This is a genomic window from Thalassospira sp. MCCC 1A01428, from assembly GCF_002115825.1.
GTDB lineage: Bacteria > Pseudomonadota > Alphaproteobacteria > Rhodospirillales > Thalassospiraceae > Thalassospira.
Genome location: NZ_JFJZ01000027.1, coordinates 1 through 56,790 on the forward strand (window position 1 = coordinate 1; position 56,790 = coordinate 56,790).

Sequence of the window (56,790 nt, forward strand, 5' to 3'; positions counted from 1 at the left end):
TTGAGTCCAGACCCTAGTGAAAATTCACCAGGACCTGTCTGTGCGATGCGCTCTCTGCAGGGGCGATATGGTTTTAACGTGATAAACGTGAATGCCGGGGCGCAATTTTCTGCCGCTGTCTTGGTAACTTTGCCTGTGTTGGCGTATCATTTCCCTTAATTCTGCTGTTTTGTGTTCACCGCAGCCCCGTAAATTGACGGTGCTGCGGTTTTTGGTTGCGGTGCGTCGATGGCTGGGGTACATCCTTCGCCCCCTTGTCGGGACAGAAATTCAAGCAGTTTGGAAAGGTTGCGCGTATGTCCGAAATTATTGCACTGGATTTTGGCACCACCAATTCTGTTCTCGCCGTGGCAGATGAAGCAGGAAATGTTAAGTCTGCCAGCTTTGAAGTCGGCAACAACCATTTCGATACCTATCGCACCATTCTTTATCTTTGGCAGGAGCAGGATATCAAGGTTGCGGGGTCTGTTCCGCAATTGCGTAGTTGTTCGGGCCCGTTTGCCATTGCTGAATATCAGCGTGAAAGTCAGGATTGCCGGCTTATTCAGTCGATCAAATCCTATTTGGCGGCCAAGGATTTTGAGGGGACCGATATTTTCGGCACGGCATTTTCCCTTGAAGATCTGATTTCGACATTTCTAAACCAAATTCATTATCATGCCGAAAATCAGTTGGGGCATTTGGGCCGACGGGTAATTTCGGGGCGTCCGGTGGCCTTTGCCGGTAGCCGCCCGGACAATGCCTTTGCCGAGGCCCGCCTGCGCGCATCATACGAGCAGGCCGGTTTTGAAGTCGAAGCCATGGTCTATGAGCCGCTCGCGGCATCCTATTATTATGGACGCACGCTGGACCGCCCGGAAACGGTACTGGTTGCCGACTTTGGCGGCGGTACCAGCGACTTTTCCGTGATCCGGTTTGAACCGGGCAAGGGGATTGCCGGGGTTAAGGCGCTGGCGCATACCGGCCTTGGCATTGCAGGCGACAGTTTTGATTATCGTATTATCCAGAATGTGGTTTGGCCGCGCCTGGGCTTTGGCTCCAGCTATCGGGCAATGGGCGGCAAGCTGCCTGTCCCGCGTCAATATTACACCGCCTTTGCCCGGTGGCATTATCTTTCGATGATGCGCAACCAGCGGACCATGGCGGATCTTCAGGCGATCATTCGCACCGCCGAAAGTGCCGATGACATTGCCGATCTGGTAACCATCATCGAAGATGAACTGGGTTTTTTCCTGTATCAGTCGGTATCGAAAGTAAAGGCTGAGTTGTCATCAAGTGATCACGCGTTGTTGCAGTTCAAACATGGCGGTGTCGAAATTGATGAAAAACTGTCCCGTGCCGATTTTGAAAGCTGGATCAGCCCCGATATTGCCGACATCGAAAAATCAGCCAAACAATGCCTGGATCAGGCAGGGTTGAAAGCCGGAGATATTTCCAAGGTCTTTATGACTGGCGGCACATCCTATGTGCCTGCTGTGCGCCGGTTGTTTGAAGACGGTTTTGGCAAAGACAAGGTTGAAATCGGCCAGCCGTTTTTGTCGGTTGCCCACGGCCTGGCCATGATCGCCGCCGACGAACAGATTGTCTGATATTGCTGGTCAGTTCCGGGCAGGGCGAGCACGAAGAAAGGTTTTCGCTGTGTGATTGACTGATCAGTCATTTTTTGATAGATTGCCGATATGAAAGACAAGCAGACACATCTGATTGATACGGCAATTAATCTTTTTGCCCGGGATGGCGTGTCGGTTTCCACAGCACGAATTGCCTCGGAAGCGGGCGTGTCAAACGGAACGCTGTTTAATTATTTTCCGACCAAACAACAGTTGATCGACAGTGTTTATCTGTCGATCAAGGAAGATATTGCCCGGAATGTGCTGCCCAGTCTGGGTCAGGATATGTCGGTAAAAGAAGTGATGTTTGGTATTTGGCGAGGCTATATTCAATGGGCACTTGCCAATCCCTTGCATCATGAAGTTTCAATATTGCTAAAAGCAGCCATGGTTTTAAGTGCTGCGACACTGGAACGTGCCGATGCAATATTTGAACTTAAAGTCGCCAAATTACGCAAAGGCGTTGAGCAGCACCAGCTGGTTGATTTGCCGGTGGACTATATCTGCGAGTTATCTACAGCACAGTTATCTGTGGCGGTTGCTTTTTTGCAGCGTTTCAAACTCGACAGTGTTGACGCCAGCAAGCATATCCATTGCAGCTTTGATGTTTTTTGGAATGGCATAAATGCATAATTTTTATCGATATATTGACTGACTGATCACTCTATACACGGAGAGAGAAGATGCAAGTTTCAGCTTATGGTGCCAAATCGGCAACCTCGGATATCGAACCTCTGACAATTGAACGTCGACAGACCGGCGCCCATGACGTTGCTATCGAGATTGATTATTGCGGTGTTTGCCATTCGGATTTGCACATGGCCCGGAATGACTGGGGTGTGGCGATGTATCCGGTGGTGCCGGGCCATGAAATTATTGGCCGGGTGACCGATGTGGGTGCCCATGTCAAAGGGTTTAAACCCGGCGACCTGGTGGGTGTTGGCTGCATGGTCGATAGTTGCCAGTCCTGCCCGTCTTGTGACGAAGGGCTGGAGCAATATTGCGAAAACGGCATGGTCGGTACCTATAACGGCGAGGATAAAGTACTGGGCGGGCACACCTTTGGCGGTTATTCCGGCAAAGTGGTGGTAAACGAAAAATTCGTTCTGCGTGTATCGAATAAACTCGATACCAAGGCTGTTGCGCCGTTGTTATGTGCCGGTATCACCACCTGGTCACCGCTACGTCACTGGAAGGTCAAAAAGGGCGACAAGGTCGGTGTTGTCGGGCTTGGCGGTTTGGGGCATATGGGCGTTAAATTTGCCGCAGCCCTGGGTGCCCATGTCGTCATGATCACGACATCAGCCGCCAAGGGCGAAGATGCCAAACGCCTTGGTGCGCATGAAGTGCTGGTATCAAAGGATGCCGATGCCATGGCGGCCCATACTGGCAGCTTTGATTTTTTGCTTAATACCATTCCCGTCAAACATGACCTTAATCCCTATATCGGTTTGCTTAAACGGGATGCGACAATGGTTATTGTTGGTGCCGTCGAGCCTTTGGAAGGTTTTCATGGTGCGGGTCTGATCTTGGGTCGCAAACGCATTGCCGGGTCGTTGATTGGTGGTATTGCCGAAACCCAGGAAATGCTCGATTTCTGTGCGGAGCATGGCATTACGTCTGATGTTGAAATGATTAACATCGACACCATTAATCAGGCCTATGACCGGATGCAGAAATCCGATGTGAAGTATCGCTTTGTTATCGATATGAAGTCATTGCGCGCAGCGGCGTAATTTATCTTTTGTCGATCAGATAGATGAAAGGCCCGTCCATGGTGGCGGGCCTTTTTTTGATGCTTTGAGTGTCAGGTTATACAGGCGAAATTGCCACTGCATTTGACTTGCAAAAGAGTTGCCGAAAACACGACAAATCCTGTGCCGAAAAATGGGAACAGAAAAAACCACGCCGACCATTCCCACCGTCGTAACGCCCACGGGAAAAACGCCCCGCAGAATGACATCAATGGAAACAGCAACACACTGCCAAACAGCAAGTGTAAATAGATATTGTTTTCTGACCCGGGGGCATCGAACATCATGGGTGAAAACATAACAAAGGGCAGGGAGAATATCCCTCCCAGAATACAAATCGCGGTAAGACCGCGACGTGCGGACTTCTTCATTTTACAGGCCTCGTGATCCCGTGTTGATTTTGACGGTATTTTACCGTCGGTGGTTTTGAACCACCTTTTGATATTGGTTTGAATTTCTCATAACATGAAGATGATCTCAAGTAACATCTGTGTTTGATGCGGCAAAAATTGGAAATAATGTCAATAAAAAAGATGATTTCAGAATAATATAAGCCAAAAGTATCGTTGGTGCTATACGCTTAATCAGGAGAGTATATGTTTCTATAAGGATTTATTGATGTGTTTTTCAAATAAATATTTCAAATATTCTGCAAAATCACGCAATTTTCCGGATTTTTGAAATGTAGCAATGTTTATATATTTATCCTGCTTTTATATAAGTAAGATGAAAGTTTGAAAATACTTGATGTCTGGTTTGTGTGACGGGTAATCCGGTGTGGTTGCGAATTGGCCTTTGAGGGGCGATAATCCAAGGCATGGATAGAGCATAAAGGGGCATTGTCGTGTATCGGTGTCTTTGTGTTTTTGTTTCTCGGGGCTGTTGTACTGTGCGGGGCTTTGCTGTTTTTCCTTATTTGATGTAGGCATTGGCATTTCCTTTGTCACCCGGATCAAGGAACCAGTCTTCGTGCTGGCGGTATTGTACTGATACTGCCCAATTGCGTGATGCCCCGTACTGGCAAGCAGTTTTTACGATGTGATGCTGATTTCGGGGTTTGAGGATATGCGTGTTTGCGCTATCCAATGGCGGTATGACACAGCAATCTCTTGAAACAACTTTTTTGGGGATCGAGCATTCGGTCACCGGGAAATGGTGGCGCCAACGCCCGGGCGATGACCGTATGGCCGTTACCCTGTCGCAGCGTTTCGGTGTGCCCGAAATTGTAGGCAGGGTTATGGCCGCACGCGGTATTGGCCTTGACGATGCGGAAACATTTCTGACACCGACATTACGTGATCTGATGCCTGATCCATCAAGTCTGCGCGATATGGATAAGGCTGTGTCGCGTATTGTCGATGCGGTGGTTAATGGCGAGAAAATTGCCCTGTTCGGGGATTATGATGTTGATGGTGCCACCAGCACGGCCTTGCTGGTCCGTGTGTTTCGTGCCATCGGGCTTGATGTGGTGGTTCACATCCCTGATCGCCTGACCGAAGGCTATGGCCCGAATGCACCTGCATTGCTTGAGCTGAAACGCCGTGGTGCAGATCTGGTTTTAACGGTGGATTGTGGCGTGACTGCCTATGCGCCACTGGAAACCGCTGCCGAGGCTGGGCTGGATGTAATTGTGGTTGACCATCACGCGGCCGAGCCCGAACTGCCCCGGGCATTGGCCGTTGTAAACCCCAATCGCCTTGATGATGATAGTGGCATGGGCGATTTGTGCGCCGCCGGGGTCGCCTTTTTGGTGTCGGTTGCCCTGTGTCGCAGTTTGCGCGAAAGCGGATATTTTAAAGATAAGGGGGTTCACCCGCCAGACTTGCGCACATGGCTGGACCTGGTGGCGCTGGGAACGGTGTGTGATGTGGTGCCGTTGCGTGGCCTTAATCGCGCCTTTGTTACCCAGGGCCTTAAAATCATGCGCCATCGTGGTAATTGCGGCATTTCGGCCCTCGCTGACGTTGGTGGCGTTAATGAAGTCCTCAGTGCCTATCATTTGGGGTTTGTTTTGGGGCCCCGGGTGAATGCAGGCGGTCGTGTGGGCGAAGCCGGGCTGGGTACCACATTATTGTCGGGTGATGACGCCGAAGCTGCCCGAAAGATTGCTGTGCGGTTGGATGAATATAACCGCGAACGTAAATCGATCGAGGATTACGTGCTGGATCAGGCGATCCGCAAGGTTGAAGAAAAGGACCGGATCGGTGCCATGGTGCTGGTTGGTGGCGAGGACTGGCACCCCGGTGTTATCGGTATTGTCGCCAGCCGCCTGAAGGACCGTTACCATGTGCCGGCACTGGTGATGGGCCAGGTGGACGGAATTTACAAGGGATCGGCACGATCTGTGCGGGGCATTGACCTTGGTGCGGCTATTATCGCCGCCCGTCAGGCAGGATTGCTGATCAATGGCGGGGGGCATGGTATGGCGGCTGGTTTTACTCTTGATCCGGCCCATCATGCGGAATTTGAAGATTTTCTGGAACAACGTTTTGCCCGTCTGATTGTTGAAAACAACATCCGCCCGACCATGACGGTCGATGGTGCCTTGCACGCCATGGGGGCCTCGGTGGATTTGATCGATGCACTTGAAAAGATGGGGCCATTTGGTGCCGGAAATGCAGAGCCGCGGTTTGTTTTTACCGAATGCCGGGTGATCAAGGCCGATGTCGTGGGTGCTGACCATGTGCGATGTATTTTAACCGGCAGTAATGGCAAGGGGCGCCTTAAAGCCATTGCCTTTCGGTGTCTGGATAATGATATGGGGCAAACATTGTTGCGTCACGGGGGGCGCCCCTTGCATATATTGGGGCATTTACGCCGTGATAACTGGCAGGGACGCGAAGGCGTGCAGCTTATGATTGATGATGTTGCCTTGCCCGCCGCACTTGATTAATTGTTTTGCCCGTTGGGGTGCAGGGTTGCATTTGCCGCTGTTTATTCTTGCGCGCGATGAATAGCGGTGTTTGCGACATCACAAATAATAAAAATTTGCGGGTGGGCTGGACAAAGTAATGAGCAGTGCCGGACTGCGGCAGTTTTGTCCTGCCCGAGGCTGATGTCAGGGGGTGTCGGTTGGGGTTTTGCGATTGGAAATTGAATGACGCCGGATAATGGCAGAAACAATTTGCGCAATCATCATACCGGTATCTGCCTGGCTTAATTCATCCCCTAGCAGGGTTGTGATTTCCTTGTAGGCTGCCAGAATATCCTGGGTAATGCGCGGCGCATCATCAATGCCTTCGGCAGTCAGAAATCCGGTTACAATCGCAGAAAGCAGGCCGAGGTCGTCATAGGGTCGATTAGGAGAAAGGCTTTTCGCCGTGTTTGCCTGATCTTTATTGATCGCGGTCGCTTTTGCAGATGGCAACGATTTTTCTTCGGCGCTGTTATTGGCGTCGCCATTGGCCATGGTTGCGCCAACAATTTCAGACACCCCCATGTGATGAACGTTGCTTTGATCCAGGTTGCCGACATGCTGATGCGCGCCGCGTCGGGCGCGGGTATTTTGCGGGCTGCCTGTGGTTTCCATTACCGGGTCGGTATGAACTGGGCCATGCCCTGTTACAATCCATTCCAGCCGAACAGATTGCGCCGAGGCAAGCCGGGCAATGCCAACAAAACGGGGTTCGGATTGCGCATGGCACCAGCGATTAAGTTGTTCGGGAATGACACCGGCAACTTCTGCTGCGTCTTTTTTGCGGTCAAACATCTCAACCACATGCCGAATGCGTTCGCCAAGGGCGGGGTCAAGGACTGGCAACGCTTTGGCGTGGTTATTTTTTGCCATTTGCACCGTCCCGATTTGTTGCGGGGCATGTCGAAAAGTCGCGTAAAGTTCTCGTAAGGCGCGAAAAACATGCGCCGCGAAATTTTTTGGTTGAATGTCGAATTTTTTCGTTATAAGTCTTTTTCATGCTCAACTATTGCTGACTTTTTTTCGAGTTAAAGGCCGGTATAGTGGGCGATGGGGGTAGTAAAACGGTAGTATAGTGGGAACAACCGAAATCAAGCCCGAAAAGCATTGCTGACAAACAACAGGATTTGGACATTCTGTTCTTTATCTGGTGGCCGTGAATTAAATTAAGAACAATTGCAGGGCGAATTAATTTGGTAAGATTTGTCCTTTTGTTTTTAATATCGCAAGTCGATTACAGTAAATGATGTTTGGCTGTGCTGGCAATCAACAAGTCCTTGTGCGATCAAGGTATTTTTATGGCTTGTCGTGTTTTTCAGGTTGAATTTCCTGAAAACGTGTATTTAGCGGCGCGCTGAAAAGATACCAGCCAGGTGTCATTTTTGGGATAATGATGTGTCTGCGTGTCGGTATTTAATTGATGTCTGACAATAGGTTAGGGTGGTGCAGGCAGATTGCCCCCATAATGACAGCACTGGCGTTACTGCTTGCCATTCCCGGAATGGCATTTGCGGGGTCCCTGTCTGAAAAATTGCCGGACCAGGGGTATATTGGCGCCGCCAGATCTGTCCATTTATATACTGAAAACCTGCCGCCGTTTAACTATCGCGTTAAAAACGGGATTGCCGGTGTTGGTGCCGATATCGTTGCTGCTATGGCAAAACTGGTAGGGCATAACGGCGAATTTGAAATGTTGCCGTGGAAGCGGGTTCTTTCGGTCTTGGAAAATAAACCCTATAGCGCTGCTTTTTCCATGGTGCGTATCCCCGAACGGGAACGCGAATTTAAGTGGGTTGGCCCGATCACCCATGCCAGGACGGCCTTTTATCAGGTGGCGGATAACCCGGTAAAAGTGCGATCGCTTGTGGACGCACGCAAGGTATCTGCCATTGGTGTGCAGGCGGGCGGCGCATCGGAACGTGCTTTGCGAACCCTTGGGTTTGACAACCTGATGCCGCTTTATGCGCCAAATCATGGCCTGCAAATGTTACTAAGCGGGCGTATAGCCCTTTGGGAAACCGCTGATCTGGTGATGGCAAGCCAAAGCCGCGAACTTGGTGTTTCAACTGATCTGGTCGAACCTGCACTTGAGGTGGGGGAATATGATCTGTATCTGGCTTTTTCCCTGTCCACACCCGATACCGTTATTGTGCCGTGGCGACAGGCTCTTAACGAATTGCACCGCAACGGTGTCTATGATGAAATTCAACGGCGCTATGGCGTTAATATTGACCGTCCGTCTTCGCACAAAACCAGTTTTTCCCTTTTGAACTAGTGTTGCTGCCGTCGCTTTGCGCTAAAAGTTGATGCTGTTAACTTTGCAGGGTTGTTTTGTTTTGCGGGGTCATCTTTTTTAACAAAGGGTAGCAAACAGAAAATATTTTCCTATTTCCGGGTTATCCTTGGCCGTTGCTCGGCCTTTTATAATTTGCATGGGAATATTTTATGCCTGATAGCACAAAACCGGAATTAGTCAGCTTTGATTTGTGTCCCTTTGTTCAGCGTTCTGTCATTACTCTTTTGGAAAAGAACGTTGAATTTGACCTGACCTATATTGACCTTGCGAACAAGCCAGACTGGTTTTTGGAAATTTCGCCATTGGGCAAGGTGCCAGTCCTGCGTGAAAAGGGCGAAGTCCTTTTTGAAAGTGCCGTCATTAACGAATACCTTGACGAAGTTAACCCGCCCTCGCTGCATCCCGCCGATCCACTTAAAAAGGCGCAAAATCGGGCCTGGGTTGAAGTTGGCGGCAATCAGCTGATGCATTCCTTTCGCATGATGATGGCCGAAACCCGTGAAGATTACGACGCCCATCGTGATGCTCTGATCAAGGGGTTCCGTATGGTGGAAGATCAGGTTGGTGGAACATTTTTCAACGGTGATCATTTTTCCCTGGTTGATACCGCATGGGCGCCGCTGTTTACCCGGTTGCTGATTGTCGAAGATGTGCTGGGCGAGGATTATCTGCCGTCCTATCCCAAAATCCGGGCCTGGGCGAACGCGCTGGTGGCGCGCGACAGTGTGATCCATTCGGTTCGCGAAGGTTTTCGTGAAAAGTTCCTGACCTACCTGCAAAACAAAACGTATCACGGCAATACACCCGGTTACGTAGCAGACAGGCTTGCGAGCGCGGCCTGATCGTCCTATTCCGATAGGATGACAGAACAAAACCAGACAGATATGACAACAAAGCGGGAGCACCCGAACCACAGCAAACTTGCGTTTGTCCTGGTTCTGGTCCCGCTTTTGCTGTCTTTTTCGCTTAGCCAGTTTTACCGCTCGGCGCAGGCGCTACTTGCGGACTCGCTTCGGGGGGAACTGGGCGTAACCCCGGAGCAACTTGGGCTTATTTCAGGCAGTTTTCATTTTGCCTTTGCACTGATGCAAATTCCCGTTGGCGTCATGCTGGATCGTTTCGGCCCGCGCAAGACCAATGGGGTCATGATGATCATTACCGTGATGGGTGTGATCGTCTTTGCCAGGGCGCATAGCGTGACCGGCCTTATGATCGGGCAGGGGATTATCGGCATGGGCTGTGCGGCTGCTTTTATGGCGACGCTGGTTTGTGCTTCGCGCTGGGTTGCGCCGGAAAAATTTGCGGCGACCTCGGGCATTATCGTCGCACTTAGCTTGCTTGGCGTGCTGGCCTCGGCAACGCCCCTTGCCGCCCTGATCGAATATCAGGGCTGGCGCGGCGTATATTACTGGCTGGCAGGGTTAAGTGTGCTGGCTGTGATCCTGACATTTGTTATGGTCCGCGATGAACCCCCGCACATGCAACGCAAACAACCCCGCCGGGGTGAAACCATGCGTGAAGTTCTGCAGGGTATTCTGGAGGTTTGGAAAAACCGCCAGATGTGGTTGCTGGTTGCGGTTGGTTTTTTTGCTTATCCGACAATATTGACGGTGCGGGGCCTGTGGGGTGGGCCATATTTGCATGATGTGTTTCATCTGGCTCCGGTGCAGGTTGGCAATATTTTGCTGGCGATGACCATTGGCATGATCGCCGGGCCGCCTTGCTATGGGCATGTGGCACGTTTGATGGGCGGGCGCGCACGGCCCTTAATCCTGTTTTCGGTTTTTATCTCGACCATTCTGTTGCTGTTGCAGGCAACTTTTGGTGTGGCCCACGTGTGGCTGGCGGCCTTTCTGATGATGGCACATGGTTTTTTAGGGAGCTGCGCAACGCTTAACTATGCAGCCAGCCGTGCGGCAGTGCCACAACACCTGATCGGGCGGGCCCTGACCACAGTTAATCTGGCGACCTTTGGCGGGCTGTTTGTTTTGCAAGGGCTCGCAGGGGTTATCATCGGCCAATATCCATCTGATCAGGCAATTATCGGTTATCAATGGATGTTTGGCTTTCTAGGGGTCGGGCTTGGTGTTGCCGGAATGGCATTTTGGCTGGGCGGGCGACCTCGGAAAGCCCAGAAAAATGGCTGAAATGGCGAAGGGATTAAAAAAAACGTCATAAGGGCAAAAAACCCGCTTGACCTTACCCGGTCCACTCGCTACAAACCGGCCTCGTTAACGCACCGCGTCCCCTTCGTCTAGAGGCCTAGGACACTGCCCTTTCACGGCGGCAACAGGGGTTCGAATCCCCTAGGGGACGCCACCCGTTAACGAAGAAAATGCTTTATTGGTGACCGTGTCCCCTTCGTCTAGAGGCCTAGGACACTGCCCTTTCACGGCGGCAACAGGGGTTCGAATCCCCTAGGGGACGCCACCAGTAAGCATCACATAAAATCGCTTTGCGATCTGCGTCCCCTTCGTCTAGAGGCCTAGGACACTGCCCTTTCACGGCGGCAACAGGGGTTCGAATCCCCTAGGGGACGCCATTTCCTTTTTGGGAAATGCCCACAATCACCTTTCCCGAACGGGTTGGGTGATTTTTTATTTTTCAGCATAATTTCAATATTTTGCACGGCGACCCTGACATCAGGATTCGGTTTGTTGGCATGATCCCGATATTTTTTGTCGTGGTCGGCAATCAATATTCCCTGTTTTCATTTTGAGCCATTTTCATTTTACGGCCCGCCGCAGCGATATAAGGCTAGAGCAGCCCGGCATAGGTTGGCCTGGCGTGTCAAGGAACGAAAAATCCCTATCCTTACCTGTTCAAAAGGGAGGGTGCGGGTAAAAGTCCACATTTGGTTCGTGTCGTTCTGATTTCTATTAAAGCGCGAATTTTTTCGATGTTACTTGCTTCTGGCAACGGTACCTTAACCGGGCAAAACAAAGCCGGTTGCCCAATTGCCGTATGGGTTGGAATTGTTCATAGTCTGCCCGAAATTATCCAAGCCTTGTATACTTTGCCCCCGGTATCTGCACGGGCTGCATTTGACGGTGCGTGCCGGGGCGGGCTGTGCACCTGTGGGCACGTGCAGCCGCGTCGCTACAACGATGATAAGGGGGCGTTTTAAAAAACGAATTTATGCTGACGGGGCTGTTTCAGGTGCTTGCGATAGGGGCGCGTCAGGCTTTCACGCAATTGCTCGGCGGTGGGGCGCGGTAACAAACTGTTTTGAGGGTGCGTGCCGGTTTGTGTGGCGTTTGATGATGTTGAAGATGGATGCGAGGACGCAGACGCAGTCATCGCAACATGGTTATCTGCGACCGGCACTCTGTGCGCGAGTGCTGGTATCAGGTGTTCTGTATGCGGATGTGGCTGAGGCAACGTGTTGTCGTGTTTATCGTTATCGGCTCTGCCATTTTTCGCGTCCATGGCGGGCGATGCAACGACGGCTGCGCCTGCGCTTGCCGTCAGGGTGCACGGGGCTGTTTTAGGCGGAGTGGGCAAGGCGGTGCCCGTTGGGTCTGTTATGGCGGGCAGTGCAGCGGCGGTTGCCGGTGATATCGCAAACAGGTCATCCGGGTCGGCATCTTCTGCATCAAACAGGTCGGTCACGCCCACGCCCAGCAATCGAAACCGGGTGCCATCAATTTCACGATGTAACAAGGTCATCGCGCTTTGCAAAATGACATCTTCGCGCAAGGTTGGATAGGCAAGGCGCATGTTGCGGGTTCGTGATTTGAAATCTGCTGTCTTTAATTTCAGGACAACGGTATGCCCGGCAATGCGTTTGCGTTCCAGGTCCCGCGCCACCCGCCCGGTTAGCCGGGTTAAAATATCGCCCAGTGCGGTGCTGTCGGCAATGTCTTCACCAAAAGTCGTTTCCGATGACAGGCTTTTACGTTCTGACGTGGTTTCGACCTGCCGGTTATCCTGTCCGCGTGAAAAATGGTAAAATCGCTTGCCGATACTGCCATATCGCCCCTGAAGGCGGTGGATATCGATTTCATGTAGCTGCCCGATCGTTTTAATGCCGTCCTGATGCAGTTTGCGCTCCATTGCCGGGCCAACACCCCACATCATCCGTACCGGCTTGTCAGACAGAAATTCAACGGCCTCCGCCTGGCCAATCAGCGAAAAGCCGAACGGTTTGTTCAGGTCAGATGCAATCTTTGCCAGAAACTTGTTATAGGATAGCCCGATGGATACCGTAATGCCGACCTCTTGCAAAATCTGCTTTTGCAGTGCCACGAGATTTTCCGCAGGGCTTTTGCCGGTGCGTTCATAGGCGTCGGATAAATCCATAAAGGCTTCGTCGATGGACAGGGGCTCAATAATCGGGGTTGCGGCCCGCATCATGTCGCGAATCCGCATGCCTTCACGCTGGTATTTCGCCATGTCGGGTGGCAAAAAAATGCCATCGGGGCAAAGTTCGCGTGCCTTGAAGGCAGGCATGGCCGAACGGATACCAAATTTACGTGCAATATAGCAGCAGGTCGACACCACACCGCGTTTGCCGCCGCCAATAATGACAGGCTGATCGGCCAGCTCCGGGCGATCGCGTTTCTCAATCGAGGCATAAAAAGCATCGCAATCAAGGTGCCCGATACCGAGTTCAGGTAATTCGGCATGGGCAATGCTGCGTTTGTCCCCGCAATGCGGGCATAAAATGGCAGATACAGCCAAAACCGATGGCCGCCATTTATGCAGGCAGGAGGGGCAAATTGCGTAAACCATACCTTTTTGTACTTCTTTTGTTCGCAATCTGCAAAGAAGATTTGGCCGAGAACAAAAGCTGCCTGACAGTTTTTGTCAGGATAAAATACCGTTGCGGCAGGTGTCAGGGGGATTTTTTCGGGGCAGGGGCCTTGGCTGCTTTTGCGGCCTTGCTGGCATTTTTCGCCCGGCGGGTACGGGCAATCATATTGTCAACATAGCGTCCCTGAAACAGCGTAATGCCCAGTGACTGACCAAACCGAATGGCGGTTGGCGTATCGCACCGGCATAAAATAACGCGTTCCCGGCCAGACTGTTGAACCAGCGTATCCATTTCGCTGTATTTTTTGCGAATGACGTTATCGGTCATTTCTTCGCGCCAGGCGATTTTGATAAAATCGGCCTTCAGGCTGGTACGGTCTACAAACGATAATGATTCAACCGTTAAATTGTCGATCAGAATGCGGTAACCCCGTTCATGAAATTCGTCGCGCAGGCGCAAATAGGTTTCCAGGTTTGAAAACAGATCAACCTGGTTGAATTCCAAAATTACATTGCCGGGCCACCCTTTGCGGACGATTTCGTCAAACCGTTCAAACTCGCGCGATGTTAACGTGGCAAGGTTCAGGTTGATTGAAAAGGATGATGCATGGGTCTTGAAGGTGCGCTTGCACAAATAATTCAGCATGCGTTTGTCGAGCACCTCGGTCATGTGCTGAAACAGCCACTTGTTCGATGCCAGATCAATATTGGGCATGACGGCATCACGTAGTTCGGCGATCGAGACAAAAAATTCGTCAAATACGGGGTGAAGTTCGCCGCCATTGTTTTTTGACAGCACACAAACCGGTTGCTGGCGAATATGCGCAGACAGATCAGCCGTATGAATGGTTTCTTCCAGCTGTGCCAGATTGTCGGCGTTGATCGGTTGCAACTGGAATTTCTGTTCGCCCGCCATATCCCGGCGTTGCTGTTTTTGCGCGCTTTCGCTCATATAGCGGCAAAGCAGCAAAAATTCCTGAAACTCGGTATTCAGGTTGTACCAGGTACAAAAGCCGGTTTCCTCGCTTTCGTCCTGGGCCACCGGGTCGTCGCGAAAAAGATACCTTAGCGTTTCAACGCCCGGCTCAACATCGCTAATGGTCTTGTCTTTCCAGATGAACAAAAGGTCATTATTGCTCAGCACAAAAATGCGACCGACAAAAAGTTTGACGTAACTTTCAAAGGTGTTGGTTGCAACCCGGATGTGATAATCGCGTCGATGGAACGGTTTTAGGCGCGACAAATGGATATGCACCGCCCGATGCCCGAACTTGCGGGTTTCCAAGCGTTGCACATAATCAAGCAGCAGGTGTTCCTGCAATGCCTGTTGCCCATATTGTTGCGGCTCAATCAAGCACATTCCCCTGAGTAAACGGTACGCACTTTAGTATCTTTGCTTGTGAATTTAAGCACACCTCCCTGAAGGGGAGATTAAGATCTGTACTTTTGCGTATGTTTTCATTTTTCTGGCAAATGCAAGCCATAGCGCATAGTCAACGGATTAACCAAGAGATTTTAACGAATTATTGCAAGGCGATCAGCCAAACTGTTGTGAATGGGACATGAATATTCGCGGTGTCACAAACTTGACAGGGCTACGGGGAAGTGGTCCCTTGTTTCGCATCTGGGTATATGGGGTTGGCGTAATGAACGCGGTAACAGATAAAACCGTGACTTTTGGTCGTCGTGGGCTGCGTGCCCTGATATTGGCAGGGCTGGTTTCGGTTGGGGCGGCATGTGCCCCGATCGGTGATCGCGACTTCTGGAATCAGGCGACATCATTTGCCGGCAAGGACGATACAGCCCTTGGTTTGTCCGAAATGGTGTCAGGGAATTATCCGGCGGCAGAAAAGTTTCTTGATGCGGCTATTACGCGCAACCCGTTAAACGGATATGCGCTGTTATGGCGCGGAATCGTTTATCAGAATACCGGCCGCCCCGATAAGGCCCGCCAGGATTACAGCGCTGTTATTGCATCCAATCCGCCCGGCACCATTGTGATGGCCGGGCCAAATAACACACAGTTGCATCCGCTGCGTGACGCGGCCCAATATAACCTGAACCGGCTTGAACAGGGCTTGCCAGGTGTGGTTGGCGTCAGCGCAGATGCCAACAGTGTGGCGGCGTCGCCGGTTAATGGAATGCCGATGATGGAAGCTCCGTTCGATGCCGGGGCCGAACCATCGATGCCGGCAAATGCGGCGATGGCAAATGCAAATGTCGCCAAGCGGTTTTCAATTTTGCGTAATTTGCAAACAGCCGGGCTCATCACCCCCGAGGAATTTTCAGCCAGGCGAGCTGCTAATCTGGGCGCGCTATTACCAATGACAGCCCCGGCCCCCGCTGCTTATCTTGGCCGTGAACCGCCAGACGGGCGCGAAATTCAAAACCGGCTTGAGCAGCTTAATAAGTCGTTGCAAATGGGCGCTGTTACGGTGCAGGACCATGTGAATGAACGCACCGCGATTCTTGACGGGGTTTTGCCGGCCGAACCGCGCGAACGCGCGACACCCGCCCCGGCCCCGCAGGGCTTGATGGATGCGGCGCGCAAAATTTCACGTATTGAAGATTTGCAAAAAGAAAAGCTGATCACACCGACCGAGTTCACAAAAGAACGCAATGCGATTGAAGCATCGATTATTGAACCGGCCAATGCCAGCATGGTGTCGCAGGAAGGCCAGCCGGTGCGCCAGGTGGCAACCGGTGCCGATGCCCCCAGTCGCGCAGTTAACAAGGTTGCCAGCGCGCCGGTAAAATCATCGGGCGGGGCGGAAATTCATTTGGCATCCTATCGTAATCAAACCCAGGCCGAACGGGGCTGGCTGATTTTGGGAAGCCGGTTTGCCAATGAACTTGGTGGCCTGGACCATGAAATTCGCAAGGTATCGGTGCCGGGTAAAGGTACATTTTATCGCCTGCTGGCCGATGGTATGGACCCGGCCAGGGCCACGAAAGTTTGTGCCGATTTGAAACGTCGTGGTCAGTATTGCGACGTAAAATAATGCTTTCGGCGGGCCTGACAGCCCGTCGATTTTCCCGTGCCATAAACTTTGCCTTTGTTGTGATGTCTGTCATATGCGGTTGTGTCAACCAGGATCAAACTGTGATGATAACAGGATAAAATCATGATTCTGGTGTTTAGTGATTTTCATACAACCGGGCCTTATAGCGGGGCGATGCGCGCCGCGGCGTTGCGCTATGCCGGGCAGGGCGATGCGGTGGTTGACCTGATGGTCGATGCCCCGGATCGCGACCCGCAAAAAGCAGCCTATTTGCTGGCGGCATGCCAGGGTGAATTTATGCCCGGGGATGTCGGGTTGTGTGTTGTCGACCCCGGTGTTGGCAGTGACCGGCGTGGTTTGGTTTGCCAATGCGACGGGGTATGGTTTGTTGGCCCGGATAATGGGTTATTTGAAATTTTGTTGCGCAGGGCCCGTCAGACGCGGCTTTGGCAAATCGATTGGCAACCTGAACGCATGTCCGCCAGCTTTCACGGACGGGATGTTTTCGGGCCGGTTGCAGGCATGATTGCGGCGGGCAAGGCATTTGCCCGCCATGAAATTACCATGGACGACCGGTTTGCCGATGCCTGTCGCTGGCCGGATGATCTTTCGCAGGTCATTTATTGTGATGGTTATGGTAACGCGATGACGGGTCTGCGGGCGTCCACCGTGGATCATGCCGGGGCGACATTAAAAATCGGCGATTTATCGCTTAAACAGGCCCGGACATTTTCCGATGTTCGCCGGGGCGACATTTTCTGGTACGAAAATGCTTTTGGTCTGGTTGAAATTGCAATTAATGGCGGACGCGCAAGCGCATTACCAGATATAAAACCCGGCGCAATTGTTGATTGGGCCAGTGCAGAATAAAGAACGTAAAGATACCCGGAACAGGCCACCATGCCAGGCCGAGGTTTACAAATGCAGTTTAGTCATGGTCTGACTGCCAAAAAGAACGGGAAACGCGCAATATGGCCATAACGGTCAAATTCTGGGGCGTGCGTGGCAGCATCGCCTGCCCGTCGCCAGAACATGTTGTTTATGGCGGCAACACCAGTTGTGTTGAAATGCGGGTCGGTGGCAAGGTTCTGATTTTTGATGCGGGAACAGGCATTCGCAATCTTGGGCGCGATCTGGTACGCCGGGGGGTATCGAATGCGTCTATTTTTCTCACGCATACCCATTGGGACCATATCAACGGGTTTCCGTTTTTTGTTCCCGCCTATGACCCGGGCAATAGTTTTGAAATTTTTGCCGGTCATCTGACCGGGCAGGGCGGGGTCGAAAAAGTATTTTCATCGCAAATGGCGAACCCCACTTTTCCTGTACCGTTATCGGCTATGCGATCAGGGTTGTCTTTTTGCGATTTTGCAACCGGTACGACGCTGCATCCAACAGATGATATTGCCGTACGCACAGCACCCCTGCGCCATCCAAACGGGGCGACAGCCTATCGGGTGGAATATGACGGGGTATCGGTGTGCTATGTGACCGATACCGAACATCAGATTGGGCAGATTGACCACACAGTGCTTGAATTTATTCGGGACGCTGATCTGGTGATTTATGATTCAACTTATACCGACGCCGAATTTGAAAAACGGATCGGTTGGGGGCATTCAACCTGGCGCGAGGGGATCCGCCTGTGCCGTGCGGCGGGGGTTGCCCGGCTTGCTTTGTTTCACCATGACCCAGACCACGATGATACAATGATGGCTGCCATTGAAAAACAGGCGCAAGGTGAATGGCCTCCTGTCTTTGCAGCCCGGGATGAAATGGTTGTTGAGGTTCCGGCAAAATAATCTGCCAGGTTCCAAGCCCTGCTGATCTGAACCAATTACGTCCGTTGGCCTAGGGGTGCGAACGTAGTCTTTGCTTCGCACGGCATGGGTGTGCGTTGACATTTCACGATGACGTGCTGTTATAAAGCCCGGCAATATGTCCTTTTTTCGAGCGAAGATTGCGTCTTTGTCCGTTTCGGCTGTGGTTATGCAGTATCGTTATTTTTGCGAAAGGCCCGGCTTGAAACCGAAATGGCGTTTTGGCAGGGGTCTTTGGCATTGGCAAAAACATAGCCGTCTGCCCGATGGATCGGGCCAAAATCCAATCCGTTTTTTGCCGACTGGGCACAAAAACCTTCAACATCTTTAATGTCGAAAATCAGTTTCACGCCTGTTTGACCCTGCTTTTGTCCCTTGGCTGCAGGATGAAGCATGATATTTGCGCCCCCGTCACTGGCAACCAGTTCAATAATCCTGTCATTTGCCAGTTGCACGGCCTTAAAGCCAAAATGCGTTTGATAAAAAAGCGCAGTTTCATCCATGTTTTTGGCGTAAATCAGTACTTTTCCAAGGGCCATGGTGCGGCTCCATGTGATGGGAATGCAGCGTTGTTTTGCTTGCGACAGTTATGCAAGGCCTGAAACAGCGGCAAACAAAACATGCCGCTGCCGGTGTTGGCGTTCGGTAATTTAACCTGACTTATAGTCCGCGTGAATATTTCGGGAAAACACGGACTTCGATCCGTCGGTTGGCTTCACGATTTTCCGGTATCGGGTTGCCCTGGTCATCTTCATTGGGCAGTTTGGGCATGGTATCGCCATAGGAAATGGCACGCATCCGGTCTGATTGCGGATCAACGCCCACCGCGCCAAAAAAACGGACCACCGCAATCGCCCGGCCCGCCGCGAGTTCCCAGTTCGATGGGAAGCGCGGGGTGTTAATCGGGGAATCGTCGGTGTGCCCTTTGACTTCGATCTGAAAGCCCATATAGCGGGGCTGTTTTAAAAGGTCGCCGACATCCTTTAAAAACAAAACGGCATCGCGGGTTAAATCGGCTGATCCCGATTGAAAAAACGACCCGCTGGCAAGTTCCATCACGATGCCTTCATCGTCGGTTTTCACCTTGACCGATTTGTCGAGTGCCAGATTGAAAACAACGTCTTTCAGGTCGGTTTCAAGAATTTCGGTGGGGCGTACGACACTGCGTTTGCCAATATTCTGGGCGATCCCCGCCTGAATTTTTTCAAATACCGGCAATTCAATTTTGGAAAAACTGACCAGCATGACAAAAAACGCCATCAGCAGGGTGATGGCATCGGCATAGGTTGCCAGCCAGTCCTCGTTGATTTCTGCGGGGCGTTTAGTGTCGAGCGGTGATCTGCGACGCCGGGCCATAAGCATGTCCTGTATTCAAGAAAGAACCAAACCGGTTTATTGCGGGGCCTTGTCCATATTAAAATGGATGGCCGGGTCCAGGAACGAATTCATCCGGTCCTGAATTGCGCGCGGCCCCTTGCGGTCTGCCAGCATGATCAGGCCTTCGGCAATCAGCGAATTGCGAAATTTCATAATGTCTTCGCGCTGCTGGATTTTGCTGGCGGCAGGAATGAAAAAGAACCGTGCCGCCACAATGCCATAAAGCGTCGTGATCAATGCAATGGCAAGGCCTGCGCCCAGTGACGTTGGGTCATCGCCCATTTTATCAAGCATGATCACAAGGCCAACCAGCGTTCCGATCATGCCAAATGCCGGTGCGGCACCTGCCATACTGCGTAAAATATCAACCGGAACCAGATTGCGGTTATAGGAACTGTCGATGGCGTTATAAAGCATGTCGGCAACGTCATCACCGTTATAGCCGGTAATGACAATTTCCATTGCCCAGCCTAAAAACGGTTCTTCCTTGCCCAGCCTGGATATTTCCTGTTCAAGGGCATTAATGCCCTTTTTCTGCATCAGGTAACCCCATTTGACCACGCGGCCAACTTCACCGGTTAATTGCCCGCGGCCCATACGCTGGGCGCGGAAAATTTTAAAAATCAGTTTTACAGCCAGCCAGACATACCTTGTCTCATAGGCAATAAAAGTCGCCGCAAATGTCCCGCCGAGCACCATCAGCACGCTCGATAGGCTAAGAAAGACGACATAGTTGTCAGTCGAGATATAAATCGACGCAACAAACAGGCCTATACCGGCCAGAATCCCCAAAATCGTTGTCAGCGACATCGCTTTTCACGTTCCTTCAAACAGAAATCTTCCTGACTTCCGCCCCCACTTCGCAGATCTGCCAATGGCAGTTGCACTTCTGTAATCATCATAGACTGCGTTTGCCCCCCTGTTAAGCAAAGAGCCATCCAAAGCACGAATGAAGCCGGTTTTTCGACCTTTGCGTTATTTAGGCGTCATGATGTTCGTAAAAGTTGCAAGAAATAAGGGGGGAACCTGCGATGTGCGCTTTACGATGCGACGTTGTTTTTTCGGGTGATCGCGTCGCGGTAAAATTCAGCCCGGGCACCGATTGCCAAAAAAGAACCAGTGCCACGATTTTTCAATTATCGAATATGCCCGGGCAGGGGCGCTTACTGCAGTTCCCGTCTGTCTTTATGCAAGGGTGCCGGCAGCTTTACCGTATTCTCATTCACATTGGCATCAGGCGCCGCCCGTTCGGGCAGTGTTTCCATGCATCATCGGAAAGGGGATGCGCTAATGAGGCCTGTAACGGCATTATCAAGGCGTATAAAAACGCGCCCGGCGACTAATGGTTTCGTCGGACGCTTTGTTTGATGTTCCAGGTATCAGGCCGAGCGAATACCATCAAGGAAGCGATCTACCTCGATCCGCAGATTTTGCGAAAGTTCGCCCAGTTCTTCGGCCACTTCCAGAACGGAATGAGCTGATTTGTCGGTTTCGCCGACGGTGTGGCTCACCCTTTCAATATTGCGGGTAACTTCCTGGGTGCCGATAGCGGCCTGTTCAACATTGCGGGCAATTTCGCTGGTGGCATCGGCCTGTTCGCGGACGGCCTCGGAAATGGTGCCCGTGATGTCGGTGATACGCAGGATGACTTCGGAAATATCCTGAATGGATTTTACTGTTTTGCCCGTTTCATTCTGAATGGCGTTGATCTGTTCCGAAATTTCGTCAGTGGCGCGCGCGGTTTGATTGGCAAGGTTCTTTACCTCGGCGGCAACCACGGCAAATCCCTTGCCTGCTTCCCCGGCACGGGCCGCCTCGATGGTCGCGTTCAGGGCCAACAGGTTGGTCTGGCCGGCAATGTCGCTAATCAGGTTAACAATTTCGCCAATTTTGCCCGCGGCTTCTGAAAGCCCGGCAACAGTGCGGCTTGAAACGTCGGCTTCCTGTGATGCTTCGGCGGTGATTTCGGTTGATTGATGGGCCTTGTCACCAATTTGCGTGATTGATGCCGATAAATGATCGGCAGCTTCAGATACGGTTTGAACGTTGGTGGTTGCTTCTTCGGATGCGGCGGCAACCGTGGTGGCGTTTTTACTGGCCTGGTCGGCGGCCCCTACCAGTTGGCGGGCGGTGTTTTGCATCCGGTCTGCCGATGTCGAAACCGACGACACAATCGTTGCGATGATTTTTTCAAAATCCCCAATCAGCGATTCCAGCCGTACCATGCGTTGTTCACGCTGTTGTTGGGCGGCTTTTTGTTCTTTTTCCATCCGTTCCTTGGCAATGGCATTGGTTTTAAACACTTCTACCGATCGGGCCATCGCTCCAATTTCGTCATGACGCTGGGTATTATCAATATCCACATCGATGCGGCCTTCGGCCAGATCACGCATAACGGCATCAAGCTGCGACAAAGGGTTGGTCACAATGTTGGATAACAGGGCGCGAATGCCGACCACGGTTAAAATGGCAACAATAATACCGCCAATAACAATGCCGATCAGGATGGTGTTGGTTTTGGCCTGTTCCGGTGCCACCGAAAGGCTGGAAGACAAAACGGCAATAACGTCGCCTTTTTCTTCGCCCATTAACCCGCCGTGGCAGGTAAAACATACTTCCTTGTCTGCACCCTTGGTCACACCTAAAACAATCGGCATCGACATGCGATAAGTGCCATCATCGGTGTAACGGCCAACCAGTTTACCGGTTTGAATGGCTTCTTCATCAATGGCGTCGCGGGGTAGTTTCAGGGGTTTTTCTTCGTTTTCCTGCATATAGGCCAAGGTTTTGGGTGCCCAGACCGACCATAATTCGCCGGGGTAATCCTGGTTGCGGCTGTCAAACCAGTTATTGAAAACGCGAATGCCGATATCGTCCGAATCATCAACCCGGGCGGCCATAACGTTCACAATCAGGGCATGGAGGGATGTCAGTTCATTGTCGCTAAGCTGTTTTAGCTTGGCATCCATGGCGTGGCGTTCTGTCATGGCGATCATGATCAGGGCAATCACCATGACTGCCGTTACACCAAATGCCGATGCAACCATAAACCGTTTACGAATTCCCATCCGTTTCCAACTGGATAAAAGCGCCATCAATTTCCCTCGAACCCGTCAAAACCGGAAATGAACACACATGCAAAAATTTCCCAAACCTGCCTGTGCAACGACTAGTTAACCATCCTGATTTGGTGTTTATACCAATCGCCCTTTTACCCGGGTGAAACATTGATTTGCCTCAAGTCGGTGGTGTCATTCAGAAATATTCCAAATTTAAATCTAATGTGATGGTGGTATGTCCCGTCATCACATCACAGGGGTAATCTGCCCGTATTTTGTGATTTAAATAGTAACGGATAATGGAACGTTATTATGATGATGGCGGTGCTGCCCGGTAGGGCACAGGGCGTTTGCTGCCCGGGGCGGTGCATTGGGGCACAATGTTGCGGCGCGATGGTTGAAATTACCGCGATAGGCAGGCATACCTGACCAAAATGGGACATAGTGCCAACGATCAAAGATCAGGTCAGGCAGATCAGAAATTGGGGTTGATAATGAATATTACTTTTGCCGACGCACAAAAGAAGCTGGAAGAAATCACCGCTGAAATGCTGATTTTGATTCGGCAATACGGTCTGGACGCCGAATCCCCGTTTGATGTGATTACTGTGGCGCGCAATAAAATTGGCAACGAGCAGGATTATATCCGTTTTCTTGAGCTCTCGCTTGAGGGGCGGATCTATGGGGAATATGCCGAAGCCCTGCAAAAACAGATGGACCAGCAGGCTGAAAACGCTGAAGACGCGCTTAACAATATCCATTGATCCCTGACACCATAATCGGAACCGGCGGAAAGTGATCATATCGTGCTGTCGCATCGCGCCACTGTTTTTGCGGGTGGACGATGTTGATTGACACCGATGTGAAAAGTTTTTTGCCATCGTGTTGTGACAGGGAAGTTGCCGTCGCGTCGGGAAAAACTGGCGGTTTTCTGTATGAAAGGGGCAATGACGCAGGGCATCGTCACAAAATGTTCGCCAACATGTCACCGTCTTGCAGTTGAGAAACCGTATTTCCCGGCCTATATCGCGGGGGTCGATGCGCTGTACCACGAAGTACACAAAAGGCGTGCGACCGTGCCGGCAGTTTGCCGGGCATACCGGGAAAACGAGCAACAGGATGGCGGACATGAATAAAAGTTATGTTCAGACCTTGATGGAAGTCGAAAAGGTATTTGGTCAGATCAACGATCATGACTACCGTTTATATCGCGCCGTCTGGGGCAACCGGCGCGCTGCGGATATCGGCATGCCACGCGGAACCCGTGCCGAGATAAGCCGTAAACTGGCCGATGATTTTACACCTGCTGCACATATTGTTGTAGGGGACGGTGTTACCGGACAGGCCATTGTTGGCGGGCGCAAAATGGAATTTCATAACGCCGCCTGATTGCACATAGAAAAAATCAGATATTGCAGCATTGCATTTTTTGCTCCGCTGCCCGATTTTAGGCCGCCAGTCGATACTTCGATGGCGGCTTTGTTTTGTCATTTTCGGGCCGGAGGCCACATCTGTTATGTCGATTAAATCGCTGATTCGTTCCATTCCTGATTATCCGAAAAAGGGAATTATGTTTCGCGATATCACAACTTTGTTTGGTGATGCCGAAGGGTTGCGCGAAGTGATAGACACCCTGGCCGGTGAGTTTCAGGACCAGAAAATTGACGTGATTGCCGGTATTGAAGCCCGTGGTTTTATCATTGGTCCGGCGGTGGCGCTGGCGTTGGGGGTGGGGTTTGTGCCCATTCGTAAAAAAGGAAAATTGCCCGCCAAAACCGTGTCGGTTGAGTATGACCTGGAATATGGCTCCGACATTATTGAAATGCATGTCGATGCTGTCAAACCGGGGCAACGGGTTCTGATCCTGGATGATTTGATTGCAACGGGCGGCACAGCCCTTGCCGCAATTGATCTGATTGAAAAGGCCGGGGCCGTTCCGGTTTCCTGCGCCTTTATTATTGATTTGCCCGATATTGGCGGGGCCGTTCGTATACGTGAGCGGGGCGTTCCGGTGTTTAATATTGTTGAATTTGAAGGCGACTGACGACCGATATAGCGGGGCAATCGCGAGTTTAATATCGCCTGATTGTTGTGATTTTTTCAGACATTTAATGTATAATCTCAAAGGTAGATAAATTAAGCGCCCATCTTTTCAACGATGGTGAAGGTGATGATACCGCAACTGCCCCCCGTCCAGGTAACCAGTGCCGCCATGCATATGACGCGGCTTGCCCCGGCTGGCGCGCGCGGTATTGCATCGGTTACCCGTGATGCGGGCATTGAACAAACCAACGAACAGTTCGGCTATCATTCCGATACCGACGGAACCCTGTTTAATGCCTTTATCGACGAAAAAAATGGCCGTGGCACCCCGCATGGCGGTGGCAAAGGCGGACAAAGCCCTCAGGATAATAACAGTGCCCAGGCCCGGTTGCGCGGTAATCGTGATGCGGCAGGGCATGATGCCAGCGGTCCTGGTTCAGGGGGTGACTGGCGCTTTGCCGATTTTCTGAACTTTGAAGGTCCGCTTGATTTGGGCGCGCGCCGGTCGCCCCAGTCTATGTATGCGATGGTAAATGCCGTAACGCATGGTGCCATGCCTGCACGTGGTCAGCGGCTTGATTTCCAAATTTGATTTTGGACGTATTTGCGGTGGTCTGCATTTATGTGGTGGGGCTGTGCTATTGCCCCCCTTGTTGCATGGCGGTGGGCTGGCTATCATGTGCAATGCAGGTTAAACCTGCCAATGGGTAATTGTTTTTCGTTTTGATCTGGGCAGGTATGAAACAAAAACCGGTTCTGTATTCGGTATTTGATGTTGCGTTTCGGCTGATCGATCACGCGCTGAACGATAATGAATATCTGCAACCCCAGAAATTGCACCGGTTGTTATATCTGGCACAGGGCTATTTTGGGGCGTCCTATCATGGGGCAATGTTGATGCCCGCCCTGTTCGTAGCCGAAGAAGCCGGCCCGATAGAACCCAATCTTTATGTGTTGATGGAAGAAACCCGCCCCGATGTGCGGCTAAAATCTATTAATGATAAAACAAAACACTTTATCGAAAGTGTCTGGCGGCAATTTGGGCATCATTCGGTGGATCATTTAAATGCCTCCATTCGGAACCACGCCCCCTATCAGGATGCATGGCGGGCCGGGCCGGGAACATTGATATCATTTGATGAAATGGTGACGTTCTATACCGCGGTTCGTAAAACAGCTACCACGCCCGAGGCCGAGGATGTGGTGCGCCCGCGTGTGATGCGTTCGCACAAAGGCAAGCCTGTTGCCACAACCGATTGGCGACCCCGGCGGTTAAAATAGGCAGTTTTCAGCATTAAAACGGTTGTTTTTCGGCAAATAACAGGCATTGCGGGCGGTTAACTTTGCCGCCTTTAGGGGCCTGTTTGCCTATTCCTGTGGGCGCGCCGGGGGAATAGGCATGATGCGGCGCATCGGGTTGTTTGAGGGTTCCGGGTCAATTATTGGGCCCGAATGCGGTGCGGGGCCGGTTTTCCGGGGGGCTGTCTTTGCTGAATTATCCTGGTTTGCGGGCGGCGTTGTTAAATCGTCGCTTTGATCATCGCCTTGTGTGATGTCATCGTTTGCTGCCGGGGCATCGGGCAGGGGCGGGCCGGTATTTTCACTGGTCGCCGGGGCGGTTGCCTTGTTGTCGTCCGCTGTGCCATTTTGGGCATCCAGCTTCGTGGCATGTGGCATTGTAATACCATCGCACGGGTTTGACCGTGCAAGGTCGGATGTAAACCAGATAAAATCAACACTATGACCCGGGCCATAGGCCTTTAGATAATTTGCAGGCGAAACCGATGGATCACCGGGGTTGGGGGCTTCTCGCATGATGATAACAATGCTGGTTCCTTTGGGGTCAAACCGTTTTAAATGCCAGGGGACCGCAACGTTGGCCCGCGCATGCATGGCACCGGTGATCAGGAACGCGCCCTTAATCCCTTTTTGTTTGCTTGCATCAAACATCGCACGTGCCAGCGAGGCATCACGCGCGAACTGGATGGTGCTAAAAGGTGGTGCCTGATCGGGCGATAAAACACCGCAATGGGCATCGACAATTTCACGATCAAACAGTGTTTTTGTTTCATCGGGCAAAGGTGGCAAAGCCAGCTTTTTTGCCAGGCTGGCAGGCAAGGCAGCGTTGCCTTTTTCGATCAGGGGGCCAATGATGTCATCGGGCAGGTTTCCGGCAATCATGGGTAACTGGTGCTGGCGTGCGGCTTCGGCGATGGGCGAATAATCCTGCCAGGAAGGCCAGCCGCTGTTGTCCCAGTCCAGTGCGACGCCAATATCATCGATCGCGCGTTTTTTGTCGTGCCATGCATCATCCAGGTCCTTTTGCTGGTCCCGGTTGATCATTTCCCACACAACGGCCCGTTTCAGACCATCGCCCGATAGCACATCCACCAGTTCGGCCTGGCGTTGATGATGGATCAGGTTGTCGTGGGTTTCACCCAGTAAAATGTATTTTGCCCCGGCTGCGGCGGATTGCAGGGTTTCCAGCCGCACATAGTCGCCTTTGGCAACATCATAGATTAATCCCGGCGCAGGCGACATGGGGCTTATATCCCCGCCGGCCGCCTGCGCCGGTTTACCGGCACCAACGCATAGAACAATCAGCAGATAAACAATAAACGGAAAGCCGGTTTTCCCGGCCCGGGGTTTGTTGTGAATTGTTGGCATGTTCCGGTTCGGTGTTGTTGGCAAAAAAGATACCTGACGATGGTTATTTTGTGTGGTTCAAGGCCGTTTCAATGTCGTCAATCAGGTCGTCGATGTTTTCGATGCCGACAGACATACGCAAAAGATCGCCGGGAACCGGGCTGGCTGGCCCTTCGACAGAGGCGCGATGTTCTATCAGGCTTTCAACGCCGCCCAGTGACGTCGCACGTTTAAACAGTTTGCAGGCATTATGAAAGGCGACTGCGCGTTCGGTGCCGCCTTTAACCCGCAGTGACATCATGCCACCAAAGCCACCGTGCATTTGCTTTTTGGCTATCTCGTGGCCAATGTGGCTTTCAAGGCCCGGATATTGCACCTGTTCAATTTCGGCATGGTTTTCAAAATGCCGGGCAATTGCCATCGCATTGCTGCTGGCGCGTTCCACCCGTATCGAAAGGGTTCGCATACCGCGCAATAACAGCCACGTTTCAAACACACCCAGAACGGCCCCGCCGCCTTTGTGCTGTTTGCAAACCTGTTCCCAGAAAGCATCTTTTTTTGCAGAAGTTAATGTGCCTGCCAAAACATCGCTATGCCCGTTCAGGTATTTGGTGGCCGAATGCATGACAATATCGGCGCCAAATTCAATTGGCCGGGTAATTAGCGGTGTTGCCACCGTATTATCAACGGCCACGACCGCGCCAATCTTGTGGGCCGCACTGGCAACTGCAGCAATATCGGTAATTTGCCAGTCAGGGTTGGCGGGGGTTTCCAGCCATACCAGCTTTGTTTTACCGGGCTGCATGTGTTTGGCCCATGCGTCGGCATCGCCATTATCAACAAAATCAAATGTCAGGCCCGATCGTACGCCAACATCCTGCATAAACCCGCGTAAGGCCCAATACATAATCTTGGGCGCAACCACATGGTCGCCCGGCTGCAGGGCTTGCAGTACACAAACTGCTGCTGCCATGCCCGACGCAAACAACCGGCTGTCCGCGCCGCCTTCAAGGGCGTTTAAAACGGCACAGGCCTGATCATAGGTCGGGTTATCGGCGCGGGTGTAACACCGCCCGTCGTGATAGCTAAGGTCGGTATTACGTTCAAATGTGGTTGACGGGTATAGCGGCGGGGTGACCGACCGTGTTGTTTCATCAACCCAGCCCAGTGCCTGTGCGGCCACAGTGGCCGGGTGCTGATTATTGGTTTTCGGGGGCATTTTTTGGTTTCCCTGATGGTGGTGGCCATGCTTAATGGGTATACCCTAATGCGCCCTATCAGTTTGGGGAACCACAAAAATACCCGGTTGATCCTCTATCAGGGATATGATGCACATGCAGACGCAAACCTTTCCAAAACAGGCCGACATTGTCATTATTGGCGGTGGTATTCAGGGTGCCGCTAGCGCGTATTACCTGCAAAAAGCCGGAATGTCGGTTGTTTTGCTGGAAAAGGATACGGTGGCATCGCATCAGTCGGGCCGGGCATGGGGGTTTGTGCGCCAGCAGGGGCGCGACCCGGTTGAACTTCCCCTGATGAAGGCCTGCATCGATATTTGGCCAAATCTGGAGCGCGACCTTGGCGCCGATCTGGAATGGCGACAGGGCGGCGTTTTATATGTTGCCAAGGATGACGCCGAAATGGCCCGTTATGAACGCTGGCTGGCCGATGCCCAACCTTATGATATTGGTACGCGCAAGCTGGGTCAGGCCGAGGTGAAAAGCCTGATGCCCGGCATTACATCGCCCGGTGTCGGGGGGATTTTCACGGCGAATGACGGGCAGGCCGAACCAAAAAAAGCTGCCCCCGCGCTGGCAAAGAAGGCGCACGACCTGGGAGCGGTAATTTTGCAGGGTTGCGGTGCCTTGGGCATTGAAACCGAAGGCGGGCAGGTTAGCGGTGTTATCAGCGAACGCGGATTGATTAAAACCCGCATTGTCATTTGCGCCGCCGGGGCCCTGACGCATAAGTTTGTTGCCAGGTTTGGCCGTCGTTTGCCACAACAAACAACCCGGGGCACGGTGATACGTACCAAACCGGTGCCGCCGATTTCGGCGGTCAGCGCGGTTGTCGATGGTTTGGGGTTTCGCCAGCGCGCCGACGGGTCGCTCAATCTGTCGGACGATATCAATACCGATATCGACCTTACCCTGTCGCGCTTTCGCTATGCTGCCGATTTTCTGCCGGGCTACAAATCGAACTGGCGCAATTTCAATTTCCATCTTGATATGCGGTTTATCGATGATCTGGCTGATCATTTACCCGGTAGCCCGGCCGCGGATAAACCGCTTATGGGGCGTCGACAAACTACAGCCTTGCCCAACCCGAAACGTATTCGCAACTCGCTGGCCGCGTTTAAACGCCTGTTTCCCCATATCGAAACACCACAAATTGTTGATCAATGGGCCGGCGACATCGATGTGACCCCCGATGCCGTCCCGGTGATTGACCAGCTTGAAAATCCTACGGGCTTTTTTGTTGCTACCGGTTTTTCAGGCCACGGTTTTGCCATGGGGCCAATTGTTGGCAAGGTTTTGTCGGAATGGATCACAACCGGGCAAGCGTCAATTAATCTCGATGCTTTCCGGCTCTCGCGTTTTGAAACCGGGCAAAAACGGCATCCCTATGATTTACCATAAGAGCCAGGGCGTTTGGAACTGCCCGGCATCGTTTCAGGGGGCTATGGTGTGATTGTTAGCTGCGCGAAAAACGCAGCAACACCGCGCCGCACACCGTCATCATTGTCGATGCCAGTTTCACCAGGTTAAGTTTTTCACCCATCATCACTACGCCAATTAACAAGGCAAAGATGATACTGGTTTCGCGCAAGGCCACCACCAGGGCGATGGGGGCCTGTGAAAATGCCCACATGACAGTGCAGTAAGCAGTAAACGACGCGCTGCCACCAATGAAAAAGGCAATTTTGCCACGTTGGGCAATGTCCCGCACAATTGTTGGCCGCTGAATATGCGCAAAAATGCCAAAAACCAGAATATTGCCGATGGTGTGCCAGGCGTAATAATCCATCACATTGCCAGCCACCCGCACCCCGTTGCCATCGGTCAGGGAATAGGCGCTGATAAAACAGCCGGTAATCAATGCCAGCAGTGCCGCCCGCCCGTTGCGTAATCCGTCTGCATGCCGCACCAGGCACAGGCTGATAATGCCGCAACCGATCAGGGCAATGGCGATCCCTTCAATAGGGGCCAGCACGACGCCCAAAAACAGGACCGAAACTGTCGCAACAATCAGCGGGGCCGACCCGCGGGCAATTGGATAAACCTGGCTAAGGTCACCCCATTGATAGGAATTGATCAAAAACCACTGATACCCCAAATGCAATGCCACCGACCCCGCCAGATATGGCCAGCTTGCCGGGGCAGGCAGGCTGGTAAAGGGTAAAAGCAGCAATAACAATGGGGCGTGCCCAAAAATGACGGCAGTCATATTGAGCATTTTGTCTTTGCCACCCTTGATCAGGGCATTCCAGATCGCATGCATCAGGGCTGCGCCAATTACCGCCAAAAAAACTGTTGTGGTCATTGGGGCTGTTTCCTTTGGCGAGGCAATTAATCCGGAAGGGATTGCGGGCACCTGGAGGGTGCCAGTTTGAAAGCGGTATCGTTTCCTAATTTTGCAGGCAGTTCAAGTGCCGGGATAGCGGAAAATGCCCAAGATTAAAAATGATTTGAAAATGATGTAAAAAAAACCGCAAAGGCAATCATCGTTGCTGCCTTTGCGGTTTGATTAATCGGTAATCCGATGGGGGATGCATGCCCATCGGCACAGGTTTATGCCTGCGCTGGCGCGGATATATGATGATGCGTTCCGCCGACCGGCAGCGCCAAAAAATGTTCAGGGTTTAACCCGGCGCGCTCCATTGCGATATGAAGCCGTTTGGGCGGTTCATCAACAGGTTCAGCGGTTAAAACAAACGTCCCCCAATGAATGGCAATGGCCTGTTTTACGCCCATCACCTGTTTGATCATAACGGCTTCTTCGGGGTTAACGTGGGCGGTTTTCATAAAATCGCGCGGGTCATAGGCCCCAATCGGAATAAGCCCTAAATCAAACGGGCCATATTTTTCGCCCATTTCGGCAAATAATTGTTCGTTCCAGCCGCTGTCGCCAACAAAATAGAATTTAAACCCGTTGGGAAATGTCAGGGCATAACCACCCCAAAGCATTTCCTTGCGGTCGCTAATTTTGCGGCTGGACCAGTGATAGGACGACGTATGCACAATTTTAACGCCGTTAACTTCGGCGTATTGGTCCCAGTCCATTTCAAGGCAACCGTCAATCCCGGCTTCTTTTAACAGCGAGGCATTTTTCAACGGCACGACGTGGGTGGGGCCGTTGCCAATTTGGCGTAATGATTCAAGATCGCAATGATCATAATGATTGTGCGAAAGAGGGATAATGTCGATTTTTGGCAATTGATCAATGCCAAGGCCGGGCGGGCTGTATCGTTTGGGTCCGATCCGGGCAAAGGGCGATGCCCGGTCTGAAAAAACCGGATCGGTTAGAATGTTCAGTCCTTGATATTGCAATAATACAGTGGCATGGCCAATCCAGGTGACCTGGGCGACATCGGGATTGGGGGTGTGAATGGCATCCAGATTGGGGGAAACAACAGGGGTTTTACCGATCTGGTCTTTGGCTTTGGGCCAGCTTTCACGCCCAAACAACCGGCGGCGTAAAAACGTAAAAAACGATTTTTTGCCTTCCGGTAAAGGATAGCGGTTTTCAAAGCCGTTTTCGGTGTGATGGTCCGGGCGAGATACAGAATTCACAGGTTTTCCCTTATCATTTTTGTTCTTTTACTATGTGTTGCATTTACAACGCTGCGCAAGTGGGCGAATTAGTTTGTGTTGTGCGATTTGTATATTGCCCAAAAAAAGGGGCAGTACCCGCAGGTACCGCCCGTTTCGTCATGCCGGCCCATTTAATGACAGGCACGGTAAAATGAATGCGTTATTCAACTACATCGACATAACTATCAAGGTCAGGTGTTTGGTCGATAATGCCTTCATCAAGCAAATATTGGGCAAAACGGGCATACCGCCCCCGATCAACGGCGGCCGGGCGCAAGGCAAAGCGTGGTAATGTGTCGGCCCAGGCGCGTTTGTTCAATTCATCATCCAGGTTGGGATAGGCGGCAACAAACGCCTTCCAGCTATCATCGGGGTGATTGATCAGATATTGGGTGGCTTCTTCCAGGGCATCAAGCATCTTTTTCATACGCGGGTCACCCACATGGTCCTTGCGTATGGTCAGGATCAGCTCGTCATAAGGTGGAACACCTTCTTCCTCGACGTAAAATGCCTTGCCCGGTTTGCCTTCGATATCCATCTGGTTCAATTCGAAATTGCGATAGGCACCAATCACCGCGTCAACCTGGCCTGAATATAATGACGGCGACAGCGAGAAATTGACGTTCACCAGTTCGACCGATTTGATGTCAACACCGTGACTTTTTAGCATGGTTCCCAGAACTGCATCTTCAAAACCGGCCAGCGAATAACCGACTTTTTTGCCTTTCAGGTCGGCGATATCTTTAATGGGCCCGTCTTTTAACACCACCAGCGCGTTTAGCGGCGTTGCCACCAGGGTGCCAATGCGTGTTAGCGGCAAACCCTGTGCGACCTGAACATGCAATTGCGGTTGGTAATTGACGGCCACATCGCCTTGCCCGGCGGCGACCAGGCGCGGCGGGGCCGACGGGTCCGCCGGTTCAACCAATTCCACATCCAGCCCGTGTTTGGTGAAAAATCCCTTTTCCTTGGCGACAATCAGCGGCGCGTGGTCGGGGTTTACAAACCAGTCCAGCAGGATCGTCAGTTTTTCGTTGGCATGGGCGGGTAATGCGGACAGCGCCAAAGACGCCCCGATGGTTGCAGCCGATAATATCGATTTTAGGCGTGACATCACTATTTCCCTGTTTCAAACAAGCACGGTGAAAATGAAAAAAATGCAGTGGCAAAATTGCGGGCAGGCCGCGATTATTGGCGCATAAGCAGCAAGTTTAATCGTGGCGGGCAAGGCTGTCGGGTTGCCAGGGTAACAGCCTGCGCAACAGTTGATCGACAATGAAATATTGCGTGATCGAAAAGGCACACAGGATCAGAAGGCAGGCAAAAACCATGTCGATCTGAACCCGGGCATTGGCTTGTAGCATTAAATATCCCAGCCCATGACTGGAGCCGACCCATTCGCCAATTATCGCCCCGATCGGGGCAACAGCCGTCGCCACGCGAAAGCCCGATGCAAAGGCGGGCAAGGCAGCTGGCAACCGAATATGTGTTAACAAACGCCAGCGATGTGTGCCCATCGTGTGGGCCAGATCAAGCCAGCCCGGTTCTGTCCGCGATAATCCGTCAAAAAACGCAACAGTGACCGGAAAGAAAATGATCAGGGCAGCCATGGCAATTTTTGAGGCCATGCCAAACCCCAGCCACAGCACCAGCAACGGGGCAATGGCAAAAAACGGAATGGCTTGTGATACCAGCAATATCGGCATCAACCAAAACCGTATCGGGCTGAACAATGCCATTGGCAGGGCGGCAAGCGCGCCCAGAAGTGCCCCGGCAAACAGGCCAATTACGGTTTCGGCAATTGTATAACCCGCATGGTCCAGCAGCACCGCATGGCGGTTGGTCAGCGCCAGCCACACGTCATAGGGGGCAGGCAGCATGTATTTTGGTGCGCCCGTCACCATTACAACGATCTGCCAGGTGGCGATTAAGGCCACGATGATGATAATGGGCCGCGCCAGTTTCAGCAGTTTCCGTTCGGCCAACGGTTTTCGCGATATATGACGGGCGGGCTTTGTCGGCGGCGGGGTCATTGGGGGGCCTCCGTCGCACCGGTTTGGGGCGATATTGCGCCCAACTGGTGTAACAGGCGGGCCTGATGGCTCAATATCGCGGGGTCAGTTATGTCGCGCGGAATGGTGCCTTGGGGAATAACGGCATCGGACAATATTGCCGGTGTGCCCTGCAAAACCACAACCTTGTGGCCAACCCTAAGGGCTTCAAGCGGGTCATGTGTGACCAGCAAAACGGTTTTGCCATGTAAGACCCGGGCGGCCAGATCCTGAATGCGCATTCGGTTTAGCGGGTCCAGGGCCGAAAAGGGTTCGTCCATTAAAACAACCGGGCGATCTTCCATCAAGGTGCGGGCCAGGGCCGCGCGCTGCTTCATGCCACCAGATAACTGGGCAGGGCGCATATGTGCGGCTTTGCCAAGCCCGACTTCGGCAATCAAATGGTCGGCCCGGGAAAAATCAGGTTTTTCGCCGCGTAATACCGCCCCAAGAACAACGTTTTCGCGCACGGATCGCCACGGCAACAGCAAATCTTGCTGCGCCATATAGGCAACCCGCCCGGCCAAGGGTAATTTATCACTACAGGTAATAGTACCGCTGGCAGCGTCGCCGACAAGCCCGGCCAGAAATCTTAAAAGGGTGCTTTTGCCCACACCCGATGGCCCTAGCAAACAGGTAAAGCTGTTGGCACTTAGATCAAGGGAAAGGTCGTGAAAAAGGCTGGTGCCGTTAAATTCAACACTGGCACCGCGCAAATGAACATCAAACGATGTCGGATTGCTGTCAGTTGGTGCCGGTATGTGCTTTATGTTGGGCGTTTTTGCATCGGTATACGTCATACGATCCTTCCTACGCCGGTCTTAACCGGTTCAGGTTCAAAGGGTCGTTCGGCAACACCGAACCTCTCAGCCTGTTTACGACAGGCCCCCCTGGAGATGACGCGACTATGCGCAGATGAAACCCTTGCGTCAAGTTTCGTGATTAATGTTTTTCGTTTGGTCCTTGCCAATCTGGATGCCGGCAAGGACCTGTTGGGCGTTTAGGGGTTAACTTGCAGGTAAACTGCACCACTTGTCGCCCCGGTTTCCAGATCGGTATGTGCCTGTGATGCGTTTTCAAAATCATATGCCTGGGCCAGCGGAAAAGATGACTGGCGTAAAACATCAAACCATGCACTTGCCGCATGATGATATCCTTGCAGGTCATTGATAAAGGCCAAAACACTGGCACGAGTTAAAAACCGGTTTGTCAACGCGCTGACGTCAAGCAAAGGCATATCACCGCCGATTTGACCAATATTGACTGTTGTACCAAATGGTTTGGTTGTGCGGATGGTTTTGCTCAGTGTTTCTCCGCCAATCCCGTCAAAGGCATAATCAACGCCACGACCGTTCGTCAGGGCGGCAATGGCGGTTTCAAAATCCTGTTCTTTGTAGAATATGGCGTGGTCAAGCCCTTGCTGTTTGGCAAGTTCGGCTTTTTCTGGCGTGCTGAGGGTGCCAATTGTGGTGGCACCTAATCGTTTTGCCCAATGCACCATTATTTGCCCCAGCCCGCCCGCCGCTGCATGGACAAGAATGCTTTGCCCGGCTTGGACCTTGCACAGATGAACCAGCAGGAAATAGGCGGTTAGTCCGCGTAGCAATGACCCTGCAATTTGTTGATCGCTTATGTCATCGGGCAGTTTTATCACGCGGTTGGCGGCAACATTGCGCTGGGCGCTATAGCTGCCCACCGGGAAACCGGCATAGGCGACCCGCTCGCCAATGTTAAAATCGCGCACATCCTTGCCGATGGCACAAACCGTTCCCACGGCTTCAACGCCAATGCAGCCGGGCAGGGCGGGCATGGGATACAGACCTTTGCGGAAATAAACATCCACGAAATTAACGCCGATCAGGCTTTGTTTGATTTGTATTTCGTTGTCCTGTGGAGCAGGTAAATCAATATCGGTGGCGTATAAAACCGATGGTTCTCCGGTCTGGTCCATGTGAATGATGTGGGTCATGTTTCTCTCCTGAATGTTGTGACACGCTCAGGATTAAGGGGTATTTCTCTTGGGGGAAATTGCATATATTTGCATAGTAAATGGGTGATAATGCGCAAATGAACTGGGAAGATTTTCGTTATTTTCTAACGCTTGCCGATGCGGGCAGTTTTTCCGGCGCGGCACGCACGCTTGGTGTGGATCACAGTACGGTTGCCCGGCGCGTGGCGGCGCTTGAAACGGCATTTGGCGTTCGCTTGATCGACCGTTTGCCCAAGGCTGTGATGTTAACGCAGGAAGGTCATGCCCTTGCCAGGCGAGGCCAGGGCGCACTTGAAGCGATGTTTGCCGTTGAACGGGCGGCAGCAGGGGCGGTTGCCGGTATGTCGGTGCCATTATGTATCAGCGCACCGCCATCATTGGCGCGACATGTGATAGCGCCAGGCCTGAACCGGTTTTGTGAAATGCACCCTGATATCGAGGTGATTTTGCAGGGGCAAACACAATCGGCCGACTTGAACCGTCGCCAGGCTGATATCGCCATAAGGCTGTCGCGGCCGCGAAAATCCAGCGTGATTATCCGCAAGCTGGCCGATATGCCGTTGGGGTTTTACGGTGCCCGGGATTATACCAAAGCCGAGCCAGACTGGGACTTGATCAGTTGGGACGAAAGCAGCGCAGATATTCCGCAATATCGCTGGCTGGAAGACAGGTTAGGCGGGCGGCGTGTTGTTTTGCGATCCAATGATATGGATGTACAGGCGTCTGCCGCGCGCTCCGGCCTGGGGGTTGCCTTGTTGCCCTGTTATCTTGGCGATGCGGATCCTGATTTGAAAAGACTGCAGGAGCGCGAGAGTTTTCCCGCCCGCGAAATCTGGATGCTGGTTCATGCTGATTTGCGCCATGCCCCGCGGGTGCGAAGCGGGATGGATTTTCTGATTAAAACGATAGGCCGCCTTGGATCGTGACGGGTTGAAATCGTTGACAGCAGGGGAGAAGATACTTCAAATTTTGAAATGTTACATAAACGCGAATATTTTGCGGGGTTTTGCGTATTCCCCCTTGAAATTTATGCACGCTTCTGCAAACCCTAATATCAGAGGCCGTTAAGGCTATACTTTGGTCTTGGTTGTTTCGTTGCATTTGTTCACGCCCTGGTGTCCTGGCATTTTATGGTCTACCCGCCACGTATGATTGCCGCCGAAATTTATCGCGGTTCGTCCTATGGTCCCAAACATCCATTGGGTATTCCACGGGTGTCACTGGTGGTTGACATGGTCCATGCGCTCGGCTGGGTGAATGCGGATAATTATGTTGTCGGACCATTGGCCACACCGGCACAATTGGCACGATTTCATGCGCCGGATTATATTGCTGCCGTTATGCAGGCCGAACGGGATCAAAGCCTGCCCGACGATATGATGGAACGCTACAAGCTGGGGAAAAACGGCAACCCGATATACCCGGAAATTTTCCGGCGTCCGGCAACGTCGGCAGGATCATCGATTTTGGCGGCAGAGTTTTTGCGTGATGGTGGCATTGTCCATCATCCGGCGGGCGGGACCCACCATGGTCGCGCCGCCGAGGCATCGGGGTTTTGTTATTTTAACGATCCGGTGCTGGGCATTCTGGCATTGCTGGATGGCGGGCTGGAGCGGATTTTGTATGTGGATATTGATGCGCATCATGGTGACGGGGTGCAGCTTGCCTTTACAAATGACGACAGGGTTTTAACAGTTTCGGTTCATCAGCATGATTTATGGCCGCGAACCGGCGCTGTTACCGACATGGCCGGGGGCATGGCGCGCAATGTGCCAATACCTGCGGGTATGAATGACGATGAAATGCGTTTTGTGCTGTTTGAGTATTTATTGCCACTGGCGGCAGACTTTGGCCCGCAGGCGGTGGTTTTACAATGTGGGTGTGATGCGCTGGCAGAAGATCCTCAATCGCGACAAATGCTGGGAAACCAGTCTGTTTGGGAAGTGGTAAGGGAGTTTGCAAAAATAGCACCGCGACTGATGGTGTTAGGCGGCGGTGGATACAATCCCTACGGGGTGGCCCGATGTTGGGCCGGGATATGGGCAACTGTGAATAATAATGAAATTCCGGAAAAATTACCGGAATCGGCAGAAGAAATACTGCGTGACATAAAATGGTCGCATCGTCTTGGCAGACAGCCGGCGGCCAACTTGCTTACAACTCTTGCCGATGATTGGCGGGGTGGGGAAATCCGGGCGGAAGTCCGGGGTCATGTGCAGTTTCTTAAAGGGTATGGGGTATGAAGTCTTTCGTTCAAACGGTGTTTGTATTCTTTTTTGTCAGTGCGGCGGTTATGGCTGGCCTGAATGCAAAAGCCACAGGTTTTGAGCGATCGCGTCTTTTGGTCGACGGACAGGTCTTTAATGTGGAACTTGCCTTAAGCCCCGATGAACGGGCGCGGGGGTTGATGTTTCGGACCCACATGGAAGACGATAACGGTATGTTGTTCGATTTCGGCCAACCACGCGATGTGTCGATGTGGATGAAAAATACGTTTATTTCGCTTGATATGCTGTTTATCGGGCAAGATGGCAAAATTGTTGGTATTGCGCCGCGCACGGTTCCAAAATCCGAAGCGATCATTTCGGCACCGCGCCCGGTACGGTTCGTTCTGGAACTAAACGCGGGGCTGGCCGACAAGTTTGATTTCAAGGTTGGCGATACGGTTGATGGTTTGCCGCGTTAATAGCGTGTTGGTTTAAAGGGTGGGGCGGCTTTATGCCGGGTTCCGCGATCTGGTTTGCCCTTGCCGGTTTTGTTTGAAACGCCAAAACGACATGTTGTTGTAAAAAAGGTGATAAAAAGCATTAAACCGGGCTTGCCGCGAACAGATTAAGGTGCTAAATCCCTCCCCGTGTCGGGAAGTGGCGCAGTCTGGTAGCGTACCTGCTTTGGGAGCAGGGGGCCGTGGGTTCGAATCCCGCCTTCCCGACCATTTCATCTTGAAACGGGTGATTGCATTTTCAAGTTGCCCGATTGGGTGTAGACTGAATTTTGTAACGTCGTATTTCAGCCAGTTGACAAGTTAAACGAGGGTGTCGATGAAGGTTCGTGTTTTCAAACCCGCGAAAAATGCCATGCAGTCCGGCCGCGCCGCGACCAAGCATTGGGTTATGGAATTTGAACCCCGCGCCCAAAAACTTCCGGATCATCTGATGGGCTGGATCGGGTCAACCGATACCCGTGGTCAGGTTCGGATGGAATTTGATACGCTCGAAGAAGCACAGGCGTTTGCTGCCAAGCATAATCTGATTGCCGAGATCGAACAGCCGAAAAGCCGCAAAATTCAGCTTAAATCCTATGCCGACAATTTCGCTTTCAAGCGTGTTGTCTGATTAATTTGCCGGGTTTGTTTTTCAAGCCGGACCACGGGGCGATTATCGCCCCGTTTTGCTGTGAAACCGGGTTTGAGATTGCAGTTGCACCTATGTGTGATTTGTAAATTTCCTGTAGTCCCGCTCTACGGTCCCTTAGCTCAACTGGATAGAGCAACAGACTTCTAATCTGTAGGTTGCAGGTTCAAGTCCTGCAGGGATCGCCAATAAATTCAAAGGCTTGGGAGCTTATGGTTCCCAAGCCTTTTGTTTTGGGCGCTTGCAAGTGGTGCTGCGATCAGGTTTGATCCGAGAGGGCGGTGATGCGGTGCTTTGTGTATGGTTTTGCCACGGTCCCCTGCCTTTTGCGCACACGGAATGATTGCATTTGCGCTATGGCATGCAAATTATATTAAAATGCTGCCGGTGCTATTAAAAGTCCAATTGCGCACCCCAATATGTTTATCTGTGCATTTTATGTCGAAGGTCGGTTGTGTGTGAATGCAATCAGGGTCTTATGGAATGATCGGTTATAAAGGGGTGTTTCCATTGGGCTGGCGGTTTTGTACCCGGCAACTGTTCGTAAATAATCAAGGTGTCATGTCGGGAAAGCGCGGGGTAGCGCAGTTCAATGACGGTTGTGCGGAGGGGCTCCATGTTTGGTATCCGATCTGATGCGGATCATATTCTTGACGCGATCAAGCATTCTCAAGGGACGATCGAATTTACAATTGATGGCAAAATTGTTGATGCCAACCCGCTGTTCTTAAAGCTTATGGGCTATGACCGAGCCGAGGTGGTTGGCCAGCATCATCGTATTTTCATGGCACCGGAAGATGCCGGTTCAGTAGAATATCAGGAGTTCTGGCAGCGACTTAAGGCAGGCGAATCTTTTACCGCGGTCTTTCGCCGGATTGCCCGGGACGGCCATGAGGTCTGGCTGCAGGCTACGTATAATGCGGTGCTGGATCGCCGCGGTAATCCCTGCAAGATATTCAAGATCGCGACTGATGTTACCCAGCAAAAACTGCAAAATGCCGATTATGCAGGGCAGGTTGATGCCATTCGTAAATCCCAGGCTGTGATCGAATTCGCGCTTGATGGCACGATATTGTATGCCAACGACCATTTTTTAGGGGCGATGGGGTATCGCCTTGACGAGATCAAGGGCAAGCCCCACAAAATCTTTGTGGGGGCAGAGTTTGCGAAAAGCCGGGAATATGAGGAATTCTGGAAACAGCTATCGGCAGGAAAATATATGTCTGCCGAGTATCAGCGGTTTGGCAAGGGAAACAGGGAAGTCTGGATTCAGGCATCCTACAATCCAATTTTTGACATGGCAGGGCGACTGTTCAAGGTTGTGAAATATGCTACCGACATTACAACGCAAAAAATGACGTCGCTTGATGCTGCTGCGCAAATTGCTGCCATTCATAAAGTACAGGCTGTTATCTCGTTTGATATGAACGGCAAAATTCTGGATGCCAACAAGAAATTTCTTGATCTGATGGGGTACCGGCTAGACGAGATCAAAGGCAAATATCATCAGTTGTTTGTCGAGAAACACTATGCCCAAAGTAAGGAATATCAGGAATTCTGGGCAACGTTGCGTTCCGGAGATTTTCTGGAATCGAACTACAAACGTATTGCAAAAGACGGCAAGGAAGTCTGGATCAACGCAAGTTATAACCCTGTTCTGGACCTGAACGGCAAACCGTTCAAGGTGGTTAAATTTGCTTCCGATATTACCCTTCAGGTTCATGCTCGCGGCGTTTTGGCAGGATTGGCCGAAAACTCTACGGGAAGTGCCGAGATCGTCGCCAGTTCGTCCGAGGAAATGCTGAGCTCCATTCGCGAAATTAGCTTAAACATGCAAAGAACCCAAGCTGTCGCTGACGAGATTGTTGCCAGAAGTGATGCCGCAGAACAGGTACGTGTCGATCTTGAACAAACTTCGGAAGCAATGGAGGGAGTTGTCGGTATTATTCGGGATCTGGCCGATCAGGTTAACCTGTTGGCCTTAAATGCGACAATCGAGGCGGCACGGGCCGGTGATGCGGGCAAGGGGTTTGCTGTGGTGGCAGGCGAGGTCAAAAGTCTTGCAACCCAGACGGCCAGGGCAACAGACGAGATCGCAACGCAGATTGATGCCATGCAAAAGTATTACCCGGCGGGTGACAACCTCGACACAGGATATCGCCAGTTCAGCCAGTTCTGTAAGTGATTATGTAAATGCCGTTGCTTCGGCGGTTGAGGAACAAACAGCGGTTACCAAGGACATTTCCCGCAATATCGATATCGTTTTTCAGGGAATTGTCGAACTGACAAATTGTGTGCGCGGAATTACAAAATAATCGCTGATATCATAATAGTGCTTTGCCGTTATCACACCGCAATGATGGTGTGTGTTTTGTGCCAATCACAATACTTTGCTGCATCCTTATCAAACAATAAATGATCTGCAGGTTTTGCATGGGCTGGAGGGTGTTTTTCCCGCCGTGCGACCGGTGGTTATGCGCGTGTCGCGGGGCCAGCGTTAATTACGGCGAAAGTCTGGTCAGGGCGCCTGTTTTCGCCGTGATGCCGACATGATCACACGTCACATTGCCTTTGGCTAATGGCGATGGGATGTGCCTTGATGTCGCGAAAAACGGGATGGCAGGTGTTATGTTTCGGTGTGTTGCTGATAACAGCGTTGGCGGCAGGGGCCGCTGTTGCCAATAACCGGGTCATGGTGGGAAATGCGGGTAGTGTTTCGTTGCCTGCAGTGTCACCCGATCAGGTGTTGCGCGGTAATTTTGGCCCGTTTGTACGGTCGTTAAATGATAAAACCTATGGGTATCAACAGGTGGCAGATCCCGTTCTGGCACCTGGTAATAAACCGGATGCAAGCACAACTGTGGTTGAACGGTTTGAGGTGCGGCCCGGTGATTGCGGGGGTGAAAACGCCATTGATTGTGGCCGTGACCGGGAACGTTCAGAACTAAGCGAGCGCGGCGACCGTAACCCGCAAGGTAGTTCATACTGGTATGGCTGGTCGCTTTATATCCCTGATAATTTTGCCAATGTCGCCCCGACAAAGGTGGCACTGGGCCAGTTTCATCAGGAAGGTAGTCATCCGGCGTGGATGTTTGAAATTGATCAGTCCGGTTATCACATTGACAATCATGTAACCGGCAGCAAGCCCCGGTATCACACACTGTTCAATGATGATGTTTTGCGGGGGCGTTGGCACGATATTACGGTGTATGCCCATTGGACGGAAGGTTCGGACGGTGTTTTGCAGGTATGGGCCGATAATATCCTTAAATTTGATTATCACGGGCCGACCATGACGGCGGATAAGGTTTACTTTAAGTATGGCCTGTATCGGTCCTTTGTTTCGCGTTATCAAAACGCCAATGAAACCGATAAAGTACCAGCGCAAACGGTTTATTTTAAAAATGTCAAGCGCGCCAACAGCCGATCAGAACTGTTGCAATAGAACGTTTTGTCTCTTTGAGATCATAACCTGATATCGCGAGATGATTTTAAGGTTCAAAATGGTTCTGCAGATTAACGCACGCCAAAATACCGGCCCGGACGATGGTTGATGGCGATGATCAGGTTTAAAACAGTGGCCCCGGCCAGCGACAACAGTACTTTGTCAAACGGCAATAAAAACAGGGCGCAAACCATAATACTGGCATCAATGCCGAGTTGGAAATAACCGGCACGAATGCCATGATGTTCCTGTAAATACAGGGCCAGAATATTAATACCGCCCAATCCCGCGCGATGCCGAAACAGCATTAGCAAACCAACGCCCATTAACCCCCCGCCAATAAGTGCGGCGTAAAGCGGATGCAGCATATCAACGCTGATCCAAAGGGGTGTCAGGCGGGAGAACGCTGATACCAGGCCAACAGCGATAAAGGTTTTAAGGGTAAATTCCCATCCCATGCGCTTAAAGGCCAGCCAGTAAAACGGCAGGTTCAAGGCAAAAAAGACAATGCCGAAACCAAGCCCGCTCGCATGATGGATCAAAAGGGCTGCACCCGCCGTGCTGCCGGTAATTAAAACGGCCTGCGTATAAAAGGTGATCCCCAGCGAAACAATCAATGTGCCCAGTATAAGGGCAATCGCATCTTCATACAGGCGATGCCCTGGTAAGTTTGCGGGCTTGTCTGGCGTTGGCGGCGGTGCTGCATCGGTTGTCGCACCTTCTGCCGTGTTTTGATCGGCATTTGCCGGTATCGTCGACAGGTCCGGCTGGGTTTGCTGAATTTCGGCCATTGCCACCATCATTGATATGTTTGAGGATAGCCGAATGTTACGTATTTCGCAGGTGCGAAACAAGCACGGGCATCAACGGGTCTTTTATTCGCTGTTTTATGCCTTAAATGGCAGCGTAAACGCAAAAGACCGGCCTTTTAAGGGCCGGTCCGGGTGGTTTTGTGCGGCAATTTGCGTGGGAAATTTATGCCGCATCCCATTTCGGGGCGAAATCAGGGTTGATCATGCGGCCATCGGGGCGGGCAAGGCCATTTATTTGGGCCATTTCCGCATCGCTAAGTTCGAAATCAAAAATATCAAAGTTGGCTTTGGCATTTTTGGGCGATCCCGACTTGGGAATGGCCATAACCCCATCCTGTTGCATCAACCAGCGCAGGGTTACCTGCGTTGCCGATTTGCCGTGGGTTTTACCAATCGCAATCAGGGTATCATCCTTTAGCACTTCGGCACGCGCCAGCGGGCAATAGGCGGTCAGTAACATGTCGTGCTTTTTCAGGCACGCCATCACCGCCTTTTGCGACAGGTACGGGTGATATTCTACCTGATTGCACATAAGGGGCAGATTGCTATAGGCCACCGCCTTTTCGATCAGGGCCGTTGGAAAATTTGAAATGCCGATATGTTTTGTCATGCCCAGATTGCGTACTTCGTTAAGGGCGGCAATGGTTTCCTCAAGCGGGATGTCGTCGTTGGGCCAATGCAGTAATAACAAATCAACATGGTTAAGGTCGAGCTTGCGCAGAGATTCGACTACGGACGTTTGCAGGTCGCCGCTTTGGAATTGATCGGGCCATACCTTGGTGGTTAGGAAATAATCATCGCGCGCAAGGCCGCTTGCTTTTAAGCCCCGGCCAACGCCATCTTCATTATGGTACATCTGGGCTGTATCAAAATGGCGATATCCGATCTCGGCGGCTTTTGCCACCATGGTTTCGGCGGCCTGCGGATCAAGCTGGAAGGTCCCAAAGCCAAGCGCAGGTATCGAAACCCCGTGAATGTCACGTGTGATCATGGTGCGTATCCCCTGTGTATGATTGTCATTTTGCCATGTTGATGCACAAATGGGCGTATTTTGCGGCCCTGTGATGCCTGTGCTTCAAAAACCATGGTGCAATTTAAGTGTGATTTTAATCCGAGAATTAGTTTAGATCAAATGATCTGCAACCTGTACGGGGGGATGAGGGATTGATACCTGTGCGGAAAAGGGGAGTGGAACGCCTGTAAAATCCGCTGAAAACAGGAAAAAAGCCGGCCGTGAATGCCGCGACCGGCTATAAAGTTTCAGGACTTAGAGTGAGGCTGTATCAAGCCTTCCCTAACCTGACAGGTCGACGGTGCCTATACCTTGATATGCGTCAAATTGGCTGATTTAATTGGATTTGGGGGTGTTTTGGCCCTGCGTTTCAATCGCCGCAGCATTTAATTGCAGCAAAGACTGGCGAATAACATCCGGCCCCAGATCACGGGTGATAAACACCAGTTTTGATCGATGATCATCGCTGGGCCAGGCAGGAAGGGTGGCGGGTGCATGAAATATATGTTGCACCGCATGAATGGCGACCGGTTTGTCCTCACCGGCAATGTTCAGCACGCCTTTTATCCGCAACAGATTCTCGCCGCGCATTTGGGTAAATATTTCAGCCCATGTTACAAAGGCATCCCAGTGCAGCGGTTCATCAAATGTCAGACAGAATGACGAAATATGGTCGTCATGCCGGTTTACATTATGGCTATGTTGATGATGATGTTCGTGTTCGTGTTCGTGTTCGTGTTCGTGTTCGTGTTCGTGTTCGTGTTCGTCGCTGTGATTATGCCCTGCACCCCTGTCATCGCCATAGGCTTCGTCGCGCAGCCATTTTTGCACGTCAAGCGACTTGGTTTCGGGGTTATAAAGCCCTGCATTAAACAGTTTGTCGGGGGCAATATCGCCCAAATGCACGCGATAACGTGGCGCAGCCGGGTTAAGGCTGTGCAGGCGTTTTTCCAGGGTTTCCAAATCATCCCCGGTCGCCAAATCGGCTTTGGTGATCAAAATGCGGTCGGCGACGGCAGCCTGTTTGACGCTTTCGGCATGGTCATCAAGCTGTTTGTTGCCATAAATTCCGTCAACAGTGCTTACCACGCTATCAAGGCGGAATTTGTTGATCAGAAGCGGGTCAGTCATCAGGGTATGCAGGATCGGCGCCGGGTCGGCAAGACCGGTGGTTTCAATGATCACGCGGTCAAAGGCGGCAATTTCGCCCCGTGTGCGTTTCAAAAACAAATCGCGCAAGCCGTTGATCAGATCCCCACGTACGGAACAGCAAATACAGCCGGAATTAAGTAAAACCACATCTTCGGAAATTTCGCGCACCAGTAAATGGTCCAGGCCGATTTCGCCAAATTCATTGATCAGAACGGCGGTATTGCCCATGCCCGGGTGCGATAGTAACGCATTTAGCAAGGTGGTTTTCCCACTGCCTAAAAAGCCGGTAATAACCGTTGCCGCAATACGTTCATTTTGTTCGTCCCGGATCGCCATGATCATACCTTTGTGGTCGCGATTGAAATTTGTGGAAGCGGATTATTTTTTGGTGCCATAAAGGTCTTCAACCGAAATTTCCGGCTCGGAAATAATGGTTTCCACCCCGTTGCGCACGGCAAAATAAAAACAGTTTCGCCGCCCGGTGTGGCAGGCCACCCCTTTTTGATCAACCTGCACCAAAATGGTGTCCTGGTCGCAGTCATAGCGAAAATCAACCAGACGCTGTTCCTGACCGGAGCTTTCGCCCTTGCGCCAGAGTTTGTTGCGCGACCGTGAAAAATAACAGACACGTCCGGTCGTTAACGTTTCAATCACGGCGTCACGGTTCATCCACGCCATCATTAAAACCTCGCCGCTGTCGTGCTGCTGGGCAATGGCCGGGATCAATCCCTGTTCATTAAATTTCAAACGGTCGGCAATGTCGGCAAAGGGCGCGGTCATTTGGGCGGGCTCCGGCATATCGGCAAAAGTTAAATTGTCTGTTGGCTCTTGACGAAATGATATAATATAACACTTCAATAAAAGCGATCCCTAATCGCGATCTTAATAATCACATGTCACCAGGATCTCGCAACAATGACGGACCTTTTCCCCGACAAGGGGCATGATCACGGTCGCTGTATCGATAGTGCCCTGCACCAGGCCGAAATTGTGGCCGAGGCAAACAATGCCCGCTTTACCAATATGCGTCGCCGCGTTTTTACGCTGATCTGGCAGTCACACAAGGCGATCACTGCTTATGAATTGCTCGATGCGTTGCAGGCCGAAGGGGTTCGGGCGCAGCCGCCTACGGTGTATCGGGCACTGGAATTTCTGGTCGGGTTGCGGCTTATTCACCGTATCGAATCGCTAAATGCCTATTTTGGCTGCGATATGCCTGATTGCGAACATTTGGGGCAATATTTTATTTGTCGTAATTGTGGACGTGTTGCCGAAGCCGTGAACGAAGACATGAGCCGCGCCGTACGTACCGCTGCCGGCATCGTCGGCTTTAAAATCGAAGCCACCACCATTGAAATCAAGGGGCTATGCCATGACTGTGCCGCTCATTGAGGGGCAGGAACTGTCGTTGTCTTTTGGCGGCGAGGCGGTTCTTGATAATGTCAGTCTGGCGATTTCGGCCGGTGAAATTATAACCCTGATCGGGCCAAATGGAGCGGGGAAATCCACCCTGGTCAAGGCGTTGTTGGGTTTGCAGGCTGTCGAGCGCGGCGTAATTACCCGCAAACCCGGCCTGCGCGTGGGTTATGTGCCGCAAAAACTGGCAATTGACCGGGTTTTACCGATGACGGTGAAACGGTTTTTAAACCTGACCCATCATGCCAGCCTGTCAGACCGGGTTGACGCCTTGAAACAGGTGGGGGCAAGTGCGGTTTTAAACAGCCAGATCGGCGATTTATCGGGTGGGGAAACCCAGCGTGTGATGCTGGCCCGCGCACTGTTGCGCAAACCTGATTTGCTGGTGCTCGATGAACCGACCCAGGGTGTTGATGTGGCCGGCCAGGCGGACTTGTATCGTTTGATCGAAACCATTCGCCGCGATCAGGGTTGTGCGGTTTTAATGATTTCGCATGATTTGCATCTGGTCATGGCCAAGACGGACAAGGTGGTATGTTTTAACCGCCATGTCTGTTGTTCAGGCCTGCCTGAAACCGTGCGCCAGCACCCCGAATACCGATCGCTGTTTGGCTATCAGGCCGCCGATGCCATTGGCATTTACCACCACGAGCATGATTTGTCGGGGCAGGTGGTGGGTGGTTGCGGCCATGATCACGGCCATAATCATTCCCATGGTGATACCAACCATACTACCAAAAATATGGTGAACCAGGTGGGGCAGGGCGATAAGGTCAAGGAACATTTCCATGGATAGTTTTCTGGTGCGCGCCATAACGGGTGGTGTGTTGCTGGCCCTTGTGTGTGGTCCGTTTGGCACATTCATTGTCTGGCGACGCATGGCCTTTTTTGGCGACACGCTGGCCCATGCCGCCCTGTTGGGTGTGGCTGTCGGGTTGCTGTTTGGCATTGATGTGCGTTTTGGCATGATTGTCACCTGCCTGATGGCGGCCTTGTTGCTGGCCCTTGGGCAACGGCAAAGTAAACTGGGCAGTGATACGGTTTTGGGGATGCTGGCCCATTCAACCCTGGCCCTGGGCATGGTGGCGCTGGCCTTCGTACAGGGTGTCGCGGTCGATATCATGGCCTATTTGTTCGGGGATATTCTGGCGATCAATACCACCGATTTATGGTTGCTGGGCCTTGGGGGCGGGGCTGCTGTGACCGCTCTTGTCTGGATGTGGCGACCGCTTCTGGCCTTAACCGTTTCACCCGAAATTGCCGCTGTTGAGGGGGTAAAGGTTGAATGGCTGCGGGTTGTTTTCATGTTGTTAATGGCGCTGGTGATTGGCATTGCCATTAAAATTGTTGGTGTGTTGTTAATTACGGCCTTGTTGATCGTCCCTGCCGCCAGTGCACGTTTTTTTTCGCGCACGCCCGAACAAATGGCAATCGGTGCTGCCTTGTTTGGTGTGGCAGCGGTTTTGGCCGGTATCGCGCTGTCATGGCATATCGACAGCCCGGCAGGCCCCAGCATTGTGATCTCGGCCGCAGGGTTGTTTTTAATCAGCAGTGCGATTGCCCCTGTTTTTCGCCGTCTGGCCCGTATATCGGGCTAGCCCCCGGAAAACAGGATAAATAAAAAAAACGGCGCGGAAAATAACCATCCGCGCCGTTTTTTATGATCGGTCATTACTGATTAAACCGTTTTCAACCGTTCAAATCCGGCGGTCAGATCGGCGATCAGATCGTCAGTATCTTCCAGCCCGACATGAATGCGCACCAGTTGGCCGGGGTCGTCCCACGTCGTGGCGGTGCGGATTTTTTTCGGGTCAGATGGCAAAAGCAGGCTTTCAAACCCGCCCCAGCTAAAGCCCATGCCAAACAGATCCATATGGTCCAGCATATTGGCCAGTTGTGGGCGGGTGACCGGGTGCAGGATGAAGGAAAATAGGCCGCTGGCCCCAATAAAATCACGTTTCCAGATTGCATGTCCCGGGTCATCGGGCAGGCCGGGGTGTAATACGCGGCTTACTTCGGGACGGGTTTGCAACCATTTGGCAATGGCAAGGCCGGATTCGTGATGCTGGCGCATTCGCACATTAAGGGTGCGCAACCCGCGCTGGGCCAGATAACAGTCATCCGGGCCAATTGAATCGCCCGACAAGATAACCTGCTTTTTGCAAGTGACAAAATCTTCTTCAGTGGCGGTGGTGATGGTACCCATCATGACATCGGAATGGCCGACAATGTATTTTGTACCGGCCTGAACCGATACATCCACACCCATCTCAAACGGGCGGCACAGTGTGGGCGAGGCCCAGGTGTTATCAAGCAATACCTTGGCGTTTTTGGCGTGTGCGGCCTTGGCAATGGCCGGGATATCCTGCATTTCAAAGGTCAGCGACCCGGGGCTTTCGCACCAGATGACGGTGGTATTATCGCGGATAAGACCGGCAATATCAGCCCCCAGCGTTGGGTCGTAATATTCGACATCGACGCCAAATTTTTTCAAAAACGTATTGGCAAGGTTGCGGGTAGGGAAATAGGTGCTGTCCGAGATCAGCACATGGTCGCCGGGTTTAACGAATGCCAGAATGGCATTGGTAATGGCTGCAACCCCTGATGACAGGCAGAGGGTGGCGTGGCCGCCTTCCAGCTCGGCAATGGCTTCTTCCAGCAAATAGCGCGTCGGGGTGCCATGACGGCCATAAAAGCTGTTGCCGTGCGGGAAGGGCGAGGCGTTGTCCAGGGCTTCAAGGTTTTCAAACAAAATGGTCGAGGCATGTAAAACCGGCGGGTTGACCACACCATGATATTCGCTGGACCGGCGCCCGGCATGAACCAGCCGTGTCGATGATTTAAAATTTTTGTCAGTAGACATAAGGCATTTCTCCTTGCCGCTAATAAGGCGACCAATGTGTCATTTGTTCGCTAAGACAAAGCATCTCAAGGCATTGGGATCAAGGATTTTTACGGTAATTTGATGTGGATATGGGCCAGATCTTGCATGTTGGTTGCCCGGTGCGGCCTGTTTGCCGTACACGGGCGATGGTGTAAATTTGTCCCTGCGATTGCGGCTCGCATCGAGGATGATAAATGATGTAAAACCGCTATCAGCTTTGCAAGGGAGGTTTTGTGCTTCAGCTTCAGGATTTTCGGGCAGCCCGCCGTATGATTTCGCCTCACATGCGTGTCACGCCGGTTTTTGCCATTGGTCAGCCCGATTTTGGGGCGGCTTATAAAAACGGTGGTGTCACATTCCCCGATTTGTTTTTGAAACTGGAGAATTTGCAGATTTCAGGGTCATTCAAGGCGCGTGGGGCGATGAATGCAGCGCTTAACCTTGAAGGGGATGTTCTAAAAAACGGGCTTGTTACGGCATCGGGCGGCAACCATGGCATGGGGGTTATCAACGCGGCACGTGTTTTAAATGTGCCGGTTAAAATATTTTTGCCAACCAACACACCCAAGCCCAAGGTCACTAAACTGCGAAAATCGGGTGTTGATGTAACATTGTACGGTGCCGTCTGGGACGAGGCCAACCATGCCGCCATCGCCCATGCGCGCGAAACCGGTATGGCCTATATCCATCCTTTTGCCGACCCTAATGTTATTGCGGGGCAGGGGACAATTGCGCTGGAACTGCTCGAACAGCGTGCCGATCTTGATACGCTGGTGGTGGCCGTTGGGGGCGGCGGGCTGATTTCCGGTGTGGCAACAGCGGCAAAAATGCTGCGTCCCGGTATTCGCATTATCGGGGTTGAACCTGTAGGAGCCCCGACCCTGTTTGAAAGCCTGAAAAACAACGAAGTAGTTACATTGCCTTCGGTCAATACCGCAGCAACCAGTTTGGCCCCCCGCCAGTCATCTGCATTAAATGTCGATTTGATCGGTAAAAATGTCGATCGTATTGTCCTGGTATCGGACGATGAAATGCGCGCCGCCGCAGGCTGGATGTGGCGTGATCTGGGGTTGTCGGTTGAATTGTCGGCAGCCGCCGGGATTGCCGCGGTAATGCACGGGCGACTTGGCTATGTTGACCCGGGCAAAACCGGCATTATCGTGTGTGGCACCGGAACTGACGGACAATAGGTAACAGTCTCTTACCGGGCATGAGATTATCGATCAGGCAATAAAAAAGGACGAAACCTTGCGGTCTCGTCCTTTTTTAAACCAGCATTCCCCGATAAAGGGGATGCGGAAAACAGCGTCGCAAACCGCGATGCAATAACGCAGGCGGGTAATAACCCGCCGTGGCGTAAATTACATTTTCGGTTCGATGACCTGACGACCACGGTACATACCGGTCTTCAGGTCAACGTGGTGCGGGCGATGCAGTTCGCCGGTTTCTTTGTCTTCGCGGTACGAGCCCGCGGCGAGCTTGTCATGTGAGCGACGCATGCCCTGACGGGACTTGGTCACTTTACTTTTTGGCACTGCCATGGGTCATAATCCTCAGGCTTGGGTAAACTTAGGGGCGCTTGTTACCTTGCGCGGTCGGGAAAGTCAACGATCAAAGTATCCGAATTGTCAAATTCGCCATCTTTTTGCGATTTTGGGGCGCCAGGCGTGTTCGCCACGGTTACGGTGGCAGGAATCAGCCCGGTGTCACGGGGATCGTCGATTAACTCTGTACGCTGATCATATACCGTAAAGCCTGCCCGTTGATAAGCCCCTAACGCAGATGGATGGTCCATTGAACAGGTATTTACCGTCAAACGTTGCGGGGAAAAGCTCCAGGCGGTGTCCACAGCCCAGTTCAGCAAGTATTTGCCATAGCCCTTGCCGATAAATTCCGGGATCAGCCCCATATAGGAAAGGTCGATCTGGCGTTCTTCTTCCAGCAAGATCAGGCTAAGTTCGGCAAAGCCGGCCGGAACGCCCCCAACATAAAGAACATAAACATGGTTTTCCGGGCTTGAGAGAATCGGCTCAAGTTCATGATCGCCAAGCTGGCGGCGAAACCACCACATCCACGGTTCGCCGACCGTATTATAAAGATAGCGATAAAACGATATTGTCGGTTCCTCGGCCCGCACAATGGCAACCTTGCCTGGCGGAATAACCGCTGCCGGGCGATCTGGCTGATGGGTCATTTCCAGATAGGTGATGGTGACTTCCAGTTTCCCGGGCGTCTTTGCAGTCATGAGGTTAACCTTTTTTCAAAAAAACCGTCGTCGCCAGGGGCGCTGGCCTGGGCCGGTGCCATTGATGGCCGATATCCCTGGCGACGATAAAATTTTGCGGCACGCGGTGATGCCGCGTGAACCTTGCATTTTTTCAGGCCAACAGCCGATAAAATGTTTTCGGCCGTTTCCAGCATTGTCGCTCCGTGGCCCTGTCCGCGGGCGCGCGATGCAACAACAAGGTAATGGACCCAGCCGTTAGTGCCATCATGCCCCACCATAACGGTGGCAATTACCGGTCGTTTGGGCGACTGGCGGGCAATCAGTACCGATCCGCGACCAGATGCATAACAGTTTTGTAAATCATCATGCGCCCGGGCATTTGCGGTGTCCGGATTAATCAGGTCCCCATCATACCACAAATTGATTACCGCGTCGCAATCAGCGGCATTCTCAAGCGATAGCCGCTCAATAATAATGTCCTGTTCGGGTGCGCTATTTTCCGGCTTCGCAACGGCAGGGATTGGTGGGCGGACGGGGTGCGGTGTTTGCAGGCCTGGATCAGGAGCCGCGTCATCAGGGGCAGCTGGATGGGGTGGGGCAGCCGGACCTGCGTCACAACAGGCGCGGTGTTGTCGTTTTCGGGGGTGCTGGCCGGTTGGGGGCTGGGTCATGGGCAATTCCGGCCCGGTTGCAGGCAGTTCCTTGCGCCGGGGACCCAAGTGTAATTGCTGTATGAAGCGGTATGGTACAATTCATAAAATTTCGGCCCCGCCTTGCACCGCACTTGTTTATGCCGCGCGGGGCATATCGGTGACGGTGCAGGGGGGCGGGGCCAAAAAATCATTGTGCTGTCCTATTTGGGCTGGCCCGATGCGCGGGGGCTTTCGGGGCGCGAAGCCCACTCCGCCCACGATCCGTCATAAACAGCGGTATGTTTTTTACCGGCAATATAGGCCCCCATGGCCAGCACACAGGCCGTAACACCCGAGCCACAACTGGTAACCATCGGTTTATCAAGGTTTACGCCAGCATCCTTGAAAACCACTTTTATGTCGTCGCCATCCTTAAAGGTGCCGTCGGCATTAAGCAGTTTTTCAAACGGGACATTATAGGCCCCGGGAATGCGGCCCGGTGCGCCCCAGCGTTCATCGGCGGTGCCGGCAAAACGTTCGGCCGAACGGGCATCAACCAGTTGTTCGCGCCCGGTATCAACATTGGCCAGGACCTGGTCATATTCGCGCAGCAAAAAGCTGTTGGCGCGTGCGGTGAAATGGCGTTCGCGCGGGGGCGTTGCCGCATCGGTCACCGGGTTGCCGTCGGCTTCCCATTTCGGTAATCCACCATCAAGAACCACAACATCGTTATGGCCGAAATGGCGCAACATCCACCATGCCCGGCAAGCGGCGGATGCCACACCGGTTTGTGCGTAAACAACAATGCGCACACCATCGCCCAGGCCCAGTTTACGGACTTTGGCTGAAAACTTGATGGCGTCGGGCATCATATGGGGCAGGGGGGCACTGTCGTCGGCGGCAATATCGTCAATATCAAAAAAGACGGCACCGGGAATATGTTTGGCATCAAAAATGGCGCGCGGGTCCTTGCCGCTGCCAGGCATATACCAGCTTGCATCAATCACGCGCACATCAGGGGCGTTTAAATGCTCTGCCAGCCACTGGGTGGAAACCAGCGCGTCAGATTTGGGGTCACTCATGGTCAAGCTCCGGTTTGCAATGGTGGGTATTGCATGTCCCCGGTCGTTTCCGAAGATCATTGTTTTTAAAGATACGAACCGGCGTTATTAAATTTACCGGCCCGTTCAGACAACCAATTCTGAAAACTTTATTCGGCTTCGTCAAAAACAATATTGATGCGACGGTTATGTCGGCCTTTCTTTTCGATTTTCGATACCCGTACCTGGCCAATTTCCGACGTGTTGCGCACATGGGTGCCGCCACAGGGCTGAAAATCGATGCCTTCGATGGTAACGGTACGCACCGTGTCGCCATCCATCGGTGGTTGCACCGACATGGTACGCACCAGTTCGGGGTTGGCTTTCAACTCGGCAATGCTGATTTCGCCGTCATAAACGTCGGCATTGCGCGCCAGAACGGCATTCAGTTTTTCGGTCAGTTCTTCCTTGTCCGGGCTGTCTTCCATGTCAAAATCCAGCCGGGCCTTGTGGCTGGCAATGTTGCCACCGGTAACACCGCCATCAACTAGCGAGCATAAAACATGCAGGCAGGTGTGAAACCGCATGTGACGATGGCGTGTTTCCCAGTCCAGCACCGCGCGCACCTTGCTGCCGATCGGCGGCAGGGCGTGATCATCGGCAATCACATGCAATGGTGTGCCCGATTCGCGGTCTTTCACGGTAATGGTTACCGGCACTTCGCTGCCATCTTCCAAAACCAGCGTTCCCTTGTCGCCGGTCTGTCCACCACTGGTGGCATAAAAAACCGTCTGATCAAGCGCGATGGCATGGTCATGGTGGGCAATAACGGTGGCAGTACAGTCTTTCTGATAGGCATCCTTGCGAAACAGAAGGTCAGTCATTTGGGGCTCCCTGTTTTCCGGGCGCGGGTGCGCCGGACGTCGGTTTTTACGTTTTCTAAAACCATGGTGGCGCGGCTTTGTCAGGGCTGTCGAGGATAAAATTGCTATTTTCGCCAGCAAATGGTTGTGGCATCACAATTTTGTTTGCGTTCACCCCGCCGTTTTGATGTGCAACACCATGGCTGGATGTGCTGGTTTAGGCGGAGTGAACCTGGTTTTATTTCAGGAATTTGCGGTTATTTCGGGTCAATGCGCGATCCCATATCGCGGTCAGCACCATTTCCACTGATCAGGTGGGTTAATTCCTCGATCCGGGATATTTTGCCATCCCGTAGCGTGTAAAACGCGATTACTTTCATTTTTACCCTGCCGCCATTCTTTTTACGGGCATTTACAATATGGATGTCGGCGATGGTGTTGTCGCGGGCAATGATGGTTTCAAATTCAACATCGACAGTCTCAAGGGCGCCACGCAACGTTGCGGCATGTTCCAGAAAACCTGCAAGGTTCAGGGTCTCGCCATCGACGAGTTGCACATAGTCGCTGGTGAAAAAACCGGACAGATCCTCAAGCGATATCGCCGGGTCGCTCAGTGCTGCAAACAGGTTCTGTAAAAGCTGTTTTGCGTTTGTTTGGGTCATGGTGATTGCTTCCAGTTGGGCAATGGCCCAATGCCATTTGCCGGTTGCTGGAAATTAGCGTTATAAATTTGGCCGTGCTAACGTATCAATGCCAATGAATACGGATTTAAGGCCATGCCTGATTATTTGATCGACCCAAATGTATTAGACCCGGCAAATGCGTCATCTTCTATCCATGCTGTTTTACGGCGCAGTTCTGCCATGCGTGAAACTGCGTTGCATAACCATGCCCATGGGCAGTTGATCGGCCCGTTAAAAGGGTCGATCCGCATTGAAACCAGGGCGGGGAACTGGGTTGTTCCGGCGGTGCATGCAGCGTGGGTGCCGCCCCACCATGACCATGCTTTGCAATCAAACGGGCCATTTCAAGGGTGGAGCGTTTATATCCCGCCAGCTTTATGTGCCGGTTTGCCACCATCGCCACAAACCATTGTCGGCAATGATGTTTTACAGGCTGCTATTGCCCGTGCCGCAAGTTGGCCGGCGGGGCCGCAAAATGGGCCCCAGCATCGGTTGGTGCAGGTTATTATTGACGAAATTGCAGCAGCACAGCCGGTTGCATTTAATTTGCCTGCACCCGGTGACGCGCGTTTGCGCCGCATTGCCCGGCAAATTACCATTGATCTGGCCGATAATCGAACCATGGCGCAATGGGCCGATTGGGCGGGAATTGCCCCGCGAACATTAAGCCGCTATTTTGTCGCTGAAACCGGCTTCACGTTTAAGGGGTGGCGGCAAAGGGCACGGTTGCTGGCCGCATTGGAAATGTTGTCTGCGGGCCAGGCTGTAACAACCGTGGCACTGGATCTGGGGTATGAAAATATCAGCGCGTTTATTGCGGCATTCAAAAAAACATTCGGCATAACACCGGGGCGCTATCTTGATATTCAGGGTCTTTAGCCCCCGCAACAGCATCGAACGGTTTTTAAAACAGGGATAATTGCCCGTTCGCACCGGGGCGAATAAACCCGCTGCAATCAAGGTTAAGCGAGCGCCCCTGCATATTATGTTTGCGCCGTGCCAGATTAAAGCGTTGGGCAATCAGGTCGGCTATTGGCCCGTTGCCGCGCATGCGGCTGCCAAAATTTGCGTCATATAATTTGCCATCGCGCATTTGCCGGATCAGGGAAATTACCTTGTCGCGTCGGTCCGGATAATGGT

At 52.2% G+C, this 56,790-nt stretch carries 54 protein-coding genes, 5 tRNA genes and 1 riboswitch (1 of these 60 only partly in view); of the genes, 32 read left to right on the plus strand and 27 right to left on the minus strand.

The annotated features are described in order from the left end of the window. Positions 1-296: 296 nt before the first annotated feature. The 4 genes from THS27_RS17690 to recJ all read left to right on the plus strand — a co-directional run bounded on the left by THS27_RS17690 (position 297) and on the right by recJ (position 6,257). The gene (locus tag THS27_RS17690) at positions 297-1,589 is read left to right on the plus strand and encodes an Hsp70 family protein (RefSeq protein WP_085593263.1); all 1,293 of its coding nucleotides are present in this window, start codon (positions 297-299) and stop codon (positions 1,587-1,589) included. A 90-nt stretch (positions 1,590-1,679) separates the two neighbouring features. Then, positions 1,680-2,243 carry a TetR/AcrR family transcriptional regulator gene (locus THS27_RS17695; protein ID WP_085593265.1) on the plus strand — a complete coding sequence of 188 codons (564 nt, stop codon included), beginning with the start codon at positions 1,680-1,682 and terminating at the stop codon, positions 2,241-2,243. Positions 2,244-2,293: 50 nt separating this feature from the next. Further along, positions 2,294-3,346, plus strand: coding sequence for an NAD(P)-dependent alcohol dehydrogenase (locus tag THS27_RS17700; RefSeq protein WP_085593267.1), 1,053 nt, complete (start codon positions 2,294-2,296; stop codon positions 3,344-3,346). 1,111 nt (positions 3,347-4,457) lie between these two features. Continuing rightward, entirely contained in the window at positions 4,458-6,257 is a 1,800-nt protein-coding gene (gene recJ, locus THS27_RS17715) for a single-stranded-DNA-specific exonuclease RecJ (protein ID WP_085593273.1), read from the plus strand. Between the two features lie 165 nt (positions 6,258-6,422). Here recJ and THS27_RS17720 read toward each other — a convergent pair whose 3' ends face one another. Next, the gene (locus tag THS27_RS17720; RefSeq protein ID WP_085593275.1) at positions 6,423-7,151 is read right to left on the minus strand and encodes a hypothetical protein; all 729 of its coding nucleotides are present in this window, start codon (positions 7,149-7,151) and stop codon (positions 6,423-6,425) included. Between the two features lie 592 nt (positions 7,152-7,743). On the opposite strand from THS27_RS17720, the gene THS27_RS17725 reads away from it, so the two are divergent. The 6 genes from THS27_RS17725 to THS27_RS17750 all read left to right on the plus strand — a co-directional run bounded on the left by THS27_RS17725 (position 7,744) and on the right by THS27_RS17750 (position 11,116). Continuing rightward, the gene (locus tag THS27_RS17725) at positions 7,744-8,553 is read left to right on the plus strand and encodes an ABC transporter substrate-binding protein (RefSeq protein ID WP_168184933.1); all 810 of its coding nucleotides are present in this window, start codon (positions 7,744-7,746) and stop codon (positions 8,551-8,553) included. Between the two features lie 170 nt (positions 8,554-8,723). Beyond that, positions 8,724-9,416: a glutathione S-transferase family protein gene (locus THS27_RS17730; protein ID WP_085593279.1), complete on the plus strand. Its 693-nt coding sequence runs from the start codon at positions 8,724-8,726 to the stop codon at positions 9,414-9,416. A gap of 42 nt (positions 9,417-9,458) precedes the next feature. Further along, positions 9,459-10,721 (plus strand): MFS transporter, encoded by a 1,263-nt coding sequence (locus THS27_RS17735; protein WP_246833009.1) that lies wholly within the window; start codon positions 9,459-9,461, stop codon positions 10,719-10,721. 96 nt (positions 10,722-10,817) lie between these two features. Next, positions 10,818-10,893 (plus strand) — tRNA-Glu (locus THS27_RS17740). Between the two features lie 35 nt (positions 10,894-10,928). Next, a tRNA-Glu gene (locus THS27_RS17745) sits at positions 10,929-11,004 on the plus strand. A 36-nt stretch (positions 11,005-11,040) separates the two neighbouring features. Further along, positions 11,041-11,116, plus strand: a tRNA-Glu gene (locus tag THS27_RS17750). Positions 11,117-11,697: 581 nt separating this feature from the next. Here THS27_RS17750 and THS27_RS17760 read toward each other — a convergent pair. After that, positions 11,698-13,308 carry a DNA polymerase IV gene (locus THS27_RS17760; protein WP_139835637.1) on the minus strand — a complete coding sequence of 537 codons (1,611 nt, stop codon included), beginning with the start codon at positions 13,306-13,308 and terminating at the stop codon, positions 11,698-11,700. A 103-nt stretch (positions 13,309-13,411) separates the two neighbouring features. After that, a complete protein-coding gene (locus THS27_RS17765; RefSeq protein ID WP_085593369.1) occupies positions 13,412-14,683 on the minus strand; it encodes an EAL domain-containing protein in 1,272 nt (423 codons plus the stop codon). Positions 14,684-14,975: 292 nt separating this feature from the next. Here THS27_RS17765 and THS27_RS17770 point away from each other — a divergent pair, with 292 nt between their 5' ends. The 3 genes from THS27_RS17770 to THS27_RS17780 all read left to right on the plus strand — a co-directional run bounded on the left by THS27_RS17770 (position 14,976) and on the right by THS27_RS17780 (position 18,133). After that, on the plus strand, positions 14,976-16,331 hold the full coding sequence (locus THS27_RS17770) for a tetratricopeptide repeat protein (protein WP_085593285.1): 1,356 nt from the start codon (positions 14,976-14,978) through the stop codon (positions 16,329-16,331). A gap of 123 nt (positions 16,332-16,454) precedes the next feature. Then, on the plus strand, positions 16,455-17,201 hold the full coding sequence (locus THS27_RS17775; RefSeq protein WP_085593287.1) for an S-adenosyl-l-methionine hydroxide adenosyltransferase family protein: 747 nt from the start codon (positions 16,455-16,457) through the stop codon (positions 17,199-17,201). Between the two features lie 101 nt (positions 17,202-17,302). Further along, positions 17,303-18,133: an MBL fold metallo-hydrolase gene (locus THS27_RS17780; protein WP_085593289.1), complete on the plus strand. Its 831-nt coding sequence runs from the start codon at positions 17,303-17,305 to the stop codon at positions 18,131-18,133. 185 nt (positions 18,134-18,318) lie between these two features. On the opposite strand, the gene THS27_RS17785 is transcribed toward THS27_RS17780, so the two are convergent. The 4 genes from THS27_RS17785 to THS27_RS17805 all read right to left on the minus strand — a co-directional run bounded on the left by THS27_RS17785 (position 18,319) and on the right by THS27_RS17805 (position 22,623). Then, on the minus strand, positions 18,319-18,690 hold the full coding sequence (locus tag THS27_RS17785; protein WP_085593291.1) for a VOC family protein: 372 nt from the start codon (positions 18,688-18,690) through the stop codon (positions 18,319-18,321). A 121-nt stretch (positions 18,691-18,811) separates the two neighbouring features. After that, positions 18,812-19,507: a flagellar motor protein MotB gene (locus tag THS27_RS17790; protein ID WP_085593293.1), complete on the minus strand. Its 696-nt coding sequence runs from the start codon at positions 19,505-19,507 to the stop codon at positions 18,812-18,814. Between the two features lie 36 nt (positions 19,508-19,543). Continuing rightward, complete coding sequence (locus tag THS27_RS17795; RefSeq protein WP_085593295.1) at positions 19,544-20,338, minus strand: motility protein A; 795 nt, start codon at positions 20,336-20,338, stop codon at positions 19,544-19,546. Positions 20,339-20,907: 569 nt separating this feature from the next. Then, positions 20,908-22,623 (minus strand): methyl-accepting chemotaxis protein, encoded by a 1,716-nt coding sequence (locus THS27_RS17805; protein ID WP_246833010.1) that lies wholly within the window; start codon positions 22,621-22,623, stop codon positions 20,908-20,910. Positions 22,624-23,081: 458 nt separating this feature from the next. Here THS27_RS17805 and THS27_RS17810 point away from each other — a divergent pair, with 458 nt between their 5' ends. The 5 genes from THS27_RS17810 to THS27_RS17830 all read left to right on the plus strand — a co-directional run bounded on the left by THS27_RS17810 (position 23,082) and on the right by THS27_RS17830 (position 25,911). Beyond that, positions 23,082-23,351: a hypothetical protein gene (locus tag THS27_RS17810; protein ID WP_085593373.1), complete on the plus strand. Its 270-nt coding sequence runs from the start codon at positions 23,082-23,084 to the stop codon at positions 23,349-23,351. Positions 23,352-23,715: 364 nt separating this feature from the next. Then, positions 23,716-23,976, plus strand: a complete 261-nt coding sequence (locus THS27_RS17815) for a hypothetical protein (protein WP_085593299.1) — start codon at positions 23,716-23,718, stop codon at positions 23,974-23,976. A 127-nt stretch (positions 23,977-24,103) separates the two neighbouring features. Then, entirely contained in the window at positions 24,104-24,631 is a 528-nt protein-coding gene (locus THS27_RS17820) for an adenine phosphoribosyltransferase (protein WP_085593301.1), read from the plus strand. Between the two features lie 126 nt (positions 24,632-24,757). After that, a complete protein-coding gene (locus THS27_RS17825; RefSeq protein WP_139835638.1) occupies positions 24,758-25,222 on the plus strand; it encodes a hypothetical protein in 465 nt (154 codons plus the stop codon). A 146-nt stretch (positions 25,223-25,368) separates the two neighbouring features. Next, a complete protein-coding gene (locus tag THS27_RS17830) occupies positions 25,369-25,911 on the plus strand; it encodes a Panacea domain-containing protein (protein WP_085593375.1) in 543 nt (180 codons plus the stop codon). Between the two features lie 87 nt (positions 25,912-25,998). On the opposite strand, the gene THS27_RS17835 is transcribed toward THS27_RS17830, so the two are convergent. Together THS27_RS17835 and THS27_RS17840 are read right to left on the minus strand one after the other, a co-directional pair. Next, positions 25,999-27,297 (minus strand): ChaN family lipoprotein, encoded by a 1,299-nt coding sequence (locus THS27_RS17835; protein WP_085593305.1) that lies wholly within the window; start codon positions 27,295-27,297, stop codon positions 25,999-26,001. 43 nt (positions 27,298-27,340) lie between these two features. After that, positions 27,341-28,495 carry a PLP-dependent aspartate aminotransferase family protein gene (locus tag THS27_RS17840; RefSeq protein ID WP_085593307.1) on the minus strand — a complete coding sequence of 385 codons (1,155 nt, stop codon included), beginning with the start codon at positions 28,493-28,495 and terminating at the stop codon, positions 27,341-27,343. Between the two features lie 115 nt (positions 28,496-28,610). On the opposite strand from THS27_RS17840, the gene THS27_RS17845 reads away from it, so the two are divergent. Beyond that, a complete protein-coding gene (locus THS27_RS17845) occupies positions 28,611-29,915 on the plus strand; it encodes an FAD-binding oxidoreductase (RefSeq protein WP_246833011.1) in 1,305 nt (434 codons plus the stop codon). Between the two features lie 55 nt (positions 29,916-29,970). Here the strand turns inward: THS27_RS17845 and THS27_RS17850 are convergent, their stop codons facing one another. The 6 genes from THS27_RS17850 to THS27_RS17875 all read right to left on the minus strand — a co-directional run bounded on the left by THS27_RS17850 (position 29,971) and on the right by THS27_RS17875 (position 36,110). Continuing rightward, entirely contained in the window at positions 29,971-30,819 is an 849-nt protein-coding gene (locus tag THS27_RS17850; protein ID WP_085593311.1) for an EamA family transporter, read from the minus strand. 248 nt (positions 30,820-31,067) lie between these two features. Continuing rightward, a complete protein-coding gene (locus THS27_RS17855) occupies positions 31,068-32,069 on the minus strand; it encodes an MBL fold metallo-hydrolase (RefSeq protein WP_085593313.1) in 1,002 nt (333 codons plus the stop codon). A gap of 181 nt (positions 32,070-32,250) precedes the next feature. Continuing rightward, positions 32,251-33,204, minus strand: a complete 954-nt coding sequence (locus THS27_RS17860; RefSeq protein ID WP_085593315.1) for an ABC transporter substrate-binding protein — start codon at positions 33,202-33,204, stop codon at positions 32,251-32,253. 97 nt (positions 33,205-33,301) lie between these two features. Beyond that, a complete protein-coding gene (locus tag THS27_RS17865; protein WP_085593317.1) occupies positions 33,302-34,123 on the minus strand; it encodes an ABC transporter permease in 822 nt (273 codons plus the stop codon). Continuing rightward, on the minus strand, positions 34,120-34,941 hold the full coding sequence (locus tag THS27_RS17870; protein WP_085593319.1) for an ABC transporter ATP-binding protein: 822 nt from the start codon (positions 34,939-34,941) through the stop codon (positions 34,120-34,122). The genes THS27_RS17865 and THS27_RS17870 overlap by 4 nt, the downstream gene beginning before the upstream one ends. Next, positions 34,932-35,043: riboswitch (TPP riboswitch) on the minus strand. It overlaps the preceding gene by 10 nt. A gap of 98 nt (positions 35,044-35,141) precedes the next feature. Continuing rightward, a complete protein-coding gene (locus tag THS27_RS17875; RefSeq protein WP_085593321.1) occupies positions 35,142-36,110 on the minus strand; it encodes a quinone oxidoreductase in 969 nt (322 codons plus the stop codon). A gap of 98 nt (positions 36,111-36,208) precedes the next feature. Between THS27_RS17875 and THS27_RS17880 the strand changes: the two genes are divergently transcribed. The 8 genes from THS27_RS17880 (at position 36,209) to THS27_RS17915 (ending at position 42,929) form a co-directional block, all read left to right on the plus strand. Beyond that, complete coding sequence (locus tag THS27_RS17880) at positions 36,209-37,057, plus strand: LysR family transcriptional regulator (RefSeq protein WP_168184934.1); 849 nt, start codon at positions 36,209-36,211, stop codon at positions 37,055-37,057. A gap of 204 nt (positions 37,058-37,261) precedes the next feature. Continuing rightward, on the plus strand, positions 37,262-38,374 hold the full coding sequence (locus tag THS27_RS17885; RefSeq protein WP_085593324.1) for an acetoin utilization protein AcuC: 1,113 nt from the start codon (positions 37,262-37,264) through the stop codon (positions 38,372-38,374). Continuing rightward, positions 38,371-38,817, plus strand: coding sequence for a DUF192 domain-containing protein (locus tag THS27_RS17890; RefSeq protein ID WP_085593326.1), 447 nt, complete (start codon positions 38,371-38,373; stop codon positions 38,815-38,817). The genes THS27_RS17885 and THS27_RS17890 overlap by 4 nt, the downstream gene beginning before the upstream one ends. A gap of 172 nt (positions 38,818-38,989) precedes the next feature. After that, a tRNA-Pro gene (locus THS27_RS17895) sits at positions 38,990-39,066 on the plus strand. Between the two features lie 106 nt (positions 39,067-39,172). After that, entirely contained in the window at positions 39,173-39,466 is a 294-nt protein-coding gene (locus THS27_RS17900; protein ID WP_085593328.1) for an ETC complex I subunit, read from the plus strand. Positions 39,467-39,595: 129 nt separating this feature from the next. Next, a tRNA-Arg gene (locus tag THS27_RS17905) sits at positions 39,596-39,672 on the plus strand. 428 nt (positions 39,673-40,100) lie between these two features. Beyond that, positions 40,101-41,669: a PAS domain-containing methyl-accepting chemotaxis protein gene (locus THS27_RS17910; protein ID WP_168184935.1), complete on the plus strand. Its 1,569-nt coding sequence runs from the start codon at positions 40,101-40,103 to the stop codon at positions 41,667-41,669. Positions 41,670-42,083: 414 nt separating this feature from the next. Beyond that, positions 42,084-42,929 (plus strand): polysaccharide lyase, encoded by an 846-nt coding sequence (locus THS27_RS17915; protein ID WP_210402938.1) that lies wholly within the window; start codon positions 42,084-42,086, stop codon positions 42,927-42,929. A gap of 71 nt (positions 42,930-43,000) precedes the next feature. Here the strand turns inward: THS27_RS17915 and THS27_RS17920 are convergent, their stop codons facing one another. The 4 genes from THS27_RS17920 to hisI all read right to left on the minus strand — a co-directional run bounded on the left by THS27_RS17920 (position 43,001) and on the right by hisI (position 46,685). Next, positions 43,001-43,720 (minus strand): YitT family protein, encoded by a 720-nt coding sequence (locus THS27_RS17920; protein WP_085593379.1) that lies wholly within the window; start codon positions 43,718-43,720, stop codon positions 43,001-43,003. A 184-nt stretch (positions 43,721-43,904) separates the two neighbouring features. Then, the gene (locus THS27_RS17925) at positions 43,905-44,732 is read right to left on the minus strand and encodes an aldo/keto reductase (RefSeq protein WP_085593330.1); all 828 of its coding nucleotides are present in this window, start codon (positions 44,730-44,732) and stop codon (positions 43,905-43,907) included. 357 nt (positions 44,733-45,089) lie between these two features. Beyond that, positions 45,090-46,241, minus strand: a complete 1,152-nt coding sequence (locus THS27_RS17930; protein WP_085593332.1) for a GTP-binding protein — start codon at positions 46,239-46,241, stop codon at positions 45,090-45,092. A 42-nt stretch (positions 46,242-46,283) separates the two neighbouring features. Beyond that, complete coding sequence (gene hisI, locus THS27_RS17935; RefSeq protein WP_210402939.1) at positions 46,284-46,685, minus strand: phosphoribosyl-AMP cyclohydrolase; 402 nt, start codon at positions 46,683-46,685, stop codon at positions 46,284-46,286. A 135-nt stretch (positions 46,686-46,820) separates the two neighbouring features. On the opposite strand from hisI, the gene THS27_RS17940 reads away from it, so the two are divergent. Genes THS27_RS17940 through THS27_RS17950 form a run of 3 tightly spaced genes read left to right on the plus strand, consistent with a single transcriptional unit; the run spans position 46,821 to position 48,919 of the window. Beyond that, positions 46,821-47,297 carry a Fur family transcriptional regulator gene (locus THS27_RS17940; protein ID WP_085593334.1) on the plus strand — a complete coding sequence of 159 codons (477 nt, stop codon included), beginning with the start codon at positions 46,821-46,823 and terminating at the stop codon, positions 47,295-47,297. After that, on the plus strand, positions 47,278-48,117 hold the full coding sequence (gene znuC / locus THS27_RS17945; RefSeq protein WP_085593336.1) for a zinc ABC transporter ATP-binding protein ZnuC: 840 nt from the start codon (positions 47,278-47,280) through the stop codon (positions 48,115-48,117). The genes THS27_RS17940 and znuC overlap by 20 nt, the downstream gene beginning before the upstream one ends. After that, positions 48,110-48,919: an iron chelate uptake ABC transporter family permease subunit gene (locus tag THS27_RS17950; protein WP_085593338.1), complete on the plus strand. Its 810-nt coding sequence runs from the start codon at positions 48,110-48,112 to the stop codon at positions 48,917-48,919. The genes znuC and THS27_RS17950 overlap by 8 nt, the downstream gene beginning before the upstream one ends. Before the next feature lie 80 nt (positions 48,920-48,999). Here THS27_RS17950 and metC read toward each other — a convergent pair whose 3' ends face one another. Next, positions 49,000-50,184: a cystathionine beta-lyase gene (metC, locus tag THS27_RS17955; RefSeq protein ID WP_085593340.1), complete on the minus strand. Its 1,185-nt coding sequence runs from the start codon at positions 50,182-50,184 to the stop codon at positions 49,000-49,002. 254 nt (positions 50,185-50,438) lie between these two features. Between metC and THS27_RS17960 the strand changes: the two genes are divergently transcribed. Continuing rightward, a complete protein-coding gene (locus tag THS27_RS17960) occupies positions 50,439-51,395 on the plus strand; it encodes a threonine/serine dehydratase (protein ID WP_085593342.1) in 957 nt (318 codons plus the stop codon). 171 nt (positions 51,396-51,566) lie between these two features. Here THS27_RS17960 and rpmF read toward each other — a convergent pair whose 3' ends face one another. The 6 genes from rpmF to THS27_RS17990 all read right to left on the minus strand — a co-directional run bounded on the left by rpmF (position 51,567) and on the right by THS27_RS17990 (position 55,629). Next, entirely contained in the window at positions 51,567-51,746 is a 180-nt protein-coding gene (gene rpmF / locus THS27_RS17965) for a 50S ribosomal protein L32 (RefSeq protein ID WP_085593343.1), read from the minus strand. Between the two features lie 41 nt (positions 51,747-51,787). Next, positions 51,788-52,450, minus strand: a complete 663-nt coding sequence (locus THS27_RS17970) for a GNAT family N-acetyltransferase (protein WP_085593345.1) — start codon at positions 52,448-52,450, stop codon at positions 51,788-51,790. Further along, positions 52,447-53,103, minus strand: coding sequence for a GNAT family N-acetyltransferase (locus tag THS27_RS17975; RefSeq protein ID WP_139835640.1), 657 nt, complete (start codon positions 53,101-53,103; stop codon positions 52,447-52,449). The genes THS27_RS17970 and THS27_RS17975 overlap by 4 nt, the downstream gene beginning before the upstream one ends. A 182-nt stretch (positions 53,104-53,285) precedes the next feature. Beyond that, positions 53,286-54,146 carry a sulfurtransferase gene (locus THS27_RS17980; protein ID WP_085593349.1) on the minus strand — a complete coding sequence of 287 codons (861 nt, stop codon included), beginning with the start codon at positions 54,144-54,146 and terminating at the stop codon, positions 53,286-53,288. Positions 54,147-54,274: 128 nt separating this feature from the next. Continuing rightward, entirely contained in the window at positions 54,275-54,988 is a 714-nt protein-coding gene (locus THS27_RS17985) for an alanyl-tRNA editing protein (protein ID WP_085593351.1), read from the minus strand. 236 nt (positions 54,989-55,224) lie between these two features. Continuing rightward, positions 55,225-55,629 (minus strand): nuclear transport factor 2 family protein, encoded by a 405-nt coding sequence (locus tag THS27_RS17990; protein WP_085593353.1) that lies wholly within the window; start codon positions 55,627-55,629, stop codon positions 55,225-55,227. Between the two features lie 114 nt (positions 55,630-55,743). On the opposite strand from THS27_RS17990, the gene THS27_RS17995 reads away from it, so the two are divergent. Further along, a complete protein-coding gene (locus THS27_RS17995) occupies positions 55,744-56,529 on the plus strand; it encodes an AraC family transcriptional regulator (protein ID WP_085593355.1) in 786 nt (261 codons plus the stop codon). A 25-nt stretch (positions 56,530-56,554) separates the two neighbouring features. Here THS27_RS17995 and THS27_RS18000 read toward each other — a convergent pair whose 3' ends face one another. Continuing rightward, a protein-coding gene (locus THS27_RS18000) for a PA0069 family radical SAM protein (RefSeq protein ID WP_085593383.1) crosses the window boundary here: on the minus strand, positions 56,555-56,790 show its final stretch. It continues 955 nt past the right edge of the window; the window shows 236 of its 1,191 coding nt (coding positions 956-1,191); its start codon lies off the right edge, out of view; it ends in the stop codon at positions 56,555-56,557.

What these genes read in the sequence shown, in the direction of transcription:
- THS27_RS17865 (WP_085593317.1), bottom strand. Translation starts at nt 34,123, where the DNA reads ATGACCCCGCCGCCGACAAAGCCCGCCCGTCATATATCGCGAAAACCG.
- THS27_RS17920 (WP_085593379.1), bottom strand. Translation starts at nt 43,720, where the DNA reads ATGGCCGAAATTCAGCAAACCCAGCCGGACCTGTCGACGATACCGGCA.
- THS27_RS17735 (WP_246833009.1), top strand. Translation starts at nt 9,459, where the DNA reads ATGACAACAAAGCGGGAGCACCCGAACCACAGCAAACTTGCGTTTGTC.
- THS27_RS17970 (WP_085593345.1), bottom strand. Translation starts at nt 52,450, where the DNA reads ATGACTGCAAAGACGCCCGGGAAACTGGAAGTCACCATCACCTATCTG.
- THS27_RS17995 (WP_085593355.1), top strand. Translation starts at nt 55,744, where the DNA reads ATGCCTGATTATTTGATCGACCCAAATGTATTAGACCCGGCAAATGCG.
- THS27_RS17690 (WP_085593263.1), top strand. Translation starts at nt 297, where the DNA reads ATGTCCGAAATTATTGCACTGGATTTTGGCACCACCAATTCTGTTCTC.
- THS27_RS17810 (WP_085593373.1), top strand. Translation starts at nt 23,082, where the DNA reads ATGAATATTACTTTTGCCGACGCACAAAAGAAGCTGGAAGAAATCACC.
- THS27_RS17880 (WP_168184934.1), top strand. Translation starts at nt 36,209, where the DNA reads ATGAACTGGGAAGATTTTCGTTATTTTCTAACGCTTGCCGATGCGGGC.
- THS27_RS17850 (WP_085593311.1), bottom strand. Translation starts at nt 30,819, where the DNA reads ATGACCACAACAGTTTTTTTGGCGGTAATTGGCGCAGCCCTGATGCAT.
- THS27_RS17700 (WP_085593267.1), top strand. Translation starts at nt 2,294, where the DNA reads ATGCAAGTTTCAGCTTATGGTGCCAAATCGGCAACCTCGGATATCGAA.
- THS27_RS17980 (WP_085593349.1), bottom strand. Translation starts at nt 54,146, where the DNA reads ATGAGTGACCCCAAATCTGACGCGCTGGTTTCCACCCAGTGGCTGGCA.
- THS27_RS17820 (WP_085593301.1), top strand. Translation starts at nt 24,104, where the DNA reads ATGTCGATTAAATCGCTGATTCGTTCCATTCCTGATTATCCGAAAAAG.
- THS27_RS17795 (WP_085593295.1), bottom strand. Translation starts at nt 20,338, where the DNA reads ATGTCGCTGACAACGATTTTGGGGATTCTGGCCGGTATAGGCCTGTTT.
- THS27_RS17830 (WP_085593375.1), top strand. Translation starts at nt 25,369, where the DNA reads ATGAAACAAAAACCGGTTCTGTATTCGGTATTTGATGTTGCGTTTCGG.
- rpmF (WP_085593343.1), bottom strand. Translation starts at nt 51,746, where the DNA reads ATGGCAGTGCCAAAAAGTAAAGTGACCAAGTCCCGTCAGGGCATGCGT.
- THS27_RS17725 (WP_168184933.1), top strand. Translation starts at nt 7,744, where the DNA reads ATGACAGCACTGGCGTTACTGCTTGCCATTCCCGGAATGGCATTTGCG.
- THS27_RS17860 (WP_085593315.1), bottom strand. Translation starts at nt 33,204, where the DNA reads ATGTCACGCCTAAAATCGATATTATCGGCTGCAACCATCGGGGCGTCT.
- THS27_RS17760 (WP_139835637.1), bottom strand. Translation starts at nt 13,308, where the DNA reads ATGGTTTACGCAATTTGCCCCTCCTGCCTGCATAAATGGCGGCCATCG.
- THS27_RS17840 (WP_085593307.1), bottom strand. Translation starts at nt 28,495, where the DNA reads ATGCCCCCGAAAACCAATAATCAGCACCCGGCCACTGTGGCCGCACAG.
- THS27_RS17885 (WP_085593324.1), top strand. Translation starts at nt 37,262, where the DNA reads ATGGTCTACCCGCCACGTATGATTGCCGCCGAAATTTATCGCGGTTCG.
- THS27_RS17900 (WP_085593328.1), top strand. Translation starts at nt 39,173, where the DNA reads ATGAAGGTTCGTGTTTTCAAACCCGCGAAAAATGCCATGCAGTCCGGC.
- THS27_RS17790 (WP_085593293.1), bottom strand. Translation starts at nt 19,507, where the DNA reads ATGGCCCGGCGTCGCAGATCACCGCTCGACACTAAACGCCCCGCAGAA.
- hisI (WP_210402939.1), bottom strand. Translation starts at nt 46,685, where the DNA reads ATGACCGCGCCCTTTGCCGACATTGCCGACCGTTTGAAATTTAATGAA.
- THS27_RS17805 (WP_246833010.1), bottom strand. Translation starts at nt 22,623, where the DNA reads ATGGCGCTTTTATCCAGTTGGAAACGGATGGGAATTCGTAAACGGTTT.
- THS27_RS17975 (WP_139835640.1), bottom strand. Translation starts at nt 53,103, where the DNA reads ATGACCCAGCCCCCAACCGGCCAGCACCCCCGAAAACGACAACACCGC.
- THS27_RS17930 (WP_085593332.1), bottom strand. Translation starts at nt 46,241, where the DNA reads ATGGCGATCCGGGACGAACAAAATGAACGTATTGCGGCAACGGTTATT.
- THS27_RS17925 (WP_085593330.1), bottom strand. Translation starts at nt 44,732, where the DNA reads ATGATCACACGTGACATTCACGGGGTTTCGATACCTGCGCTTGGCTTT.
- THS27_RS17775 (WP_085593287.1), top strand. Translation starts at nt 16,455, where the DNA reads ATGATTCTGGTGTTTAGTGATTTTCATACAACCGGGCCTTATAGCGGG.
- THS27_RS17845 (WP_246833011.1), top strand. Translation starts at nt 28,611, where the DNA reads ATGCAGACGCAAACCTTTCCAAAACAGGCCGACATTGTCATTATTGGC.
- THS27_RS17780 (WP_085593289.1), top strand. Translation starts at nt 17,303, where the DNA reads ATGGCCATAACGGTCAAATTCTGGGGCGTGCGTGGCAGCATCGCCTGC.
- THS27_RS17730 (WP_085593279.1), top strand. Translation starts at nt 8,724, where the DNA reads ATGCCTGATAGCACAAAACCGGAATTAGTCAGCTTTGATTTGTGTCCC.
- THS27_RS17910 (WP_168184935.1), top strand. Translation starts at nt 40,101, where the DNA reads ATGTTTGGTATCCGATCTGATGCGGATCATATTCTTGACGCGATCAAG.
- THS27_RS17890 (WP_085593326.1), top strand. Translation starts at nt 38,371, where the DNA reads ATGAAGTCTTTCGTTCAAACGGTGTTTGTATTCTTTTTTGTCAGTGCG.
- THS27_RS17825 (WP_139835638.1), top strand. Translation starts at nt 24,758, where the DNA reads ATGATACCGCAACTGCCCCCCGTCCAGGTAACCAGTGCCGCCATGCAT.
- THS27_RS17915 (WP_210402938.1), top strand. Translation starts at nt 42,084, where the DNA reads ATGTCGCGAAAAACGGGATGGCAGGTGTTATGTTTCGGTGTGTTGCTG.
- THS27_RS17950 (WP_085593338.1), top strand. Translation starts at nt 48,110, where the DNA reads ATGGATAGTTTTCTGGTGCGCGCCATAACGGGTGGTGTGTTGCTGGCC.
- metC (WP_085593340.1), bottom strand. Translation starts at nt 50,184, where the DNA reads ATGTCTACTGACAAAAATTTTAAATCATCGACACGGCTGGTTCATGCC.
- THS27_RS17720 (WP_085593275.1), bottom strand. Translation starts at nt 7,151, where the DNA reads ATGGCAAAAAATAACCACGCCAAAGCGTTGCCAGTCCTTGACCCCGCC.
- THS27_RS17870 (WP_085593319.1), bottom strand. Translation starts at nt 34,941, where the DNA reads ATGACGTATACCGATGCAAAAACGCCCAACATAAAGCACATACCGGCA.
- znuC (WP_085593336.1), top strand. Translation starts at nt 47,278, where the DNA reads ATGACTGTGCCGCTCATTGAGGGGCAGGAACTGTCGTTGTCTTTTGGC.
- THS27_RS17835 (WP_085593305.1), bottom strand. Translation starts at nt 27,297, where the DNA reads ATGCCAACAATTCACAACAAACCCCGGGCCGGGAAAACCGGCTTTCCG.
- THS27_RS17770 (WP_085593285.1), top strand. Translation starts at nt 14,976, where the DNA reads ATGAACGCGGTAACAGATAAAACCGTGACTTTTGGTCGTCGTGGGCTG.
- THS27_RS17785 (WP_085593291.1), bottom strand. Translation starts at nt 18,690, where the DNA reads ATGGCCCTTGGAAAAGTACTGATTTACGCCAAAAACATGGATGAAACT.
- THS27_RS17695 (WP_085593265.1), top strand. Translation starts at nt 1,680, where the DNA reads ATGAAAGACAAGCAGACACATCTGATTGATACGGCAATTAATCTTTTT.
- THS27_RS17815 (WP_085593299.1), top strand. Translation starts at nt 23,716, where the DNA reads ATGAATAAAAGTTATGTTCAGACCTTGATGGAAGTCGAAAAGGTATTT.
- THS27_RS17875 (WP_085593321.1), bottom strand. Translation starts at nt 36,110, where the DNA reads ATGACCCACATCATTCACATGGACCAGACCGGAGAACCATCGGTTTTA.
- THS27_RS17990 (WP_085593353.1), bottom strand. Translation starts at nt 55,629, where the DNA reads ATGACCCAAACAAACGCAAAACAGCTTTTACAGAACCTGTTTGCAGCA.
- THS27_RS17985 (WP_085593351.1), bottom strand. Translation starts at nt 54,988, where the DNA reads ATGACTGACCTTCTGTTTCGCAAGGATGCCTATCAGAAAGACTGTACT.
- recJ (WP_085593273.1), top strand. Translation starts at nt 4,458, where the DNA reads ATGACACAGCAATCTCTTGAAACAACTTTTTTGGGGATCGAGCATTCG.
- THS27_RS17940 (WP_085593334.1), top strand. Translation starts at nt 46,821, where the DNA reads ATGACGGACCTTTTCCCCGACAAGGGGCATGATCACGGTCGCTGTATC.